Below are 54,599 nucleotides of genomic sequence, written 5' to 3'. Positions count from 1 at the left end.
GTCGCGGCGTACCGCCGGCTTCAATTACGCCTTCGCGCGCAATATCGGCCTGACCGTCGAGCAATGTATTGCATGGAGCGCTGTCATTGCCCGCCGAGGCGATGCCGACAAACGGCTTGGCAATATCTTCTTCGGTCATGCCCATCGCATAATAATAGCTGCGCTGGGGGGCGCGTTCCGGTCCAACACTGACGTGACGGCTTGGCAAACGGGACTTGTCGAATCTGTTGGTCATTCTGGCTTCCAATATGGCTAATTCCGGATCGTCCTTTCAAAAGTCCGCCGGTTAAGCAAGGGCTGTTCTTATTTTATCGCAACTACGCAATAAAATATCAGCGAAACGGCGCTGTCCTGCCTCTTCCCGGATCAGATCCTGGCGAACCTCGACCCCGATATAGGGCTGGCCGATGGTTTCGCAGTGGCGGTTCATCGTCGCGTTCAGGTCTTTGCCGGAATAAGGCATCTGGTCGCCGATGATCAGGCCGTCCTCTTCGCCGAGAAACTGGAGCGCCAGACGCGGGGCCGTCTGATGCTCATTATACATGATTCCCATATCCCACGGACGTTCGAGGTCCGGTCTGGTACGAAGCACCGGAGAGAAACTGTGCAGCGAAGCGACGAGAGCCGGCTTCAGGTCGGCGATCAGCGCCGCCACCCGCTCGTGATAAGGCGTAAAAAAGCGATCCAGCCTGGCTTGCCGGTCCTCGGCGGAGAGATGGTTGCCCGGGATTTCGATGCCATCGCTGCTTTCCACGATGACGGCCGCTTCGTCAGGATAGCGGTTGAGATCGACGATCAGACGGGAGTTTGCGCTGAGAATGGCGAGATATCCGCCATGTTCCGTCATCAGGCGTGCAATCGGCGCGATGCCCGGATCATAAGCGATATGGTCATCTTCATATTCCGGCGGGATTCCCAGATCGATATCGTCCGGAATATGTCTCGAAGCATGATCGACAACGATCAACACGCCTCCTTCGGAAGGCACTCCGGATATTTCAAAAGCTTCGGTCATCGAAAACTCCCAATCATGGTCCACGCCCCGTCCATCGTCCGCAGACAATGGCTCTCGGCATTTTTGGCCTCTGCGAGCGTATCAAACAAGGCAAAACAGGTCGCGCCGGAGCCGGACATCCGGGCGATGACCGGTTGGCATTCTTCCAGCATTTGCAACACGTCGGTCAATATCGGTACCAGCGCTATTGCCGGTTTCTGCAGGTCATTTCTGCCGTTCCGCGCGACCGTCATGACCGGCCCGCTTTCGAGAGCGCCGCGATCGACACCATCCCAGGCTGCGAATATATCCGCCGTCGAGACGGGAACCAGCGGATTGACGAGCAGCGCGGTGCATTGCCTCAGATCGTCGTTCGCAATACTCGTCAGGTCCTGGCCAATGCCCTTGCCGCTACAGGTCTGGCTGATCACACAGGCGGGAACATCGGCGCCCAACGGTTTGGCGATTTCGGCCAGTTCCGTGAGATCATGGCCCAGTCCCCAGAAGCGGTTGAGCAACCGGAGCGTCGCGGCAGCATCGGCGGAACCGCCGCCAATCCCGGAAGCCACCGGCAGCCGCTTGTCGAGACGAAGATGCGCGCCGCGCGTCACGTTCGATTCTTCTGCAAGCCGTTTGGCCGCCTGCACAACCAGATTATCCGTTGTGCTGAGCCCTTCGGCAAAAGGACCGCTTATTTCCAACGTCACGCCATCACCCGGCTGGACCGAAATCAGATCGCCAGCATCGAGAAAGGCGAATATCGTTTCCAGTTCATGATAGCCATTTGGCAGCCGCTTGCGGACATGCAGGGCCAGATTGATCTTTGCATAGGCCGTTTCGTTATTCACCATATCCAGAAGCGGATCGGGCATCAGGGCGATACGAGATCGGGCCGGAGCCCCAGGTCGATCTTGCTGGCGAGACGACGAGCATCATCACCCTCGGCAAATAATTCGGCAGATCGCCAAGCATAGCGCGCTTCATAGAGCCGCCCCACGGTCCAATAGGCATCACCGAGATGTTCATTGATCGTCGGGTCCTTTGGCTCGCCTTCGAGAGCATTTTCCAGATAGCCGATGGCACGGTCATGCTCGCCGGTAATATAATAGGCCCAACCGAGAGAATCGGTGATCGCCGGCGAATCCGAGCGCAAGTCATGCGCCTGCTTGATCGCGGCAACAGCCTCTTCCTTGTTTTCCCGGCGTTCGAGTTGGGCATAGCCCATATAATTGAGAATCGTCGGGGAGTTGGGCAGCAGTTCATTGGCTTTTCGTAGGGATTGCAAAGCTGCGGGCCAGATCCCGGCCTGTTCCTGCGCTCCGCCCAATGCCAGCCAGTAATTGGCCATGACCAGAGCCGGTTGATCCTGCTTTTCACCCAGTGCAACCGCAGATTCAAACGAACTTGCCGCAGCCCTGTTATCGCCCATCGTCTGCAAGGCCTGACCCTGCAATATATAGAGCTCGGGAGCATCCGGGTTAAATTTCAAGGCACTATCCAGACGGGTGAGCGCCCGGTCATAGTGTCCGTTTGTGACCAGGCTGGCGATTCTGGAACCGAGCGCGACCAGATAATATGGGCTCTCGACCGCAATCCGGTCAAATTCCGCGACGGCCAGATCGTGGCTTTCTGCACTGGCAAAAGCACGGCCCAGCGTCAGCGATGCATAGTCGGATTTGCCGGCAATATGCGCGCCCGCCTGCGCCATGACCAGCGAGAGAAACTCGGCCCGCTGAGCCATCAGATCGTTCGACAGGCGTTGAAAAAGAAAGCCCAGACCGGCGGCTGGCGTAACCTTGAGCGCTACGCCCTTTTTCTTCCCCGACTCGATCTGCTGCGACAGCTTCTGTTCCGGGCCCGATGAGCGGAACTTTAAAATTTCCTGAGCCGTTGCCGGATCATTATTCGCCCAGAAGTGTCGCGCCGCCGCTACCCGTAGCGGCGCCATGCGGGCTTCGTTGCGTTCGACCAGTCTGGCCAGCAAGCCGATGGCATCACTTTCCTTCCGACTCGCCAGCCTGTTCAATATCAGTTGCTCTTCGAGATAATATCGCGCGGTCGTATCCGCCTGTGCCAGCGAGAGAGTGGCCGTTGCGTCCTGCCCTCTGGCGGTTTCGAGCCACGCTTGCAGGAAAGGCTGCATGAACTTGAAATTCTTGAGCGCTTCCAGTTCGACGATCGCCCGCTCGGCGCCATTCCAGTCGCGTTGTGCAAAGGCCGCAGCAAAGGGCAATAACGGCATTTCCGGATCCGCTTTGCCGCGTAACTGCAATGTGCGGACGGATTTCACCGCCAGATCGAAATCACCGACGCCAATCGCGCTGACAAAGGCCTTGCCAGCGAGCAGGTCGTTGTCGGGCTGTTCTTTCAGACTCTCCGCATAAATTGCGGCGGCGGTCTGCAATTCATCTGATGATTCAGCAAGCCGCGCCGCAACAAAACGGTTCAGGGCCGACGAGCTGTCGCCGCGGCTGGCCAGCGCTGGCGAACCGGCGAGTCCGGCAACCACCAACGCACAAAAACCAAGTTTACATATTCGGATAATTTGGACCTCCGCCCCCTTCGGGAACAACCCAGTTAATATTCTGGGACGGATCCTTGATATCACAGGTTTTGCAGTGAACGCAATTCTGTGCGTTGATCTGGAACTTCGGTTTGCCGGCTTCATCCTCGATAAACTCATAGACACCCGCCGGGCAATATCGCGCCGATGGTCCGGCAAAGACGGGCAGATTGACATCGACCGGAATATTCGGGTCCTTCAGCTGCAAATGCACCGGCTGGTCTTCAACATGGTTGGTGTTGGACAAGAACACCGACGACAGACGGTCAAAGCTGATCACGCCATCCGGCTTCGGATATTCGATCTTCTCGCAATGTTCCGCCCGTTTAAGTCGCGACCAGTCGGGATGCAATTTCATCGTGAACGGCATTTTGATTTTGAGATGCTCTGCCCACATATTCATTCCGGACAATATCGTGCCCAGGAAATCGCCATATTTCTCGACCGCTGGCAGGACGTTGCGAACAACGCGCAATTCTTCACGAACCCAGCTATTCTCGTAAGCCGTTCCATAAGCCCTCAGCTCGTCACTTGTGCGCTCGGCGATAATCGCTTCATAGGCTGCCTCGGCCGCCATCATGCCCGTCTTCATGGCGGTATGTGTACCCTTGATCCGCGGGACGTTCACGAAACCGGCAGAACAGCCGATCAGGGCGCCACCGGGAAAATATAATTTGGGAACGGCCTGGAAACCGCCATCGTTGATCGCGCGCGCGCCGTAGGAAACTCGCTTGCCACCTTCCAAGATCTTGCGGATTTCCGGATGCTGTTTCCAGCGCTGCATTTCTTCGAATGGCGAGAGATAGGGATTTTCATAGTTGAGCCAGGTAACAAAACCGAGCGCGACCTGATTATCCGCCTGATGATAGAGGAAGCCGCCGCCGTTTGCGCCGCCGCCTAGCGGCCAGCCTTGCGAATGGATGACTCGCCCGGCCTTGTGTTTTGCCGGGTCGATATCCCACAATTCCTTGACGCCGAGACCATAGATTTGTGGTTGGCTGTCTGCAGTCAGCTCAAACTGCCGTTTCAATATCTTGGTGAGATGGCCATGGGCGCCCTCTGCGAAAAATGTATATTTGGCATGCAGTTCGAGGCCCGGCTCGTAATCCGGCTTGTGGCTGCCATCGCGGGCAACGCCCATATCACCGGTGGCGACACCTTTTACCGATCCGTCGTCATTATATAGTAACTCCGCAGCGGCGAAGCCGGGGAATATCTCGATGCCCATATTCTCTGCACGTTCGGCGAGCCAGCGGCACAGATTGCCAAGCGATCCGGTGTAGGTTCCCTTGTTGTGCATGAATGAAGGCGTTGCGAAATGGGGTATCGAGAATTTCTTGTTCTTGGTCAGTATCCAGTGGTGATTCTCGGTGACCGGCGTTTTCGCCAGCGGACAGTCCTCGTCCCGCCAGGCCGGAATCAATTCATCAAGAGCCTTGGGATCGATAACCGCACCGGACAGGATATGCGCGCCGATTTCCGAACCTTTTTCAAGGATGCAAACAGAGAGCTCCTTGCCGGCCTCGTCCGCCAGTTGTTTGAACCTTATGGCTGCGCTGAGACCGGCGGGACCACCCCCGACTATCACCAGATCATACGGCATTGACTCTCGTTCGCTCATGTCGATTTTCCTACAATTCTTGCTTTTATTCTCATCTACATTCGGTCTGTCGTAAACCGAAACCCTCTGGGCAGAAACCTGCTTTCCCGCCAATTGACCTATTCGTCAACTCATGACTCTATGCATGAATGAATTTAATTACCCCACCAACCGCAAATCCATCCACCGAGTCGATGATCCACAGTCTGCAGAACTGGTGGTCGCTCGCCGGTGTAGAGCTTGACTATAACGAACAACCGTCGGCACTTTTGGCAGCGGAAACCCTCCCACCCATAGCCGTCAGCCCTGCCCCGACTTCCGTTACGAAACCTGTGCCGGAAGAGGCCGTGATCCCGGTCCGAAGCGAGCCGTTGCCGGAGTCTCATGAGGCATTTCTCGACTGGCTGGCCAATGGCAAGGAACTGGCCGAAGCGACATGGTCGCGGAGCAGAGTGCTGCCAGAAGGCATATTGGAACCGGAAATCATGACCATCTCGGCGCTCCCCGAAAAAAGTCGCGATGGCAGTGTCCGGTTGTTCAATCAGGAGAACCAGAAGCTGCTGAACAACATGCTGGCCGCAATCGGGGGTGATTCGGAAAAATCTTATATGGCGACCATCGCCCTGTCCCTGCCGGTTGACGGCAGAATCGACGAACAACATTGGAAAGCCCTGAAAATCAGGCTTTTTCACCATATCGGGCTGGTCCGCCCCAAGCGGATAATCTGTTTCGGCGACCTCGCTGCGAAGATTATTTTCGGCGAAGACTTGCTGTCAGCGCGGAAAAATAAGCAAATTATTAACCATGGTGCATCAGAAACAGAGGCGATCGTAACGTTTCATCCCCGGATCCTGATCGAACGGCCATTATTCAAGGCCGAAGCGTGGAAGGATTTGCAAATGCTGACAAGGATTTCTGCCCCGTGAAACTGAAATTTGCACTGACTGCATCGCTTCTCACCCTTATTGCATCGCCGGCTTTCGCCGATGACGGAGCAGTGCTCTACAACAGTGCCTCGATTGCCAAGGACATACCCTCGCAGTTGAAGCGGCAACAATCCGAGCATTATCGGGCCCTTTTCTCGGCGATGACCGCCAATCAGTGGGACGTGGCGCAGAACCTGTTGGACACTGCGCCAACTGGTCCGCTGAAATCGATCGCACAGGCAGAATTTTTTCTTGCTGCCAACAGTCCGCGGGCAGAGCTCGGACCATTGCTGACTCTGGTCAACGAAGCGCCACAGATACCGCAAGCCGCCCAATTGGGCCGTCTGGCAGAAAAGCGCGGCGCGCAATTGCTGCCCAGCCTGCCACAGCGGCGGAATCTTTCATGGGTACCAGGCTCTCCCATCCGTTCGAAACCGAACGACGTGAGTTCGGACAGCGCGGCCAATGGCGTGCGGGGCCAGATCATCGATTATATCAAACATGACAATCCGCAGGGTGCAGAGTCATTGCTCAACGCGAGCGCGATGAACATGTCGTCCGAAGGCCGTACCGAACTCGAGCAGCGCGTCGCATGGTCTTATTATATCGAAAATGACGACGCCTCCGCCTTGCGTATGGCTCGACAGGCTCAAAATGGCTCAGGCGAGTGGGTCGGTCATGCCGACTGGGTTGCCGGACTGGCTGCCTGGCGGCTGAACGATTGCCGGTCGGCGAGCAGCTCGTTCGAGAAAGTCGGACGCTCTGCCGACAATGTCGACCTGAAGGCAACCGGCCTCTACTGGAGCGCCCGGGCCGATCTGAAATGCGGTCAGCCGGAAAAGGTACAGGGCAAGTTGCAAGCTGCAGCGCGCTATGACGACAGTTTTTACGGTATGCTTGCCGCGCAGACGCTGGGGATGGAACCAAACCAGTCGGAACAGACGAAGCTGTTCGAAAAATCGGACTGGCGGGCGCTCGAGCGTCATGAGAATGTCCGCGCAGCCATCGCATTGGTCGAGATTGGCGAAGAGCGGCTGGCCGATGAAGTGCTACGGCATCAGGCCACCATCGGCCCGGATGCCGATCACCCTGCCCTGATCAAAATCGCCCGTGAACTGGATCTGCCACGGACCCAGTTGTGGCTGGCGCATAATGCGCCACGCGGCATGACGCCCGACGCCCAGGCGCGCTTCCCCGCGCCGAAATGGACACCCGACGGGGGCTGGCGGGTCGATCCGGCTCTTATCTATGCCCATACATTGCAGGAATCCGGATTTCGCAGCCAGGTGGTCAGCCCCGCCAACGCCATCGGACTGATGCAGGTGCGTCCGGGAACCGCCGGCGATATCGCCAAGGCCAACGGCATCCACTTCAATGAAGCGGATCTCTACAAACCCTCTACCAATCTGGAATATGGCCAGTCCTATCTCGAATATCTCGGGAAATCATCCATTACCGGCGGCAAGCTACCCAAGATTGCGGCTGCCTATAATGCCGGCCCTGGCGCGGTGCAGCGCTGGAACACGGAAATTAAGGACAATGACGATCCGCTATTGTTCATGGAAAGCATCCCCTATGTAGAGACCCGTGGCTATGTCTCGATCATCCTGCGCAACTACTGGATGTACGAGAAGCAGGCCGGCATCCAGTCGGTCAGCGCGCGTGCGCTGTCCCAAAATCACTGGCCGGAATTTCCCGGCCATCCGGACGGACGCAAGACCCAGTTCACAGCCCGCTAAACTCCGGGACCCATAACTCCAGACAGCAAAAAGCCGGACAGTGATTTTAACACTGCCCGGCTTTTGATTTCGGAATATTGTATCGCCTAGTAGCGGTAATGGTCCGGCTTGAACGGGCCTTCGACCGGAACGCCGATATAATCAGCCTGTTCCTTGCTGAGCTTGTCCAGTTTCACGCCGAGTTTCGCGAGATGCAGTTCCGCGACCTTCTCGTCGAGATGCTTCGGCAGCACATAAACGTCATTTTCATATTGTTCCGGACGCAGCCACAGTTCTATTTGCGCCAGCACTTGGTTGGTGAAGCTTGCCGACATCACGAAGCTCGGGTGGCCGGTTGCACAGCCAAGATTGACCAAGCGACCCTGAGCCAGAATGATCAGTTTCTTGCCATCCGGGAATTTGACTTCATCGACCTGCGGCTTGATTTCAGTCCATTGCATGTTCTTCAGGCCGCTAATCTGGATCTCGCTGTCGAAGTGGCCGATATTGCAGACGATTGCCCGGTCCTTCATAGCGCGCATGTGATCGACGGTGATGACGTCCTTGTTGCCGGTCGTGGTGACGAAGATATCGCCCCGTTTGGTGCCTTCTTCCATGGTCACGACTTCGAAGCCTTCCATCGCTGCCTGCAGCGCACAGATCGGATCGATTTCGGTTACGAGAACGCGCGCGCCGCCGTTGCGGAGCGACTGGGCGGAGCCTTTGCCGACATCGCCGAAACCGGCGACAACAGCAACCTTGCCGGCCAGCATGACATCGGTGGCGCGACGGATCGCGTCGACCAGCGACTCTTTGCAGCCGTAGAGATTGTCGAACTTCGACTTGGTAACGCTGTCGTTGACGTTGATCGCCGGGAAAGGAAGCTTGCCGATCTTGGCCAATTCATAAAGACGGTGAACACCGGTGGTGGTTTCTTCCGAAACGCCCTTGATGGCTGCAACGGTCTTGGTCAAATAACCAGGGCGTTCTGCGAGAAAGCGGGTCAGGGTTGCAACGAAGACTTCTTCTTCTTCATTTTCCGGCTTGAACAATTCTTCGCCGGCTTCAACCCGAGCGCCCCAGAGCGCGAACATGGTGGCATCGCCGCCATCGTCGAGGATCAGGTTGCAGGTTTCGTCCGTGCCCCAGTCAAAGATGCGCTCAACATAGGACCAATATTCTTCCAGAGTTTCGCCCTTGATCGCGAAAACCGGGGTTCCGCCCGCTGCGATAGCAGCGGCGGCGTGATCCTGGGTCGAGAAGATGTTGCACGATGCCCAGCGGACTTCAGCGCCGAGATCGAGCAGGGTTTCGATCAGCACGGCGGTCTGGATGGTCATGTGCAGCGAACCGGTGATCCGGGCGCCTTTCAAAGGTTTGTCTGCGCCGAATTCTTCGCGCAAAGCCATCAGACCCGGCATTTCGGTTTCGGCTATTTCAATCTCCTTGCGACCGAAATCGGCGAGAGAAATATCCTTGATAACATAATCCTGGGTTGCGGTGGCCACGTCATATCTCCTTGAAAAACGAAATGCCGCACGGGCAATCCTGTGCGGCAACATGGCTTTTCAATAACGGCATCTGGCTGCTGAAGCAAATATAAAGATGTCTTTATATTTGATATTTTGTGAGGCTCGTCCACCGCGCGCCGCAACAATCAAAAGGTCAGGCGCTGCCGAATCCGCTCGACAGTTTCGACGGATCAATGCCGAGGGCTTCCCATGCCATCAGCCATTTGTCGCCCGACTCTGTCTCGTACAGCCAATCGGGAGACCCTTCCGCGATAGTCCAGCCATTCTGGGTCAGTTCGCTTTCCAGCTGTCCTTCGCCCCATCCGGAATAGCCAAGCGCGATGATCCAATGTTCCGGCCCGCGCCCCTGCGCTATCGCCTTGAGCATATCGATCGAGCTGCTGAGCCCCCAGCTCTCCCCAACCTGCAGCGTATCCGACATGTTGATATCGAGACTGTGGAGAATGAAACCGCGTTGTGTTTCCATCGGACCTCCCAGAAAGACATCGCAGTCAGGCGCTTCGGTCGTGTCGATATCGAACTGTCCGAGAATATCATGGAAACTGATGCCCTCTACCGTCTCGCCGATGTTGATACCGAGGGCACCATTTTCATCATGGGAACAGATGGCCACCACCGATCGGGAAAATCGCGGATCGGCCATTCCGGGCGTGGCGAGAAGAAATTGTCCGGAGAAAAATATCGTGTCATGCATCAAAGGCAGCATAGCAACGCAAATATCCGCTGCCCATATTAAACTTCACCGCTGATTTGTTTGTCCGGCTCGCTTGCAATTTCCCGCGCCGGTCACCACTATCTGCTATAGAGGCAATCATAATCAATCCAATCCAAACAAGGAGCATAAGATGATCAACAAAGGCGATAAAATTCCAGACGTGAAACTGGTCAAGGCGACCGCCGAAGGTCCGCAGCAAGTCAGTTCGGGCGAATATTTTGCCGGCAAGAAAGTGGCACTGTTCTCGGTTCCCGGCGCATTCACGCCTACTTGCTCCGCGAAGCATCTCCCCGGCTTTGTAGATAAAGCGGCCGAGCTGAAAGCCAAAGGCGTCGACGAAATCGCCTGCACCGCGGTCAACGACGCGTTTGTCATGGGTGCATGGAATGATGCATCGGGTTCAGAAGATGTCACCATGCTGGCTGACGGCAATGGCGAATTTGCTCAGGCAGTCGGCCTGACCATGGACGGTTCCGGCTTTGGTCTGGGCGAGCGCGGCCAGCGTTTCTCGATGATCGTCAATGACGGCGTCGTCGAAGAACTGAACGTCGAAGCACCGGGCGACTTCAAGGTCAGCACCGCGGAATATATGCTCGACCAGCTTTAATATTAGCGACAAAATAATAGCCGGCGGAAACATATGTTCCCGCCGGCTTTTCTATGTCTACCAACCGCAAGACTTGCCTTTATTCTCTTCCTTCAGCCAATCCATCAGCGGCGCGAAATAGCTGATCATCGCCTTGCCGTCCATTTCACGGGTTCCGGTGAAGGCTTCGAGTGCGTCGGGCCAGGGCTTGGAAGCGCCCATTTCCAGCATCGCGTTCAGCTTGGCGCCGACTTTCTTGTTGCCATAGAAAGAACAGCGGTGGAGCGGTCCTTTCCATCCTGCAGCATCGCAAGCGGCCTTGTAGAACTGAAACTGCAATATCCGGGCGAGGAAATAGCGCGAATATGGCGTGTTGCCCGGGATATGATATTTTGCACCAGGATCGAAGGCATCGGCGGGCCGGTCAACCGGCGGCGTGATACCCTGATATTCGAGCTTCAGGTCATGCCAGGCATTAGTATAATCCGCTGGCTGGATATCACCGGAGAATACCTGCCAGCGCCATTTGTCGACCAGCAGGCCGAATGGCAGGAAGGCGACCTTGTCCATCGCCTGACGCAGCAACAGACCGATATCCTTGTCGGCGCTCGGCACCTTGCTCTTGTCGAGCAGGCCTACCTGAACCAGATATTCCGGTGTGATCGACAGGGCAACCGCATCGCCGATCGCTTCATGGAAACCGTCATTGGCGCCGTCGAGATGGAGATAGCTCTGCTTGTTATAGGCGCGCTGGTAATAATTATGGCCAAGCTCGTGGTGGATGGTGGTGAAATCATCGCCATTGACCTTGATGCACATCTTGATCCGGATATCGTCGACATTGTCGATGTCCCAGGCACTTGCATGGCAGACCACTTCGCGGTCCGCCGGCTTGGTGAACAAAGATCTTTTGTAGAAGGTGTCGGGAAGCGGTTCAAAGCCGAGAGAGGAGAAGAAGCCCTCGCCTGCCTTGACCATCTTCATCGCGTCATAATCTTTCGCGACCAGCAATTCGGTCGTGTCAAAGCCGATGTCACCGGCTCCTTCCGGTGCGACGATATCGTAGATATTGCCCCATTCCTGCGCCCACATATTGCCGAGAAGATCGGCGCGGATCGGACCGGTTTCCGGTTGCACCGCGTCACCATATTTTTCATTCAGCTTGTCGCGAGTGTAGCAATGGAGCTGGTCGTAAAGCGGTTTGACCTGCGCCCATAGCTTGTCGGTCAGCTTGGCGAAATCATCGGCCGGCATATCATAGCCCGACCGCCACATCGCTCCGACGTCGGCAAAGCCGAGTTCCTTGGCGCCTTCGTTGGCGATCTCCACCATCCGGGCATAATCATCCTTCATCGGCGCGCCGACATTGCTGTGCCAGCTTGCCCACATTTCGGAAAGTTCTTCCGGATTACGGTTGGTGCCCATTTCGGCCTCGATATCGGAGCCGTTGATTTCCTTGCCGTTCAGCGTGCCCTTGCCCTTGCCGTAAGCCGAGTTCAGCTTGGTCGCGATTTCGTTGAGTTCGGTAGAAGCGCCCTCTGTCGTTGGCGCGGGGAGCACGATACCGCCGCGCAATTTGTCCAGCTTGCGGCGGGTGACAGCGTCCAGCCCTTCGACATCGTTGAACATCGCCGCATCAATCGCCGCCTGTACCGACATCGTCGTTCCCTCGGCACCGACCTTGGCGGCCAAAGCGTCGGTATCGTCGGTAATGAAGTTCGAGTTTATCCAGTAGATCCGCGAAGCATCGAGCGAGAAATCAAACAGCTGCTGCTCGGTTTCATCGACGAATTTCTTTGCGTCGGCAGCGGTCGGGGCAGCACTTGCTTCCACGGCATCATTTTCGTGATGCTTGGCCAATGCAGGTGTTGCGAGAGCCATGGTGGCGATGGCGACGATCGAAGCGGCGGTTTTCATGATATGATCCTCAACTATTTTGAATTTGGTTGGAATTGAAACTTTATTGCCTGCCGGTCAAGCCCGTGTTTCGCGCCATCGCCAGATAAGCGCCCCGATCATCGCGACCGTACCGACTATCCAGGCTATGACTTTTACTGGCTTCGCCAGAGCAGCCGTTCCCGCGAGAATGTCGCTGCCCCGTTCATTGACCAGCTGGATCAGCTGGCTAACGGTTTCGACGTAATCGGTAAGACCGAAGACGAAATAGCTGAGAACACATAGCAGACCGACCTTTTTCAGCGTCGGGGAACTGGCCCGCTGCCAGATCAGCCTTCCGCCGATAATCCCGCCGGACATATAGAGGGTGATAAAAACCAGATCGCCGATCATGCCCCAGCGAGCGAGTTCAAGCGCGCCTGACTCCGCCCAGCTTTGCTGGATCGCGTTCACCCGCTCCGCCGTTGCCGCGCTTTGGTGATCGAGTATCCCGTTGGGAGCAACGATGGTTTCAAGCGCACCGTTAGACATGATGAGATAGGCAAATATCGCCAGTCCACCGCCCCAGAATATCCAGAAATTACGCCAGCTATACAATTTCGGCATTGTCCCTCCTATCCGACCAGAAAGCGCACCATTTCCTGGCTCATTTCCGCTTTGGTCACGCTGCTCATATGCGTCCCCGGTATGGCGACATGTTGTCCCCGGGACAATAGTGCGGTCAGCTTGACCGGATCGCCATTATCGCGATCTTCGGATCCGCACAGCACCAATGTAGGCGTGTCTATAGCCGCCAAAGCCTCTGGCTCCAAATCGGAAAAGGTTCTGAGCAGATAGGAGGCGGCAACCGGATCTACCTTCTGGCTTTTCATGAACTGGATAGCCATCCAGTGCGGATCACCGCGCTTGGCAGTGTCCTTGATCCGGATTGCTTCCTGAAAAAATTCCTGACGCCGTGCCCATCCGGCAAGCCCTTCCAGTCCCATGCCCATCAGCATCGCCTTGGCCGGCGTTGCGCCCGTGACCAGCAGCCGCGCCGTTGTCCGGGCGCCGAGCGAGAAGCCGCCGAGATCATAGTCTGACAATTGCAGATGTTCGATCAGCGCCTGCACGTCCCTGACCAGCACATCTTCGGGATAGGCAGCCGGATCATGCGGCGCCGCGCTTTCACCATGAGCGCGCAGGTCGGGCATGATCACCCGGAAACCGGCGGCGACCAGGGCCTGCGCATGGCCAAATTTGATCCAGTTGGTATCGGCGTTGGAAAACAGCCCGTGAAGCAGGATCACAGGGCGGCCTGCGCCCATTTCATGGATTTTGAGGCTCACTCCGTCAAAGGATGAAAAGTCCCAGTTTTTTGCCGTCATTGCTGCTTTCCTAAACTGGCGCGCCACGCGGTTAAATCGTCGGGCTGGGTCAGATGCTGATCACTCGCCGGATCAAGTTCGATTCCCGGCTGTTTTTTCGACACCCATAAATGCCCCAATGGTGCGATTGCAGATGGATCATCCAGCGTTCCCACTTTCAAAGTAATAGCATCCGGCGGATTGCTGCCCGAATGCCATAAACGCGTGCCGCAATTGCCACAGAAATAATTATGTTTTGCTTTGCCGCTAAAGGCCTTGCTCACGAACGACGCTGCTTTGCCTTCTACCTTAAGCGATTCATATTGCATCGGGATAGACATCGAAAACGCGCTTGCGCTTTGTTTCTTACACTCGCCGCAATGGCAGGTGTAGGCTGCAGGAACGGGGCCTTCAAACTGGTATGTGATCGCGCCGCATTGGCATCCACCAGTCCGTGTTTCATTCATCGCTCGGCAAGACCCTTTTGCTTCATCCGCCACACCGCCAGATCAATCCGGTCCTGGCCGAAGAAAGGTTCGCCTTCGAACACCAGCGTCGGCACGCCCCAGTGGCCAGCAGCTTCCAGCGCTTTTTGATTGTCGGCGATTTCTGCGTCGAGCCCGTCCGCCTGGTTTGCCGCTTCGACCCGAAGTTCGGTCAGGTCCAGTCCGGCCCGCGCCGCCGCCTTTTCCAGATGGTCGCCTTCGTTCCAGCCAGCGGTGCCGCCCCAGATCATTTGCGAGACCTCGTCGGCGAACTCCAGCCCTTTGCCGCGCCGCGAGGCCGCCTGCCCCATCCGGGTCAGTTCGTAAATATAGGGCTGTTCGGCAGCGATCTTGCGGGTCGCGATATCCTGCACGATCGGATCGGGATTGGGCGGTGCCATCGGGATGCCCAAATGTTGCGCCATCCGGAATATGTCCTTGAACACATAGCCGAGCCAGTTGGGATGATTCTTCTCGAAGAAATCCGGTTCGCGGATCGCCAGCGGGTAAACGAAGCGCTGGTTGATCTGCAGGTCATATTCCCGAGTGAGCGCAACATAACGCCGCGTAGCCAGATAGCTATAGGGCGAACGGAAGGACCAATATACGTCTGCTTTCAATGTCATGGCGGTCATATGGCACAATCATCAGGCCGCTTCCATGATTTTCAAAGCTAATCATTGCATATAATAAACTATGTTATTAAATTGCTCCCATGAGCGATAATATCGGTTTTATAATTGGCGACATTTCCCGGCTGATCCGCCGGACATTTGACAAGCGGGCCAAGGCGATCGGTGTGACCCGGCCGCAATGGCGGGTCCTGACCTGGCTGCAATATAACGAAGGTATCAACCAGAGCGCACTCGCGGACCGACTCGAACTGGATGCTATGACATTGTGCCGCATGGTTGACCGGTTGCAGTCGGCAGAACTGGTCGAACGTCGCCCCGACCCCGCCGACCGCCGCGCGTGGAAGCTCTATCTGACAGAAAAAGGCATCGCATTGACGGGCCAGCTGAAACCGCTTGGCGAGCAATTGCTGCAAGAAGCGCTGCATGACGTGACGGAAAAAGATCAGGAGCAGCTTCATCAACTGCTCGAACGGTTCCGCAGCAATCTGCTGACGATCGATGACGAAGATTCCCAAGAGAAGCGAGCAGCCAATGGCGGATAATCCCAACCCGGAAATGGAAATGGCCGAAGTCGCTGAGGCCACAACTCCCGACCCTGTACCCGAGCGTTCGCTTGGCCGTCGCCTTGGTCGGTGGATATTGATGCTTTCGGTTCCGCTGCTGCTGGCAAGTTTCGGGGTCTATTACTGGATAACCAGCGACCGCTATGCATCGACCGACAATGCCTATGTCCAGCAGGACATCGTCTCCGTGTCCCCCGAGGTCGGCGGCAAGATTGTCGAGGTCGGCGTGAGCGAGAACCAGTTGGTCGATGCAGGCGATCTCCTATTCGTGATTGATCCGGCTCCCTTTGAACTGGCGGTTGCCCAGAGCAACGCCCGTATCGCCGCCGCACAGGTCGAGGTACAGAATCTCCAGGCCGATTATCAGGTCAGCGGCGTTGATATAGAGGTGGCACGGCAGGATATTGCCTTCGCCCTGTCCAACTATCAGCGACAGGCGGCGTTGATGGATAAAGGTTTCACGACGCGGGCGCGGCTTGATGCAGCCCAGCATGAAGTCGATCTTGCCCGCGCCAGGTTGAAATCCGCGCAATCCGATGTGGTTGCGGCGAAGGCACGGCTCTCGACTGGATCGGCAGCACCGGGAGAAAACCCGGCCATTGCGGATGCGAAAGTCGCGCGGGAACAGGCGCAGCTCAATCTTCAACGCACGCGGGTCCTGGCTCCCGTCGCCGGACGCGTTGCCCAGTCCACACGGTTGCAAATCGGACAGATGATGGTTTCCGGTCTGCCGATGGTATCGATCGTCAACGATGCGAACAGCTGGATAGAAGCCAATTTCAAGGAAACCGACCTCGCCAGAATGAAGGTCGGGCAGAAAGCGAACATCACCTTTGATGCCTATCCCGATCTCGAACTGAACGGCCGGGTCGACAGTATCGGCGCCGGAACCGGATCGGAATTTTCCGTACTCCCGGCCCAGAACGCCAACGGCAATTGGGTCAAGGTGACCCAGCGGGTGCCCGTGCGGATCAAGATACTGGATAAATCTCCACGACAGCTGATCGCCGGCATTTCCGCAGAAGTGACCGTCGATCTTCGCAATGGTAAAGAGTGAACGCACCAAATCCTGATGTCGCAGCACTGCCGGTCGACAACCGGCTGCTGCTGACGGTTGCTGTCATGCTAGGCAATATCATGCAGATACTGGACTCGACGATTGCCAATGTCGCCCTGCCGCACATGCAGTCTGGTCTGGGCGCGACACTGGATACGGTGACGTGGGTTCTGACCAGCTATATATTGGCTTCGGCCGTGGCGATTCCGATTACCGGCTGGATCGCCGATCGCATCGGGTCCCGCAATCTGTTCCTCTTGTCAATCGCGGGATTCACCGCGTCATCCCTGCTCTGCGCGACCGCCTCGAATCTTGAAATGCTGGTTTTCTACCGGGTGATGCAGGGGCTCTCCGGTGCGTTCGTCATGCCGCTTTCGCAAACCGTGATGCTTGACATCAACCCGCCAAAAAATCATCCGCGGGCCATGGCGATCTGGGGAATGGGGGTCATGATTGCGCCGATTACCGGGCCGGTTATCGGCGGTTATCTGACCGAGAATTTCAGTTGGGAATGGATTTTTCTGATCAACGTTCCGCTCGGTATCATTGCTTTTGTGATGCTCTGGACGCTCCTGCCCTCGCGGCCGATCGCCCGCCGGAAATTCGACCTGTCCGGCTTTCTGCTGTTCGCGATATTTATCGCATCCTTCCAGCTCATGCTTGATCGCGGTAATAGCGAAGACTGGTTCGACAGCTGGGAGATCATCATCGAATTTGGCATAGCGGCATCCGCCTTGTGGATATTCTCGATCCATATGGCGACGGCGAAAAATCCGTTTCTGTCCCGGGACCTGTTCCGGAACCGCAATTTGATCACGGCAATGCTGTTGATGATTGTCGCCGGTGTTTCGATGTTTTCGACGATGGCGCTGCTGCCGCCGATGCTGCAGAATATCTATCATTATACGCCGATTGACGCCGGCATCATATTGGCACCCCGCGGGGTCGGCGTGTTTCTCGGCATGGCGATCGGCAGCCGGCTGGCGACGATAATCGATGCCCGTTATGTCGTTGCGACCGGGATGGCGCTGGCCTCCTATTCGGCGTGGATGATGACCGGATGGAGCCTGGAAATGGAACGTTGGCCAATAATAACCAGCGGTCTTGTCCAGGGGCTCGGGATGGGCGCGCTGTTCGTGACCATGAATATATTGGCCTTTTCCACGCTCTCGCCCGCCCTCCGCACAGATGGAGCCAGTTTGCTCAATCTCTCACGAACCATCGGAGCTTCCGTCGGAATCGCCGTATTTGTCGGCTTGCTGGGCCGTAACTGGCAGACCAGCCACGCGGATCTCGCCGCCAATGTTACCGAAGCCCGCCTCGCGCCGCTAAGCCCGACCAGTATCAGCCGGTTGGGACAATATGGCGAACAGGCGATGATGATGATCGACGGCGAGGTAAACCGGCAAGCGCTGATGATCGCCTATCTCGGGGATTTCTGGCTGATGGCGGTGGTCACCGCCTTATGTGTTCCGCTGGTGTTCCTGATGAAGAAACCCCAGCGGATGAAAGTCGATTCGGCCGAAGCGGCCAGTGCGGCGCACTAGCCCTTTTTAAGATGCTTGCGACCCAGTAGCTCAGCGATCTGGACGGCATTGAGCGCTGCGCCCTTGCGGAGATTGTCGCTGACGCACCAGATGTTCAGGCCGTTTTCGACCGTAGGATCCTCGCGGACGCGGCTGATGAAGGTCGCGCCGTCGCCGACACATTCGACCGGCGTGACATAGCCTTCGTCCTCGCGCTTATCGATCAGCATTATGCCCGGTGCATCGCGCAGGATTTTCTGCGCGTCCGAGGCGGACAGTTCTTTTTCGAATTCGATGTTGATTGATTCGCTGTGGCCGACAAAGACCGGCACCCGGACGCAGGTCGCGGTAAGCTTGATCTTGGGGTCGAGGATCTTCTTGGTCTCGACGACCATTTTCCATTCTTCCTTGGTCGAACCATCGTCGAGGAACACGTCGATATGTGGGATCACGTTAAACGCGATCTGCTTGGTAAAGACGTGGTTTTCCTTGGGGTCGCCGACGAAGATCGCCCGGGACTGTTCGAACAGTTCGTCCATGCCGCCTTTGCCGGCGCCGGAGACCGACTGATAGGTCGAGACAACGACACGCTTGATGATGGCCGCATCGTGCAGCGGCTTGAGCGCCACAACCATCTGGGCGGTCGAGCAGTTGGGGTTGGCGATGATATTGCGCTTGGTATAGCCGCTGATCGCTTCAGGGTTCACTTCGGGCACGATCAATGGAACGTCCGGATCCATGCGGTAGAGCGAACTGTTGTCGATCACGACGCAGCCCGCAGCAGCTGCCTTTGGCGCATATTCCTTGGTTGCGGCCGAACCGGCAGCGAACAAAGCCATGTCCCAGCCAGCAAAGTCAAAATGCTCGATATTCTGGACCTTGAGCATCTTGCCGGTGTCGCCAATTTCGATTTCGCTGCCCTGCGACCGCGATGACGCGACGGCGGCCAGCTCGTCATAAGGAAATTCGCGCTCGACCAGGACGTTGAGCATTTCGCGCCCGACATTGCCCGTGGCACCGACAACTACAATTTTGTAACCCATGAAACTTTTCCTGTGGCTGATATTAAAACAGCCGGTTTTCCTTTTGGGGAGAACCGGCTGTTTGAAACTTTTTATGAAGCGAAAACTATTTTTTTGCTTCGGTGCCTTTCGTAGGCTGGTTCAAACGGCGTTCCGCAATACGTGCGCGCTTACCGGTGAGACCGCGAAGATAATAAAGCTTCGCACGACGCACGATACCGCGGCGAACCACGGTAATGCTGTCAATGTTCGGGGAGTAAAGCGGGAACACACGCTCGACACCTTCGCCGAACGACATTTTGCGTACGGTGAAGTTGGAGCCCATGCCGCGATTGGTCCGTGCGATGCACACACCTTCGTAATTCTGGGTACGAACGCGCTCGCCTTCAACGACGCGAACACCGACACGTACTGTATCACCAGCACGGAATTCGGGGATTTCTTTCGAAGCGATAAACGCGTCTACTGCTTCTTTTTCTAGTGTTTGAATCAGGTTCATGACCTATTCCTTATCTTTATCTTTTTCCTGCGCACCAGAGGGCGACTGATCCGGAGCGTCCCTGTGACGCTCCCATAAATCCGGCCGCCTTAGCCGTGTATCTTCCTCTGCCCTTTGTTTCCGCCAAGCAGCTATTTTCGCATGATCCCCCGATCGCAAGACTTCAGGGATTATGCGCCCTTCCCATATTTGAGGTCGGGTATATTGCGGATATTCCAGAATAACGTTCTCGAAACTCTCGTCATCTCCGCTAGAAGACGCGCCCATTACCCCGGGAAGCAGCCGAATGCAAGCGTCTAAAAGCACCAAAGCGCCCATTTCTCCGCCGGAAAGCACATAGTCGCCAATCGAGACTTCTTCGATTTCGCGGGCTTCGAATAGACGCTCGTCAAATCCTTCGAAACGGCCGCAGATTATGGTGACGCCGGGACCCGCGGCGATTTCGCGGACGCGGGCTTGCGTGAGGGGTTTGCCGCGCGGGGTCATGGCCAGGATGGGAACGGTTGGCGCGCTGCTAGCCGTTCGTCCCCGGACTTGATCCGGGGTTGTCGAAGCACCGCTCGCCTCACCAGCCTGTCCTTCGACAGGCTCAGGACGAACGGAGTTCTGTGACGCAATCATCTCCGTCATCCGCTGCGCCGCATGGTCCACTGCCGTCGCCATGATATCGGCCCGGAGCACCATGCCGGCACCGCCGCCCGCCGGCGTGTCGTCGACGCTGCGATGCTTGTCGGTGGTAAAATCGCGGGGGTTTATCGGGTCACAGGTCCATTTGCCCTCCGAGAGCGCTCTGCCCGCTAGCGATATGCCGAGCGGTCCGGGGAACATCTCCGGGTAGAGGGTCAGGATTTGGGCGGTGAAGGTCAAACTCTTCGCTCCTTCAATGCGTAATGCCCTGCGATCCATGCCAATGGCAATCCAATAGGAACGGAACAAATCAAAAGCTTCCACCTTATTGTGCCAACAGGGAAAGCACACATTTCCCCGTAACTTATGCACTGCTGAAGGTTCGCTAGTTCAACAAAAAATAGCCCAAAATAGGGAGTCATCCCTAAAAGGCTCGCGGCTAATGTGATAAATCGAACAGATCGTTTCGGGAATTTTAGTTTTATCCAAGCCGCGGCGCCAGACGCAATTAGCAACGAATTTACTACGGCGAATATAGCGATAAAAATATCTTCAAGATAGAAATAAAACATCAGTCCGAAACCTCCGCTTTCGCAGTCGCCTCACCATCTCGGCGGTAAAGGAAAAAGCTTGTCGCGGTGAAGTTCATTTCTTCTTGCGCCAGTTAATCCACAATATGGAAGTCGTCATGCCCACGAAGAAACTGCCGAACATACCCACGGCGGCGCCAACGGACATATAGACTATGCCTTCCCGACAGCACACCTGGCCATCGAGGCAATGATCGGATTGCAGCCACCAGAGGTTGAACAGCCAGTAGACAACCAGCAATCCGGGTATCGGAAGACTGGCCCAGAACGGCAGCCAGGCGACGTTTACGTCCGGCTTGAGCCGTTTCGCAATCTCGACAATCGCGATGGTCAGACCTGCTATCAGGAAAATGATGACAATCAGGATCATTGCGGTTCGACAATCGCCGGATCATTGCGTGTATCTGTCCCCGTCACGCTAGCCGTGGATTTCCTGCTCTTGGTGGTGTTTCTGATCTCTAGAACCACGAATGTCATGATCGAGATGACGACCCCCATGGCGGCATATGTCAGCGCTGTTTTTACGGGATTATCCGCAACAATCGTGCTTTCCGAGAAAGTGATATAGGCCACGACGGGGGTGAGAACCACCTGCCCTGTCATTACCGTTCCCGCCATGCGGATCAATTGACCGTGCTTCCGGCTCAGCTTCCAGCCTCCGAAGGCCGGCGCGGCAACCAGCGCGAAGATCAGCAGGACATAGAATATCGGACCGATCATTCCTCGACGAACTCCGCTTCCACGACTGCCGGATCACCACTCATGTCGATTGCGATAACCGGGACCATGAACTTCTTGCCGTTGGCGCGCTCTATCTCTATGACATCGCCGGCGCCAAATTCGTAGATGGCGAATATCTTGCCCAGTTCCTCGCCAGCGTCGGAGACGCAGCGCAGACCGATGATGTCGATATGGTAAAATTCGTCCTCGTCCAGCTCCGGCAAGGCGGAGCGCGGGACGGTTAATTCGGTGCCGCGCGCGGCTTCGGCGCCGTTGCGGTCGGTGATTTCGGCGATCCGTGCAATCGCGCCCATTTTATGGGGTTTGACGGATTTCAGCGTCAACGCGCCGTTATTGAAATTTTTGTGAACTGTCAGGCTATCGATGCCGTCACAGAATAGTTTCAACCGGACTTCGCCGGTGATCCCGTGCGCACCAATGATAACAGCAAGCGGGACGGGTTTTTCCGGGTTCATCGATAAATTCCGTTCACGGCATCGCTGTCAGCTTTATGAAAATCACAGTACCAACATAAAAAAGCGCACCGTTCTCCTTCGACAAGCTCGGGAGGAACGGTGCGCGTTATCATGGGTTGATTAGCCTTCAGCTTTGTCAGCTGCAGGAGCTTCCTCAGCTTTTGCTTCTTCGGCAGGAGCCGCTTCAGCCGCAGGTGCTTCTGCAGCAGCTTCAGGAGCCGCAGCTTCTTCAGCTGCTGGTGTTTCGGCAGCAGCTTCTTCAGCCGGAGCTTCTTCTACCGGTGCAGGAGCCGCAGCGGCTTCCTTGGCGGCTTCTTCAGCAGCGGCAGCTTTTTCAGCTTTCTCTTCTACACGCTCGGTGGCTTTTTCGCCTGGCTTGCCTTTGTTCGGGTTGTTGCGTGCTTCGCGCTTCAACAAACCGGCTACGTCCAGAAAACGAGCAACACGGTCGGAAGGCTTCGCGCCCATTTCCAGCCAATGTTTCGCACGCTCTGCGTCGAGAACAACGCGCTTTTCGTCGTCTTTTGCGAGCAGCGGGTTGTAGCTGCCGATCCGTTCGATGAACTTGCCGTCGCGTGGTGCACGGACGTCAGCGATGACGATCTTGTAATAAGGACGTTTCTTGGATCCGCCCCGGGACATTCTCATTGCTACTGCCATTGTAATAAACCTTTCTAAAAATACAAAAATTCAAATTGTTACGACTATTTCTTCTTATTCAATAAATTTGCCAGATCAGGCGGAAGTCCGCCGGGAGACATATCCGGAAGGCCGGGCATGCCGGCCATGCCGCCGCCCTGACCGCCCATTCCGGCGCCAGCGGCTCCGCCACCGCCGCCAAACATCGACATCAGCCCCTTGATTCCGCCCATCTTCTTGATGCGCTTCATCGCCTTGGCCATTTCCTGATGCATTTTGAGCAGCTTGTTGACGTCCTGCACCGTGGTGCCGGAGCCAATAGCAACCCGCCGCTTGCGCTTGGCATTAAGCAGACCGGGGCGCGTACGCTCTTCCCTGGTCATCGAACCGATGATCGCATCCATACGGACCAGAACCTTGTCGTCCATCGCTCCGCCGGCCATCGCTGCCTTGGCTTTTTTCATGCCCGGCATCATCGATGCCATTGCACCCAGACCGCCCATTTTGGTCATCTGGTTCAGCTGGGAGCGCAGATCATTGAGATCGAACTGCCCCTTGAGCATCTTCTCGGCAAGCGCTTCGGATTCTTCCTTGTCGACGACCTGCGCCGCTTTTTCGACCAGACTGACAACATCGCCCATGCCGAGAATCCGGCCCGCAACGCGTTCCGGATGAAATTCCTCCAATGCATCGATTTTTTCGCCGACACCGACAAATTTGATCGGCTTGCCGGTGACTGCCCGCATCGACAGAGCCGCACCGCCGCGCGCATCGCCGTCCATCCGGGTGAGAACAACACCGGTAAGATCGACCTGGTCGGAGAAATTCTGGGCGACGTTGACGGCGTCCTGTCCGGTCAGCGCATCGACCACCAGCAGGATTTCCTGTGGCTGGGAGATGTCGGCAACGGCCTTCATCTCGTCCATCAATTGCTGATCGACATGGAGCCGACCGGCTGTATCCAGCAGAAGCACGTCAAAGCCTTGCAATTTGGCGGCTTGCAGAGCGCGTTTCGCGATCTCGACCGGCTGCTGCCCGGCGACAATCGGCAGGGTGGCGGCGCTGATCTGCTCGCCCAATACGGCCAGTTGTTCCTGGGCCGCCGGACGATTGACGTCGAGCGAGGCCATCATGACCTTCTTGTTCTCTTTGTCTTTCAGTCGCTTGGCTATTTTTGCCGTCGTGGTCGTTTTACCGGAGCCCTGCAGGCCGACCATCATGATGATGGCGGGCGGCGCGACCGACAATTCCAGAGCGCTGACCTCGGAACCCAGCATTTCGGCGAGACCGTCATTGACGATCTTGACCACTTGCTGACCCGGCGTGACCGATTTGAGAACTGACTGGCCAACGGCCTTCTCGGTGACCTTTTCGACGAAGTCCTTGACCACCGGAAGCGCGACATCGGCTTCGAGCAGTGCAATCCGCACTTCACGCATCGCGCCGCGAACATCTTCTTCCCGTAGCGCGCCGCGCCCGCGCAGCTTGTCGAATACTCCGCCAAGGCGGTCGCTTAACTTATCAAACATGTTCCGCCTTCCTTCTTCAAAACGGCCAGTTTCCTAGCCAACGCAAAAAACGCCGATGGGCGAAACCTCGCTGATCGACGTGTGAGTTTTTCGAACTCTAAACTGGATCGGCAATACAGATATTGCCTTTATTGACGGCCTATTAGTCCAGTGTTCGATTAATCGCAAGCCCGGATTTTAGCTAGTATAGATTGCTGTTAACGAGAAATTGAGGACTGTCGGGGTAAAAAGCCGGTAGCAATAGCGGGGGAAATATTATGACTGGACCGGTAGTCGACCAGCGCATAAAATCAACGAAGAACGGATATCTGCTGTCTGCCCAACGCGATGCTGTGACCGGCGTCGTTGTGATTTTGGCAATCCTTCTGTTTGCCAGCACCGGTGGTACAGTATTGTCCGACGCCATTGCTTCCCTGTCCGGAAAATCTAACGGCACCGACAATGTACTGGTTTCCGCATTTTTGCTCAATATCGCCCTGATCCTGTTCGGCTGGCGCCGCTACCGGGATCTGGCTGCTGAAGTCGAGGAAAGGGCTGCTGCCGAACAACGCGCCCATTCGCTTGCGATTACCGATCCGTTGACCGGATTGCTCAATCGCCGGACGATCGGAGAAAAAACAACCGACCTGGTCGATGCGGCCAAACGGAAGCACAAAAGCATAGCATTCATGATGCTCGACCTCGACAATTTCAAGAATATCAACGACGTTCACGGCCACAGCGCCGGCGACTTCGTTTTGAAACAGGTTGCGGACCGCGTTGCGAATGTCCTGCCGCCGAAGAATCTCTTGGCGCGACTGGGGGGCGATGAATTTGCCTGCGCCTTTATTTTTGATCCCGACCAGCCCGAAATGGTTGAAAGAATTGCCGATGACCTGATCGATGCAATCGCGGCACCGATCGTCGAGAATGGCACCCATCTCGTTGTCACGACGTCGATCGGCATGTCCCGTTACGACCCGGAAGAAGATTCTGTCGACGCGCTGATGCGCCAGGCCGACATCGCCATGTACAGTGCCAAGAAACAGGGCCGGAACCGCCATTGCTGGTTTGACGATATCATGGAAAAGGAATTGCAGACCCGCAATTGGCTCGAAACGGAAATGCGCGCGGGCATTCCAAAGGGCCAATTTGTTCCTTATTATGAACAACAGGTCGATCTCGCCACCGGAAAATTGACCGGGTTCGAGATGCTGTGTCGCTGGGAATCCCGGACTCAGGGCCTCATTTCTCCCGAAATATTCATCCCGATAGCCGAAGAAACCGGCATGATCGGCGAACTCTCTCTGAGCGTCTTGCGCCAGTCGTTCGAAGACGCCAAAGACTGGGATCCGAGCCTTTCCATTTCCGTCAATATCTCGCCGGTCCAGTTGCTTGATCCGTGGCTGGCGCAAAAAATTGTGAAATTACTCATCGAATCCGGATTTCCGGCCAATCGCCTGGAAATCGAAATTACCGAGAGTTCTCTGTTTGAAAATCTCAGCCTGGCCCAGTCCATCGTCAGCAGTCTGAAAAACCAGGGCATAAAAATCGCACTGGATGATTTTGGAACCGGCTATAGTTCACTCGCGCACTTGCGCGCCCTGCCCTTTGACCAGATAAAGATCGACCGCAGCTTCGTAACGTCGATCATTCAAAATCCTGAGAGCAAGGCGATCGTCAAGGCGATCACCGGCCTCGGCGAAAGCCTAGGCATGAAGATCACGGCCGAAGGCATCGAAGACAAGGAAGCGGAAAGCGAATTGCGTCGGATCGGATGTGCCAAAGGTCAGGGCTGGTATTATGGTCGCCCGCTGTCGGTAGCACAGACACGCGAAATGTTGGCCGAACGCAATTTGCTGCCCGCCAAGCCGGTTGAAGAAACCGGGGACACGCAAAACATTGCCCCTGACCAGATTGCCGATGAAACTGACCGGAAAAAATCCGCTTAAGCCCCTTCGCCTAACATCACAGCGAGCCGAATTGCTGGACTCGCGGGAGCGGCATCCCTAAATCGCCTGACATGACAACCGGACGCTTTCATAAAATGCATGGATTGGGCAATGATTTTGTCATTATCGATGCGCGCGCAGACGAGATCGATCTGTCCGCGGCAATCGTCACGGCGATAGCAGACCGGCATAGCGGGATCGGCTGTGACCAGTTGATCATCCTGCGCCCTTCCACCGAAGCCGATATCAAAATGCAGATTTTCAACGCTGACGGCAGCGAAGTAGAGGCCTGCGGCAATGCCAGCAGATGCGTCGCCAAGCTGATTGGTGACGAAACACGGATCGAAACCGGCGGTGGCATCATCACTGGCAATGCGACGGAAGACGGTGCCATCGTCGATATGGGCGCACCCCGGTTCGAATGGCAATCTATACCACTCGGCTATGCGATGGACACGCTGACTATGCCAGTTGGCTGGGAAGAGCTGCAAAATCCCGCCGCCGTCAATGTCGGCAATCCGCATGTGATTTTTTTCGTGGACGATAGCGATATCGTCGAACTTGACCGGCTCGGTCCGATGATCGAAGTCGATCCGCTGTTTCCCGAGAAAGTGAACGTCAATGTCGCCCATATCAAGGACGGCAATATCCATTTGCGCGTCTGGGAGCGCGGCGTAGGCTTGACCCGGGCCTGCGGTACCGGAGCCTGTGCGACCGCCGTCGCCGCGATCAGACGCGGCCTGGTGACCAGTCCCGTGCAAGTGGAATTGCCCGGCGGGACCCTGGTCATCAGCTGGGAAGAAGGCAATACAATCCAGATGCAGGGTCCGACCACCTATGTCTTTGCGGGTGAAGCTGACTGGTCCCAGTTCGGATGAGCGCACCGGAAATGATCAGCATGGGCTGCCGGCTCAATATTGCGGAAAGCGAGACGTTGCGGCAGAATCTGGCCGCCAACAATATTGACGGGGACAATCTGATCATCGTCAACAGCTGCGCCGTGACCAACGAAGCGGTCAGACAGACACGGCAAGCCATCCGCCGGGCCAAGAAAGACAATCCGGAGAAAAATATAATCGTCACCGGCTGTGCCGCGCAAGTCGATCCGGCAATGTTCGCGGACATGCCGGAAACCAGCGCGGTGGTCGGCAATTTCGACAAATATGAGGCGGCCAATTTCAAGCTCGGCCTGCAAAGCAACCGTCCGGAAATCCGCGTTTCCGATATCATGCGGATCACCGAAACCACCCCGCATATGGTTAGCGCCTTTGCCGACCGGTCACGCGCCTTTGTCGAAATCCAGAATGGCTGTGACCATCGCTGCACATTCTGCATCATCCCCTTTGGCCGGGGTAACAGCCGCTCGGTTCCCGCGGGGCTTGTCGTGGATCAGGTGCAGGCTTTGGTCGACAAGGGGTTTCAGGAAGTCGTGCTGACCGGCGTCGATGTCACCAGCTATGGCCCCGACCTGCCCGGCGAGCCGACATTGGGCATGTTGATTGAACGGATATTGAAGCACGTGCCTGATCTGCCAAGGCTCCGGCTTTCCTCTCTGGACGGTATCGAGATTGATGACCGGCTGTTTGATCTGCTGACCGGCGAAGCGCGGCTGATGCCCCATATCCACCTGTCGCTCCAGTCCGGCGACAATATGATCCTGAAGCGCATGAAGCGGCGGCACAATCGCGAGCAGGCGATCGATCTGGTCGAGCGGCTGAAAGCCAAACGGCCGGAGATTGCGATCGGCGCCGATATTATCGCCGGTTTCCCGACCGAAGATGACGCGATGTTTGCCAACAGCCGCTCAATCATCGATCAGTGCGATATCGTTCATGGCCATATTTTTCCCTATTCGCCGAAGCAGGGCACACCGGCGGCGAAAATGCCGCAGGTTGACGGACAGACCATCAAGAAACGAGCAAAGTTATTGCGCGAGACAGTCGCCCGCCGCGCTCGATCATGGCGCCAGTCATTGGTCGGGTCCCGGCAGAATGTGCTCGCTGAAATGTCCGGCGACGCTGGCTATTCGGAAAATTTTGCGCGCGTTCTACTGGACGTCCCTGCGCGTAAGGGCCAGATGGTTCCCGTCGAGATTACAGGCGTACAAGATAAACAGTTGATTGGCAGGGTAGCAGCGTGAGCGAAAAGAGTAGTTGGAAAGACCGCCTGTTTGGCGGCTTTGGCAAGACATCCTCGCGGCTGACCGAAAATCTCGCCGGGCTGGTGACCAAGGCCAAGCTCGACGAGGCGACGCTCGACGATATCGAAGATGCACTGATCATGTCGGACCTTGGTCCCGCTACCGCAGCGTCGATCCGCGAGAAGCTGGCGGTCGAGCGATTTGAAAAGGGCCTGAGCGAACATGCGGTGAAGGAGATTATCCAGCGCGAAATCGCCGCGATCCTGGAACCGGTCGCCATTCCTCTGGAAATAGACGCTTTTCCGCGGCCACAAGTGATATTGGTCATCGGCGTCAACGGTTCCGGCAAGACCACTACGATCGCCAAGCTGGCCCATCTGTTTCTCGAACAGGACTATGGCGTCATGCTGGCCGCCGGCGACACGTTCCGCGCGGCAGCCATCGGGCAGCTCAAAATCTGGGCCGAGAGGCTGGGCGTTCCAATCATCAGCGGCCCGCAAGGCGGCGACAGCGCCAGCATTGTCTATGAAGGCGTCAAGCAGGCGACCGCAACCGGGATCGACGTATTAATCGTTGATACAGCCGGTCGGCTGCAGAACCGAACCGAGTTGATGGACGAACTGGACAAAATTCGCCGGGTCCTCGGAAGGCTTAATCCGGCGGCGCCGCATAATGTCGTGCTGGTGCTGGATGCGACCACCGGACAGAATGCCTTGTCGCAGATCGAGGTCTTTCGGGATGTCGCCAAGGTTACCGGGCTGATCATGACAAAACTGGACGGCACCGCGCGCGGCGGGGTACTGGTGGCAGCAGCGAAGCAATTTGGTTTGCCGATCCACGCCATCGGGATCGGCGAAACCGTAGACGACTTGAGGCCGTTCAAGGCCGAAGATTTGGCCGCAGCCATAGCCGGGATAGAGAAATGACCGAAGCAACAGCAATTGAAGAGATTCCAAAAGAACATCGGGGGCTGAGCTTCGCGCTCGATTTCGGGCCGCTGCTGATTTTCTTTCTGGTTTACAAATTCGGCGCGCCGGAAGGCAATCCGATTACCTCCGCCATTTATGGCACGGTCGCGTTCATGATCGCGATTGTCGTCGCGATGATCATCTCCAAATGGAAATTGGGCAAGGTCTCGCCGATGATGTGGATGTCGGCCATTCTAATTCTGGGATTTGGCGCCCTGACCATCTATTTCAATGATCCGCGCTTCATCCAGCACAAGCCGACGATCATCTATGCCGGATTTGCGGTAATATTATTTGGCGGGTTGCTGCGCGGAAAAGCCATGCTGAAAAGCCTGCTGCAGGCGGCTTTCGAAGGCCTGACCGATGAAGGCTGGCTGAAATTATCCCGCAACTGGGCGATATTTTTTGCGGCAATGGCCGTTATTAACGAGTTGATGGTCGCAACGATGAGCTTTGACTTGTGGCTGACAGTCAAGGTCTGGGGAGTGACAACCGTTTCATTCATCTTCGCCATGGCCAATATTCCGATGCTGATGAAACACGGTTTTTCGGTCGAAGAAAAGCCGCGCCCTGACAGTCAGGACGCGGCTTGATCTGCATATCTGCGTTTAGCCCTGATCGGCGCGGCTGACGCCGTCTCCGTCGAGGTTCAGAGCAACAAAGTCCCAGTCAATCGCATTGTCGAGCAACGCGGAAACATAATCTGGGCGCGCATTCTGGTAATCCAGATAATAGGCATGCTCCCAGACATCGAGCGTCAGCACGGGCTTGACGCCATGAGCGACTGGCGAGTCAGCGTCATGATAGGAAGTGATTTTCAGCTCGTCGCCGTCTAGTACCAGCCAGGCCCAGCCACTGGCAAAATGGCCAACAGCCTCGTCCTTGAACTTGGACTTGAAATCCTCGATCGAACCGAAGCTGCTTTCCAGACGGTCTTTCAGTTCGCCGGAAATTTCCTTTTTCTCGGGCGACAGGCAAAGCCAGTAGAAGCTGTGGTTCCATACCTGCGCCGCATTGTTGAACAGGCCGCCATCCGAGGCTTCGATGATCTGCGAAAGCTTCTTGCCTTCGTGATCCGTACCTTTGATCGCGTCATTGGTCTTGCTGACATAGGCATTATGATGCTTGCCGTGATGGTAATTGAATGTTTCTTCGGAGATCAAATCTCCAAATGCGGTTTTTTCGTACGGTAGCGGGGGAAGTTCAAAAGCCATATTCTCTTTTCTCCATTTTTTGAGATACGAAGTGTCAACGCATCAATAGCGAATAAGATGCAAGCTCAATTATCCTTTTCGCCAGCTTGTCCGGTGAAAAATCGAATTTTTCGTGACATATTGAAAGTGCGGGCATAAAGTTGCGCCCTAATTGTAAAATAATCCTGGGGGGAAGCACTATGGCGAAATTTTTTGGAAATCTGAATGCAGTGATGATTGTGGGGCTGATTGCAGCCCTCGCACTGATGTTCGGCATGCATGGCGATATGGTTACCGGCAATAGCATCGGCCGCTGGCTGCACCTGTTCTTCGGTGTGCTCTGGATCGGACTGCTTTATTATCTGAACTTTGTTCAGGTGCCGTTGATGCCGACTATCCCGGACGAACTGAAACCCGCCGTCGGCAAACATATCGCGCCGAAAGTATTATTCTATTTCCGATGGGCTGCTTTGCTCACCGTGGTGACCGGTCTTTATGTTGCCTGGGCCAGCGGCTGGGTCCATCAGGCGATGACGCTGCAGGCACCATTTCAGATGATCGGTGTCGGCATGTGGATCGCCATCGTGATGGCCGCCAATGTCTGGTTCATCATCTGGCCCAAGCAGAAAAAGGTTCTCGGCATTGTAGAAGCTTCAGCGGACGAGAAAGCCGCCGCCGGCAAGATCGCGCTGATGGCGTCGCGGACCAATGTCCTGCTTTCGCTGCCGATGTTCTATGCGATGGTGAACGCCAACGCCGGATAAAAATGGAAGATTTGGAAGCATGAAAAGAGGGCTTTGCGGCCCTCTTTTTTTATGTCCCGAGCAGATCGTGCCGCTTCAGAGAATGGCGAAGCTGGTCATAGGTGAGATTGAGCGCCTTGGCGGTCTGCCGCTGGTTGTAGCGGGATTTCGCCAGAGCGGACTCCAATATCCTCTTCTCAAAGGCTTCAACCGCCGCCTTCATATCGTCGACATCATGGAAGGCCGGCTCTGTTGCGGCGGGCTCGCTCGGCGCAGGCTGAGCTTCCGCAGTTGCAGGCGTCTCCGGCCTTGATTCTGCTCTCGCAGCCGTCTCTCTGGGTTTCCAGGGCGACGCGAAGGGATCGAACACGATATGATCGACCGGTATCGAATGGTCATTCCATTGATAGACGGCACGCTCGACCACATTACGCAATTCACGCACATTGCCGGGCCACTCGTGCCGGTTCAGCGCCTCCGACGCGAGACGTCCGAAGCCGGGCCAGGACGGCCATTCCAGCTCGGCTGCCATGCGACGGCCAAAATAGTCCACGAGCACCGGAATATCGCCTTCCCGCACGCGGAGCGGCGGCAAGGTCACGACTTCGAAGGAGAGGCGGTCGAGCAAGTCGGCGCGAAAGCTTTTTTCCTGCGCCATTTTCGGCAGGTCGGCGTTGGTTGCCGCGACGATCCGTACATCCACGCGTTGCGGGCGGGAGGCCCCGATTCGGGTAATCTCGCCATATTCAACCGCGCGCAACAGACGTTCCTGCGCCCCCGTCGAGAGGGTTCCGAGCTCGTCTAGAAATAATGTGCCGCCGTCGGCTTCCTCGAAACGCCCTGCCCGTGCCTTGGTTGCGCCGGTAAAGGCACCGGCTTCGTGACCGAATAATTCCGCCTCGATCAGGGTTTCGGGCATCGCCGCGCAATTGAGGGTTATGAACGGCCCGTCCCAACGCAAACTCAGCCGGTGCAGCCGTTCCGCGATCAGTTCCTTGCCGGTGCCGCGTTCACCGACTACAAGGACCGGACGGTCCAATGGCGCCGCCCGGCTGGCTTTTTCCACCGCATCGAGAAAAGCGCCCGATTCCCCGACAAATTGATTTTCGCGTTTCATGACCAATATATAGTGCAAAATCCCACTACATAGCAATTAATACCATGTTCATCCGACCGAAAAAATCCATTTTTCATTATTATTCATATGCTTAGCGCAGTTGGCACGGCTTCTGCAATGTAGGTTTCAGATACGAAACAAACCAACTTCTGGAGCAAACCATGCCAGCACTGACCAAAATGAGCCGCACCGATGTTTCCGCGATCATCTCGATCCTGCTTTTTGGCGTAACGATTTTGATCAGCGCCGTCGGACCTGCTCAGGCCGAAGGCACGGCCACCAGCAACCAAATCGCTTCCCCACCTGTCAGCTTGATCAACCTCGGTTATCGGGCATGACAGACAAAATGGCCGGGACCACTTCTTTCCCCCTTGCCGAAGTCAAGTCCCGGCCACCTTTTGAAATTCAACAAGATGATGTAGAACGAAACTGGAGCGAAGGCTCGAACAAGTTCGAACATAATCACAGACGCAACCGGAGTATGTACATGGCTGGTATTTTTTCAAGAACGCGTGACATCATTGCCGCCAACGTGACGGACATGCTGGACAAGGCGCAGGACCCGTCAAAGATGATCCGCATGATCATTCTGGAGATGGAAGAAACCCTGGTTGAAGTCCGTGCCTCTGCTGCCCGGACAATCGCCGACCAGAAAGAGATGCGCCGGCATATCGACAAGCTCGATCATCTGACCGAAGACTGGGGCGAGAAAGCCCAGCTCGCCCTTTCCAAGGATCGCGAAGATCTCGCCAAAGCGGCGCTGGTTGAAAAGCGCAAGGCCGCCGACATGGCCGATCAACTGAAGGCCGAGATTCAGGTGCTCGACGATACACTCCGCGCATCAGAGGGCGACATCGCGAAATTGCAGAAGAAATTGCAGGAAGCCCGCTCGCGCCAGAGCAGCCTGGTCAATCGCCTCGAAAGCGCTGAAAACCGGGTCAAGCTGCGCGAGATGTATAATGGCGAGAAGGTCCATGATGCATTCTCCCGCTTCGAATATCTCGAACGTCAGGTCGACTTTGCCGAAGGCCGCGCTGACTCGCTCGGCATGGGCGGAGAACCGCAGAGCTTGGAAAACCAGATCGCGGCGCTGGAATCCAGCGACCAGGTTGATGAAGAACTGGAAGCCATGAAGGCGGCCATGAAAAAAGGTGACGCATAATGCAGGAAGAACTCATCATCATTCCCATCGTCATGGGGACATTGTTCATCGGGCTGCCATGGTTGATTTTCCACTATGTCACCAAATGGAAAACAGCAGCGACCATCACCAATGAAGATGAAAATCTCCTGGAAGAATTGCACCATATGGCCCGACGGCTGGATGACCGGATGGAAACCATCGAACGGATCATGGCAGCGGACAACCCCGACTGGCGGCAATCCGCACTGCCCGATGCCAACCCTGCCCCCACGCTCGACAATTTTGACGAGCTTCTGAAAAAAGAAAGGCACCCCTCATGAGCTCTTCCCGGACCAAATTCTATCTCGACAAGAAACGCGCAAAATGGAGCGGTGTCTGTGCCGGGATCGCCGATTATACCGGGATCAACGTCGCCTGGGTACGCCTGGCAGCGATCATAGCGACGGTAACTTTTGCCTTTCCGTGGACGCTGGTCGCCTATTGGATCGCAGCGAAGATTTCCGAACCAAAGCCGAGCGGAATGTATCTGAGCGACCCGGAGGATACCAAATTCTGGCAGGGCGTGCGCCAGTCACCCCGGCGCACAACCCGCGATATCAAGTCACGCTTCCGCGAGATCGACCGCAAGCTGGCAGACATGGAACTTTACTACACAAGCAAGAATACGACGCTGTCTAACGAAATAGAAAATCTGCGTTAAGCGGCTGAAGAGGGAGAATTGAAATGGATTGGGGAAGCCCCGAATTTGTTATCGCTATCATCGCCGTCAGCTACGGCGGATGGATCATCAACAACTGGATCAGAGCCAAACATGGCTACGAGCTGGAAGACGAATGGGGCGGAAAAAGCAGCAAAGCTGATCCGAACGAACAGCGCAAAATCGAACTTCTCTCGAACGAGAATGCAGAGCTGGTCGGCAAGATCGACCGCTTGCAGGAACGGCTCCAGGTTCTCGAAAGGATCGCTACCGATCCGGCGAAACGCACGGCAGACGAAATTGAAGCATTGAGGGAGAAGAACTGATGGATCCGGAAAAGATCGCCATGATCACACAGCTTGCACCAATCATCGCAACTGTCGCCGCCATCGCGGTCGGCGGCTGGGTCCTGACCACCTGGATGCGGATCAAGAACGGCTATCCCCTGGAAAACCAGTGGGGCAAGTCGGTCTATCCCAAGACCGACAAGGAAGCGGTCGAACGGGTCAAATTGCTGACCAACGAGAACGCCGAGTTGCGCGCCGAGATCGGCTCGATGAAAGACCGGCTCGCCAATGTCGAACGGATTGTCACCGATGACAGCCACAGGCTGACGCAGGAAATCGAACAATTGCGCGACAAGCGCGCGAACTGAAGGGACAGGATTGATGGAAGGAATAATCGCGCTACTGATACCATTTGGAGCATTCGCGGTAGCGGGCTTTGCCATCTGGACGGGCCACCAGCGCAAAATGATCAAAATGCGTGGCGAATTTCCGACAGCCCATGGCGCCGACGCCGAACGGATGCGAGAAGAATTGAAATATCTCAAAGACCGGGTTGCGGTGCTCGAACAGATCACGACCGACGGCCACAGCAGCAAGCAGCTGAAAAACGAGATTGAACAATTGCGCGACCGTTAATCCGGTTCAGCGCAGGGCGGAGGGAATATTGACATGAATCCATTTGAAATGGTTGTTGCCATCATTGTTGTCATCACAATCGGGAAAGTGCTGAGCACCCGCTACCGGGCGCAACACGGAATTGCCGAAGATAAAAATGGCAATGCGATGATAGCCAGCGATCCCGACGCCGGGCGGCTGAAGGAAGAGGTGAAATATTTGAAGGAGCGCGTCGCCGTGCTCGAGAAAATAGCCACCGATGACCGCGGTGCCCGCGAGCTCGAACAAGAGATTGAAAAATTGCGCGACCGCTAATCCGGTCCGGAAAGAAGAAGGACAAGCATGATGCAAGAACCTGCTTTTTACATGATCACCGCAGCCTTTTCACTGATCGGTCTGACGGTAGTAGCTCTGGTGACGCTGCGCGGATGGCGCGACTGGATCGCGCTTAAATCCCGCGAACTGGAACAGCGGCGAGAGGATAATCCCCCGACTGCAACGTCGCGGATCGAGGTTGCCGATCTGAAAGAACGTATCCGCAAACTCGAAGCGATCGCGGCGGGCGTGGAGCTTTAGCAATCCAGGCCAACCACCCGTTCGGGTCGAGCGTAGTCGAGACACGCCAAAGCCTCTCGACTTCGCTCGAGGCGAACGGTTAAAAGGAGTGACCTTGCTCCCTCACCCTGCTAACCGCCCTGCCCATGAGCAAAATTGACGACCTTATCGAAGAATATGAATTTCTCGAACCCGATGATCGCTACCGGCTGCTGATCGATCTTGGCAAGCAGCTGGATCCGATGCCGGATGCCCTTAAAACCGATGCGACGCTGGTGCGGGGATGTTCTGCCTCGGTCTGGGTCTATCCGACGCAACTGGTTGACGGGCGGCTGCATTTTCTGGCCGACAGCAATGCCGCGATCACCAAGGGCATTATCGCGCTGGTGCTGGAAACGGTGCAGGATCAGCCTGCGGACGATATTACCAAGACCGACATAGCCGCCGTGCTCGAGCCCTTTGATCTGAAGAATCAGCTCAGCTCAAACCGCACCCAGGGCATTCCCAATATGATAGCGCTGATCCAGCAAACGGCGTCGCGGCTGCAGAAAGCCTAAACCGGTTTCCAGACCCGCCGTTCTTCGGCAATCCGCAAGACATCAAACGCCGCCTGTGCCGTCTGGAATTTCTTGGCCGCGTCGGCGTCGCCCGGATTGACGTCGGGATGATATTCCTTGGCCATCGACCGCCAGGCCTTTTTCACCGCTTCAAACTCGACATCGGGCGTCAGGTCGAAAATTTCCAGCGCCGTCATTTCATCGCGCGAACGGCTGCCGTCGCCGGAACCCATCCAGCTATAATGGGCGGATTCCTGATAGGCATTGGCATCGCGCTGCTCGTCGGCTTCGCGCTTCTTGCGCTCTTCCTTGTCGAGCCCTTCGAAATAATCCCACCCGCGGTTATATTCGGCCGCATGGGTCTGGCAGAAATACCAGCGTTCGGGACTGTTGGGAGATTTGGGCGCAGGACAGTTGCCCGCTTCATCGCAGCCGTGCCGGTCACAAATCTTGACTTGCTGCGTTTCGCGGGAGCTTTCATAGCTTCCCCAGCGGGGGAAACCCCAATTATCGGATCGTTTTGCTTTTGGCATAGTCTCTATTCTAACAGAGGAACCGAGCGAGTTCTACCGCTAAGATAATACCAGAGGGTCTGTAAGCCGGGTTCTGTCCATCCGCCGAAACGGAATAGCCAGCCATTCATCTAGGCCATGCATTGCTGCGTGGCTCAAGCAACCAACCCGGGCAGCAAGCCGAAAAAGCCATATGCCGCCCCTATTTGGTTTTGCTCCAGGTGGGGTTTACCATGCCAGGCCTGTTGCCAGTCCCGCGGTGCGCTCTTACCGCACCCTTTCAATGTCACGTGACCGAAGTCGTCGCGACCTGCTTTCTGTTGCACTTTCCCTAGGGTTGCCCCCGCCGGACGTTATCCGGCACCTTTTAATCGTGGAGCCCGGACTTTCCTTCCACCTCCGCTAAAGCTTCGGCGGACGGCTGGCCGACCCTCTGGTCCGCCCTATTTAGTGATTCCGCGCTCTCTGTCCAACATTAAAGACAAAAGCAGCGACCGGCACTCGCCGTCGATCACGCCGTCGATGTTTTTCGGCCGGAAACGCCGTTGAAAGGCGACCACTGCGGCGGTCTGGTCGGAAATATCATAGCCGAAACGCTCCAGAGCCAGCATGAAACCGCCATCGGTCCACGGCGGATCGTTCAGCTTTGCTGCCGGTTTTTTCAGCGCAATGCCGTGGCGCGCCAGACGCTCCCAGTCGAACAGCTCGCCCGGGTCCTGCTTCCGCGCGGGTGCGAGATCGCTGTGCCCGATCACGTTCGATGGCAGGATATCATGGCGTTTGACGATCGCATGCGCCAGTCTGGTCACCGCATCCATCTGCTCTTCGGGGAAGGGTACATAGCCCCATTCATGGCCGGGATTGACGATCTCTATGCCGATGCTGGCGCTGTTGACATCGGTGATCCCACGCCAGAAACCGCGACCTGCGTGCCATGCCCGCTTTTCTTCATCGACCATCTGGACGATCTGGCCGTCCTCGGTCACGACATAATGGGCCGAGACTTTCGCTTCGGGATTGGCCAGCCAGCTTATGGCCGATGCCGCGTCCTTCATGCCGGTATAATGCATGACAAGGATGCTGACCGGCAGTTGCCGGTCGTCAAAATTGGGAGATGGCGTCCATATCAGTTCCATGAAAGACCTCCCTCTCGACCTCAAGCGGTGACGATAGCACCCAAAAGCAATTCTGTCGCCGATGGCGGAGAAATCCTGAGATCGCCGCCATTTTGCAGGGCAAGCTCACGGGTCATCCACGCCGCGGCAGTCCGGGCGCTTAGATCAACCGGATTGATCGTGCCGTCAAGCGCGGTGCGGATTCCTTCATCGAGCGCGATTTTGATACCTTCTGCCCGCACGACAACCTCGATACCCAATTCACCTTTTTCCGCGCCAACGTCCAGAGTACCGCCTCTGACCAGCGCTTCCTTGGCAATGAGCGCGAGGTTGAGAAGAATCTTGATCGCCTTTTTCGGCAATGCCTCGCCCTGCAGCGCCCAACCGAGCGTGATCTTGCCCGAATCACCGATCAGCGATTCGATCAGGTTCCGCGCCTCCGCCGGGTCGACATTGTCGCCAAAACCACCGGCGGCACCGAAAGCGAGCCGGAAATATTTCAATTTGTCAGCCGATACCCTGGCGCTGTCCGCCAGCAGATCCATGCAGCGGTCACGCATCACCGGGTCGGTCTCGTCTTCCAGCAACTCGAGCCCGTTATTAATGGCTCCAACCGGACTCAGCAGGTCATGGCATATTTTCGAACAAAGCAGGGCTGCCAGGTCAACTTCACTATTCGACATATAAACGCGCCTTCAAACTATGATTTCATTCCGCGGCTGTTTGGCGGTTTGCACCGGAGCAATCAAGCATGATCGCGTCAAAACGGCCATATATTTCGCCATTATCCGCCGTGCGCCACGCGGCTGCATCCTGCCCGTTCAAAATCAGCCACAGCCGACCATCCGGCGCGGCGCTTGCGGCATCGGTCTGCGAGGGTTCGACCGTTCCCGCGGGATGCGAGTGATAATAGCCGAGGATCGGGTCACCACCGTCCCTGCTGCTGCGTTCCGCAGCGATCAAGGTCGCCGGATCAATTTCAAAATGGCGGACCGGATCGGCGGCGACATTGCGCGCGACACGATAGCCATTCACCCTGCCATCGCGCCCCAGAAGGATTCCGCAGATTTCCTGTGGCGCATTGTCAAGGACCAACTGTTGGATTTCTGCCAATATGGCGCTTGATATAAAGACCTGCATGGCCCACATCTACGCGATGAACGAGGGGCAATCCACAATATCCGGAACATTACCGGATTCTCCAAAAAAACAGCGTCTCGATGCGGCTTTGACAGAAGTCGTGGAGGGGCTTTCCCGCGAGCGGGTAAAGTCGCTGATCGCGAGCGGACATCTTCTGCTTGATGGCGCGACCTTCACCGATCCGTCGGCCAAGAAAATCGGCAGCAAGGCGTTCGAGCTTACCATTCCCGAACCGATTGCGGGCCCTGCCCTGGCGCAAGACATAGCGCTCGATGTGATCTTCGAGGACACGCATCTGATCGTCATCAACAAGCCGGCAGGACTGGTCGTCCATCCGGCGGCGGGCCATCCCGACGGAACTTTGGTCAACGCCCTGCTGCACCATTGCCGGGGCCAGCTGGCCGGTATTGGCGGCGTCACCCGGCCCGGGATTGTCCACCGGATCGACAAGGATACATCGGGATTGATGGTAGCGGCCAAGACCGATGCCGCACACAAGGGCCTGAGCGCCCTGTTCGCCGAACATGATATCGAACGGCGCTATATGGCGATCGTCAACGGCAGACCCAATCCGGCATCGGCAACCATCGAGGGCGCCATAGGCCGCAGCAATGTCAATCGCAAGAAAATGGCGGTTGTCGGCGATGACAGGGGCAAGTCGGCGATGACCCATTATACGGTCAAGGAAATGCTCGACGGGGCCGCTTTGGTCGAATGCACGCTGGAAACGGGCCGCACCCATCAGGTCCGCGTCCATATGACGCACATCGGTCACAGCCTGATTGGTGACCCGCTATATGGCACTCGTCGAAAATCAATGCTTTCCCGGCGAAAAGATATTCAATTTGGACGACAGGCCCTCCATGCTGCTAGTCTTGGATTTGTTCACCCCATAACGGAGGAGAAATTGATGTTTTCTATCGATTTCCCCGATGATATGCAGGAACTATTCATGAAGTTGCGGGTATAGGTATTACACCTTATATCAGCATATGACCAAAGGGTGCTTGATGAGGCCCGGCGGCACAACAAAGAAGGAACGAAAATGGCTAATGGTAGCAATGTTCCGGCAAAAATCCCTGCCTTAGGGGGGGACGCGAGCCTGAACCGGTATCTCTCGGAAGTTCGGAAATTTCCGTTATTGACCCCTGAACAAGAATATATGCTGGCGAAACGCTATTCTGAACATAAGGATCAGGAAGCAGCAGCCCAGCTGGTTACGTCGCATCTGCGACTTGTCGCGAAGATCGCGATGGGCTTTCGCGGCTATGGCCTGCCGGTATCGGATCTCATTTCCGAAGGCAATGTCGGCCTGATGCAAGGTGTCAAGAAATTCGAACCCGATCGCGGTTTCCGCCTCGCGACTTACGCGATGTGGTGGATTCGCGCGTCAATCCAGGAATATGTACTGCGCAGCTGGAGCCTCGTTAAAATGGGGACGACCGCTGCACAGAAGAAGCTTTTCTTCAACCTGCGCCGGATGAAGAATAATCTCGACGCCTTCGAAGATGGTGATCTCTCGCCTGAAGACGTGCAGAAAATCTCTACCGATCTCGGCGTTGCCGAGCATGAAGTGGTCAATATGAACCGCCGCATGTCGATGGGCGGAGATGCGTCCCTGAACGTCTCGCTTTCGTCCGAAGACGGCGATGGCGGCCAGTGGCAGGATATTTTGGAAGACGACGGCCCGTTGCACGATGAATCCATCGCTGCTGCCCAGGAAGCCGACGTCCGGCATGACATGCTGACCGAAGCTATGGGCTCGCTGAACGAGCGCGAGCAGCATATTCTCGCTGAACGGCGCCTGTCGGAAGATCCCAAGACGCTCGAGGATCTGAGCAAGGTCTATGAAGTCAGCCGCGAACGCATTCGTCAGATCGAAGTTCGCGCGTTCGAGAAACTGCAAAAAGCGATGCTCCGCATTGCCGGTGAAAAGCAGCTTCTTACAACCAGTTGATTTTCAGAGTTCATTGCATAACGAAATAGTGAAACGCCCCGAAACAGAATTTGTTTTCGGGGCGTTTTCCATTTAGATTGCGAAAATGCGGGCAATCAAATTCCTCTTCAAATTTTTCATCTACTTCATCCTGATCACCGTCGCGTGGGTCGGGCTTTATGCCATTGTGCCACCGCCGATCACCGCCACGATGATCCTGGACGAAAATAGCATCACCAAGGACTGGACAAGTTTCAGCGACATTTCCCCGAATATGGTGCGCGCGGTGATTGCTGCCGAGGATGGCAAATTCTGCAGCCATGACGGATTTGACACCGAAGCCATTCAACAGGCAATCAAGCGCAACGCCCAGGGAGGCCGAATTCGCGGTGGCTCGACGATTTCCCAGCAAGTCGCGAAAAATGCCTTCCTCTGGCAGGGCGGCGGTTTCTTCCGTAAAGGTCTGGAAGCCTATTTCACCTTCCTGATCGAGACGATCTGGAACAAGCAGCGGATCATGGAAGTCTATCTCAATATCGCCGAGACCGGAATCGGAACCTATGGTGTGCAGGCCGGTGCCCAGCGCTATTTCAAGAAGGATGCGAAAGACCTGACCAAGATCGAGGCGGCACGCATTGCAGCGGCCCTGCCCTTGCCCAAGAAGCGCGCGGTAAACGGCGCCAGCGGCTTCACCCGCCGCTATGGCAACACGATTGCGGCGCGGATCAATGTCGTCCGGAACGAGAAGCTGGACAGCTGCATTTATAAATGACGGTGTTCCTGCGAAGGCAGCAACCGATCTCGTGAACAACCAATGCCGCACATCGCCCGGATAGCGCATAGCCGCACGAGCGGGCCCAAAAGGCCTTCGTTAAGCCCGGAGATTTCAGGAGATGGCCCCCGGCCTTGGCCGGGGAACAATCAGGCGGCGTCTTCTTTCTTCGCCTTCGCGCTTTTCGCGATCACCTTCACCGGCTCTTTGGTTCCGGCAACAACATCCTTGTCGATGACGATCTCGTCCACGCCTTCAAAGTCTGGCAGGTCGAACATGGTATCGAGCAGGATATTCTCGACGATGGAGCGAAGACCGCGGGCACCGGTTTTGCGTTCGATAGCCTTGTTGGCAACCGCTACCAGCGCGTCATCGGTGAAGGTCAAACCGACATCTTCCAGTTCGAACAATTTGCGATATTGCTTCACCAGCGCGTTTTTCGGTTCCTGAAGGATCGTTACCAGAGCATCGACATCAAGATCTTCGAGCGTGGCGATAACCGGCAAACGGCCGACAAATTCAGGGATAAGACCGAATTTGAGCAGATCCTCGGGTTCGCCCTGGGCCAAAAGCTCACCGACACGGCGTTCTTCCGGAGCCGCCACATGGGCGCCAAAGCCGATGGATTTTCCTTCCAGACGGTCGCCGATGATCTTTTCCAGACCGGCAAAGGCTCCGCCGCAGATGAACAGGATATTCGTGGTATCGACCTGCAGGAATTCCTGCTGTGGATGCTTGCGCCCACCTTGTGGCGGAACACTGGCGGTTGTGCCTTCCATTAGCTTCAACAGAGCCTGCTGGACGCCTTCACCGGAAACATCGCGGGTGATCGACGGATTTTCCGCCTTGCGGCTGATCTTGTCGATTTCATCGATATAGACGATGCCGCGCTGGGCCTTCTCGACATTATAGTCGGAAGCCTGAAGCAGCTTGAGAATGATATTCTCCACGTCTTCACCGACATAGCCGGCTTCGGTCAGGGTAGTCGCGTCGGCCATGGTGAAGGGCACATCAAATGTCTTCGCCAGAGTCTGCGCCAACAGAGTCTTGCCGCAACCGGTAGGGCCGACCAGCAGGATGTTCGATTTTGCCAGTTCGATATCGCCGGATTTGGCGGCGTGGTTGAGGCGTTTGTAATGGTTATGGACGGCAACCGACAGGACGCGTTTCGCGCGTTTCTGGCCGATAACATAGTCGTTCAGCACATCGCAGATTTCCTGCGGCGTCGGAACTTCGCCATCCTTGCGGCCGGTAACGGTGCCTTTGGTTTCCTCACGGATGATGTCGTTGCAAAGCTCGACACATTCATCGCAGATGAAGACCGTTGGTCCCGCAATCAGCTTGCGGACTTCATGCTGGGATTTGCCGCAGAAGGAGCAATACAAGGTGCTCTTCGAATCAGATCCCGTCAATTTCGTCATAAAAAGTCCTTATAAACCGGCCAGTTTTGTAATCTAACCGTCAAATCCCAAATTGCCACCGCTTTTTTCACGGTTTTCCTACCGAATAGCCAAGTGTATCAAATAGGGCTTAAATTTCATTTAGGCCGCCGCTAACCGCTTATTTAGCATCTTCTGTCGGTACCGGACGCTTGTTGTATACTTCGTCGACGATGCCGAATGCCTTGGCTTCGTCAGCTTCCAGGAACGTATCACGATCCATCGCCTTTTCGATCTCTTCGACCGATTTGCCGGTATATTTCGCATAAAGCGCGTTCATGCTGGCACGGATACGCAGGATTTCCTTTGCCTGGATCTCGATATCGGATGCCATGCCCTGTGCGCCGCCGGATGGCTGATGCAGCATGATCCGGGCGTTTGTTGTCGCCATCCGCATTCCCGGCTCACCGGCAGCAAGCAGAAAACTGCCCATGGAAGCCGCCTGCCCGACACAAACCGTGCCGACCCGCGGACGGATATATTGCATCGTATCGTGGATCGCCATGCCGGCGGTGACGACGCCGCCCGGCGAGTTGATATAAAGATAGATATCCTTCTTCGGGTTTTCCGACTCCAGAAACAGCAATTGCGCCGTGATGATCGATGCCATCCCGTCTTCGACCTGTCCGGTGACAAACACGATCCGTTCGCGCAGCAGGCGCGAAAAAATGTCGAAGCTGCGTTCGCCGCGGTTGGATTGTTCGATAACAACGGGAACAAGAGCGTCCACAACAGGATTGCGATCGCCAGAATCAAACGGGTTCATGGAATTTCCTTTATTATTGATAGCCTATATCTGGACTCTGTGCCGCGCAATCAACCCCCGATTGCACCAACATGACATTGCGCGCCTTTTATCCTCGGTCTATGGGGATTTCAAACACCATATCCCTCGTTCTCAGGAGAACTACATGTCCGTATTTTCACCATCCATCTCGCCAATTTACAACGAGGAGGAAAGCGACACGCCGAATCCGATGGCGATGATGATGAACAAGTTCCTCGAAACGCGTACTGTCCTGATTTTCGGCGGCGTCGATCAGAAGGTTGCAGAACGCGTCACCACGCAGATGCTGTATCTCGACCATGTCAGCCACGACCCCATTCGTCTGATGATCAACTCACCCGGCGGCCATGTCGAATCGGGCGATACGATCCACGATCTGATCAACTATATTGAATCTCCTGTCGCGGTGGTTGGCACCGGCTGGGTCGCAAGCATCGCCACCCATATTTTCCTGGGTGTTCCCGCCAAACAGCGTTTCTGCCTACCCAATACCCGCTTTTTGATCCATCAGCCATCGGGCGGTGCCGGCGGCAAGGCTTCCGATATCGCGATCCAGGCCGAAGAAATCGTGAAAATGCGTGAACGGATTGCCCAGAAAATTGCTGCGGCAACCGGTCAGTCGCTCGAACGCGTCATGAAGGATATTGATCGCGATTACTGGATGTCGACCGAAGAAGCCAAGGCTTATGGTATTCTCGGTACGGTTATCGACAAGGCTGGCGAAGTCAGCTTCTAATAGATCCCGCCGGGCAGGACGAACCTGCCCGGCGGATCATCTATATTATTTCTTGGCCGGCGCCTTTTTGGCAGCCGGTTTTTTTGCGGCTGGCTTTTTGGCAGGTGCCTTTTCGTCAGCAGCAGCTTTGGCCGGAGCCTTCTTTGCTGCGGCTTTCTTGGCCGGTGCTTTTTCCGCTTTTTCTTTGGCCGGAGCCTTGTCAGCGGCAGGTTTCTTCTCTGCAGCAGGCTTTTTCGCAGCGGTTTTCTTCGCCGGCGCTTTCTTCTTGGCAGCTGGCTTGGTTTCAGCCTCGTCTTCTGCTTCGATCGCGGCTTCCAGCTCTTCACGCGTCACCTTGCGGTCGGTTACTTCCGCCTTGTCAAACAGGAAGTCGACGACCTTGTCTTCGTACATTGGCGCGCGAAGCTGGGCTGCGGCCATCTGGTCCTGCTGGATATACTGGACGAACCGGTCGCGGTCTTCCGGACGATATTGCTGGGCCGCCTGCTGGATCAGCATGCCCATTTCCTGCTGGCTGACTTCAACGCCATTTTTCTGGCCGATTTCCGACAACAGCAATCCGAGACGGACACGACGGACCGCGATTTCGCGATATTCGTCCTTCTCGTCTTCCATTTCCTTGCGGGCCGCTTCCGGATCTTCTTCCTGTGCAGCTTCCTGCTCGAGCTGTTGCCAGATCTGGCTGAACTCGGCTTCGACCATGCTTGGTGGCACTTCGAAATCATGGCTGGCGGCGAGCTGGTCGAGCAGCTTGCGCTTCATATGGGTGCGGGTCAGGCCGTTGAGTTCCTGCTCGATCTGCCCCTTGAGCAGTTCGGTCAGCTGATCAATGCCTTCGAGACCCATGGATTTCGCCATTTCGTCGTCGGCCTTGGCGACCTTGGGCTTCTGCACTTCGGCGACGACAACATCAAAAGTCGCGTCTTTGCCCTTCAGGTCTTCGACATTATAATCGTCAGGGAAGGTGACCTTGACGAGCACTTCGTCATTGGCCTTCTTGCCGATCAGCTGGTCTTCGAAGCCCGGAATCAAACGGCCGGAACCCAGTTCGATCGCCATGCCTTCGCCCTTGCCGCCGTCAAACGGAACGCCGTCGACCTTGCCTTCAAAGTCGATCAGACATTGATCGCCGGTCTGGGCCTTGTAGGCTTTCGGAGCGGTTTCGAACTGCTTCTGGCTCTCTGCAAATTTCTGCAGGGCTTCATCAACGGTTTTCTTGTCCGCTTCGACCTGGAGACGCTCGAGTTTCAGGCCTTCGACATCCGGTGTCGGGACGTCCGGCAGGATTTCGAGATCGATTTTGACGTTCGCGTCCTTGCCGGGCTCATAGCCTTCTTCAAGATCGACATTGGGCTGCATCGCCGGACGGAGCTTGTTGTCCGTCATGGTTTTCTCGATGCTTTCCTGGATCGAGCTGGTCAGCGCGTCCTGCATCAGGGCATCATTATGCATCTTGCGGACAAGATTCGCAGGAACCTTGCCTTTGCGGAAGCCGGGCATATTTACCTGTGGTGCCATTTTCTGCACCTCGGCTACAACCCGCGATTCGATATCTTTCGCGGTTATCTTGATTTCATAGGCCCGTTTCAGACCTTCGTTCAGCGTTTCAACAATCTGCATGACTATCCTTTGGTGCCTTCATATTCGGTGTTATTCGAAAGACTTTGCAACTAACTTGGTGCGGGCGAAGGGACTCGAACCCCCACACCCTAAGATACCAGAACCTAAATCTGGCGCGTCTACCAATTCCGCCACGCCCGCCCAGTTACGTCGTCAAACTCTATCGAAGTACGATTGACCCGCGCGCCTAGCCCAAAGGCACGTTGAGGGCAAGTGTGGTTTGCGAACGAATCAACCCAGTGTCTTCTTGAGGAGTTCGTTCACTACCTGCGGATTGGCCTTGCCCTGCATTGCTTTCATCGTCTGGCCGACGAAGAAACCGAACAGCTTGTCCTTGCCGTCGCGATATTGTGCGACCTTGTCTTCGTTGGCGGCCATCACGTCGGCGATGACTTTTTCAATCGCCCCGGTGTCGGATTCCTGCTTGAGGCCCTGCTCCTCGACGATTTTCGTGGCGCCCTCGCCGGTTTCGAGCATGATCTCGAAGACCTGTTTGGCGATTTTGCCGGAGATTGTGCCGTCGGCAACAAGGCTGAGCAATTCGGCGGCCTGCGCCGGGGAAACCGGACTATTCTCGATATCGAGCCCCATCCGGTTGAGCGCACCGAAGAGTTCCGATGTGACCCAGTTTGCGGCGCTGCTGGCAATTTCTTCCGGCTTGTCAGTGGTCTCAAGCAGTTCCTCGAACCACAGAGCGGTTTCATGCTCTGCCGTCAGGACCGCTGCATTATAGGCGCTAAGGCCAAGCACGCTCTTGTAACGCGCGCGTTTTTCGTCCGGCAATTCCGGCAGGCTCGCCTTGCAGTCGAAGATGAAATCGTCTTCCAGTTCGAGCGGCAGCAGGTCGGGGTCGGGGAAATAGCGGTAATCATGCGCGTCTTCTTTCGAGCGCATCGACCGGGTTTCATTCTTGTCTGGATCGAACAGGCGGGTTTCCTGCACAACAGCGCCACCATCCTCGATCAGATCGACCTGACGCTGGGCTTCATATTCGATCACCGCCTGGATGAAGCGCATCGAGTTGACATTCTTCGTCTCGGTACGGGTGCCGAGTTCGCCGCCGGGCTTGCGCACGCTGACATTGACGTCGGCGCGCATCGAGCCCTGTTCCATATTGCCGTCGCATGACCCGACATAGCGCAGGATCGAGCGGAGCTTGCGAACATAGGCCGCGGCTTCCTTCGGCGAGGTCATATCCGGCTTGGAGACGATTTCCATCAGCGCAACGCCGCATCGGTTTAGATCGACATAGGACATGGTCGGATGCTGGTCGTGCATCAGCTTGCCGGCATCCTGTTCGATATGGATACGCTCGACACCGATCGCCTTGCCATGGGCATCCGGGTCCTTCTCGTCGAGCGAAATCTGGATCACGCCCTCGCCCACGATCGGATGGTAGAGCTGGGAAATCTGGTAGCCCTGCGGCAGATCGGCGTAGAAATAATTCTTGCGGTCGAAGCGCGAATATTTGTTGATCTGGGCGTTGATCGCGAGACCGGTGCGCACGGCCTGACGGACGCATTCGCCGTTCAGCGTCGGCAGCATGCCGGGCATTGCGGCATCGACCAGACTGACCTGCGTATTCGGCTCGGCGCCAAATTCCGTGGAAGCCCCGGAAAAGAGCTTCGATTCGGAGGTGATCTGGGCGTGGACCTCGAGGCCGATCACGACCTCCCATTCGCCGGTTCCGCCCTGGATACGATATGTTGATTCAGTCATTTCTACCACCACTGCTCAGGCTTGGCGACGAAGCCAGCCCGTTCTTCGATTGCCAGACCAGCGTTGAACACGCTCTGTTCGTCCAGTGCCTTGCCGATGATCTGCAAGCCGAGCGGCAATCCCTTCCCGTCCAGTCCGGCTGGCACCGACATTGCGGGCAATCCGGCGAGCGAGCTGGGCACGGTGAACACGTCGTTGAGATACATGGCCAGCGGATCGTCCATTTTCTCGCCCAGACCAAAGGCCGCGCTTGGCGCGGTCGGGGTCAGCAGCAGATCACAGCTGTTCCAGGCCTTGTCGAAATCCTGCGAGATCAGGGTCCGGACTTTCTGCGCCTGGGTATAATATGCGTCATAATAGCCGGCGCTCAGCACATAGGTGCCGATCATGATCCGGCGTTTCACTTCCGGTCCGAAACCGGCTTCGCGAGTAGCGGCATACATGTCCTGCAGCCCTGCCCCGTCCGGCAGATCGCGCAGTCCGTAACGCACGCCATCATAGCGCGAGAGGTTGGACGATGCTTCGGCGGGCGCGATGATATAATAAGCCGGCAGCGCATATTTGGTGTGCGGCAGCGAGACATCGACGATGGTCGCTCCGGCATCCTTGAGCATTTCGATACCCTTCTGCCAAAGCGCATCGATCTCGGCTGGCATATTCTCGACCCGATATTCCTTGGGAATACCGATCTTCTTGCCTTTGAGGTTGCTGCTGAGCGCAGCTTCCCAATCGGGAACGGGCAGATCGAGCGAGGTCGAATCCTTGGCATCGAAACCGGCCATCGATCCGAGCATGATCGCGCAATCGCGGACATCATGGGCCATCGGGCCTGCCTGATCGAGCGAGCTGGCAAAAGCAATCGTGCCCCAGCGCGAGCAGCGGCCATAAGTCGGCTTGAAGCCGGTAATGCCGGTGAAGGCGGCGGGCTGGCGAATCGAGCCGCCGGTATCGGTGCCGGTCGCTGCCGGAGCGATGCGTCCAGAAACCACCGCTGCGCTGCCGCCCGAAGAACCACCCGGCGTCAGATCGCTGTTGCCGCCGTCATTGCGCCGCCATGGCGAGATGACGTTGCCGAACGCGCTGGTCTCGTTGGACGAGCCCATGGCAAACTGGTCCAGATTGAGCTTGCCGAGCATTCCGGCACCAGCCTTGAACAGGTTCGACGATATGGTGGATTCATATTGCGGGACGAAGCCCTTCAGGATGCCGCTGGCCGCCGTGGTCTCGACGCCTTGGGTGCAAAAGAGATCCTTCATGCCGATCGGGACGCCGGCCATCTTGCCCAGCTCTTCACCAGCCGCCTTGGCCTTGTCGGTGGCTTCCGCCGCCGCCAGAGCATGTTCCGGCGTCTCGACCAGAAATGCATTCAATGGCTTGGCTGCACTGACCCGGGCGATGAAGGTCTCTGCAACTTCCTTCGCGGTGAAATCGCCATCCGCAATTCCGCTGCGGATATCCGCGATACCCATTTCAAATATAGCGGTCATAGCACTGGCTCCGTTCGTGCTGAGCTTATCGAAGCATTGGTTCGCGCCACTTCACCCTTCGACAGGCTCAGGGCGAACGGGTTTTCTTTCCGAAACATCATTATTCGATCACCTTGGGAACTGCAAAAAAGCCGTGTTCGGCGATTGGCGCGTTGGCCAGTATCTTGTCGCGGATTTCACCGTCGGTGACGACATCCTCGCGCAGCCGCAATTTGTTCGGGATCACCGCCGTCATCGGCTCGACCTTCGAACAATCCACTTCGCCCAGTTGCTCGACCCAACCCAGTATCTGGTTGAGTTCGGGCACGAAGGCATCCGCTTCGGCTTCGGTAATCGCGATCCTCGAGAGGCTGGCGATCTTTTTGACGGTTTCCTTATCGATTGACATGACTCATTCTTTTTCAGTTCATCTTTTTTCGGGTAATGCGGATATATATTGTGTACCGAGCGCCGCTAGCACCGGCGCGAAGCCGCTTCAAGCGGATTGAAGCGGCAGCACATTGGTTGGAGTATCTTTTGGCCCGTAAATTTCTCTATTTCGTCGCAGGCATGGTTGTTCTCGTGCTCGCCGGCGCATTTGTTTTCCAGGTCTATGGCGACGAGCTGATGGAAGTGGCCTTCGTGCCCGACACCGAGTTCACGGCTCAGGAAGTGCTGGAAAACAACGTCTATGCCGATACCAACATGTGGATGGCGCGACCGGAACTGGTGAAGAACAACCCTGCCCTTTGGTTGCCCGCTGGCTATGAGGATATGGACGAAGCTTTCCCGGAAGCGAAGAAAGCCGCGGTTTTCTTCATTCACCCGACTTCATTTTTGAAGAAAGACCGCTGGAATGCACCCCTGGATGACACGGAGTCCCAGGCGCGGGCACGGATATTCCTGCGCGGCCAGGCCAGCGCATTCAACGCCATCGGTGATGTCTGGGCGCCACGCTACCGGCAGGCGACGCTCGGTGCGTTTCTGACCGACAAGCGCGAGGGCCAGCAGGCGCTGGATGCGGCCTATCAGGATGTGCTGGCGGCCTTTGACTATTTTGTCGCGGAAATCCCCAGTGATCAGCCGATCATATTGGCAGGCCACAGCCAGGGCAGCCTGCATCTGACCAATTTGCTGAAAGACCGGGTCGCGGGAACCCCGCTCGCCAACCGGATTGTCGCCGCCTATGTCGTCGGCTGGCCGGTTTCCGCAGAGAATGATATCCCGGAAATGGGTCTCGATGTCTGCGAATCCCCCGACCAGACCCGCTGCATATTGAGCTGGCAGAGCTTTGCAGAGCCCGCCGATTATGCGCGGATCATCAGAGTCTATGACACCACCATCGGTTTCAATGGCCAGCCGCGCAAGGACACTGCGCTGCTGTGCACCAACCCGATCAACGGCGATATAAGTTCCTCCGCGCCGGCTACAGCCAATCTCGGGACATTGGTCCCCAATGATGATCTGAGCGATGCCAGCCTTGTTGCCGGATCGGTGCCGGCCAGATGCGATGACCGGGGATTTCTCCTGATCGGCGATCCGCCGGAAATCGGGCCCTATGCGTTGCCCGGCAATAATTACCATGTCTATGACTATAGTCTGTTCTGGGCCAATATACGCGCCGATGCGCGCCGGAGGATGACAGCATTTCTGGCACCTTGATCTCCGATGATGTCGCGGCGTTCAATGCGGCCCTGCCCGACTGCGGCAGGCTGCTCGGTCTCGATATCGGCACAAAGACAGTCGGCATGGCGCTATGCGACTCCAACTGGACCTTTGCGACAGCGGCCGAAACCATCGAGCGGCGCAAATTCTCCAAGGATCTTGAGCGCATCAAAACGGTGATTGCCGAACAGCATATCGTCGGCCTTGTCGCCGGCCTGCCGCTCAATCTCGACGGCAGCCAAAGCCAGCAGACCCAGGCTGCACGGTCTTTTGCGCAAAATCTGAAACCGCTCGGCCTGCCGATCCTGTTATGGGACGAGCGATGGAGCACGCAGGCAGTCACCCGCGATCTGATCGCATCGGACGTCAGCCGGAAAAAACGGGCCAAGGTCGTCGACAAGATGGCGGCCGCCTATATTTTGCAAGGAGCCATCGACAGGCTTGCCGCGCTGCCATCATGACTCTATAGAACCCGCTTTAATGACATCGAAAAAAACCGCATCGTCGCAGACCTTTCCCGCCGGATCGGATGCTTTTCCACATCGCCATCTATTGGGTATCGCCGGGCTCCATCCCTGGGAGATATTATTTCTGCTCGAGGAGGCCAAGCAATGGGTCGATCTCAACAAGAAATCGAGCAAACATGCGGACAAGCTGGACGGCCTGACGGTCATCAATGCATTTTTCGAAAATAGCACCAGAACCCTGCTTTCGTTCGAAATCGCCGGAAAACGGATGGGCGCGGATGTCGTCAACATGCACGCGGCGCAATCGAGTATCAAAAAAGGCGAAACGCTGATCGATACTGCGGTCACGCTCAATGCGATGAAGGCGGACGCGATTGTCATTCGTCACGGCAGTTCCGGCGCGGTTCAGCTGATTGCCGACAAGGTCGACTGTCCCGTACTCAACGCTGGTGACGGCAGCCACGAACATCCGACCCAGGCTTTGCTCGATGCCCTCACCATCCAGCGGCGCAAAGGCGAGATCAGCGGGCTGACGGTTACCATTTGCGGCGACGTGATGCACAGCCGGGTGGCGCGATCGAATATCTATTGCCTGACGACGCTTGGCGCGAAAGTAAGGGTGTGCGGGCCACCTTCCCTGCTGCCGGCCGCGCTTGACCGGTTCAATGTCGAGGTCTTCAGCAATTTTGACGAAGCTCTCGAAGGCAGCGATGTCGTGATGATGCTGCGGCTGCAGAACGAACGGATGAACGGCGATTTCATTCCCAGTCCGCGCGAATATCATTATCTCTACGGACTGACGCGGGAACGGCTGATGCTCGCCAGCAAGGACGCGCTGGTGATGCACCCCGGACCGATGAACCGCGGCGTCGAGATCGACAGCGACGTCGCCGATGATCTGGGCCATTCCGCCATAACCGAGCAAGTCGAGATGGGCGTTGCCGTGCGGATGGCCTGTCTGGATATACTTACCCGCAAGTCCCGTGGTGTGGAGGGATGGTCATGAACAAGATTTTTACCAACGCACGCATGATGTTGCCGGGCAAAGAACAGCCTGAACAAGGCCGATTGGTCGTCGACGGTGATCGCATCACTTCAGCCGATAACGGTACGGACAAGCCATCCGGTGAGGAAATAGACTGCAAGGGCCGACTGATGGCGCCTGGCATCGTCGATCTCGGCGTTTTCGCGATCGACAAGCCCGCCTTTCATTATGGCGGGATCACCCGGGCCGCCTTGATGCCCGATCAGTCTCCGGTGCTCGATCTCCCCGCGATCATCAAGCATAATGCGGTCGAAGGCAAACCCGACCTGTGGTCACACCCGATAGCCGCGGCGACCAAGGGGCTGGCCGGAACACAGCTGGCCGAAATAGGTTTGATGAAACGGTCGGGCGCGAAAGCGGTTGCCACCGGCCGGCAATGGATCGCGGACAGCGGGCTGATGCTCAAGCTGATGCAATATTGCCGGTCACTGGATTTGCCGCTGATCGTACACAGCGAGGATGCGGGGCTGACCGGCGGTGCGGTTGCCACCAATAGTGAAACCGCAACCCGGCTGGGCCTGTCGAGTGCGACCGCGGCGGCAGAGGCCATCTCCATCGCCCGGGATATCACACTGGTGCGCGAAACCGGAGCCCATGTCCATTTCCGGCAAGTCACCACCGAGGACGGCTTGAACCTGATCCGCGCCGCCAAAGCCGATAATCTTCCGGTAACCTGCGGCATCACGCCCGCACATCTGCTTTTGTCCGATATCGCGATCAATGATTTCCGAACATTTACCAGGCTATCCCCGCCATTGAGGAGCGACGAGAATCGCCTCGCCTGTATAGCTGCGGTGAAGGACGGCACGATCGATGTCATCGCATCGGGTCACGATCCGCGCGGTGCCGAGGACAAACGATTGCCCTATGCAGAAGCGGCACCGGGAATGGCGGGCGCAGAGACCCTGCTGGCACTTTCGCTAACGCTGGTCCGCGACGGGACGATTTCCATTGGCCGGCTGTTCGAGCTTTTATCCACCAATCCGGCAAAGGTTCTGGCGGTAGACGCGGGTATGTTGGAGCCCGGATATCAGGCCGATTTCATCCTGATCGACGAAGACAGTCCGTGGCAGGTTGATACAAGGAAGATGGCCGCCGCTGCCGGCAATACGCCATTTGACGGGCTACCCGTCCAGGGCCGCGTAACCGCCATATATAAAGGCGGCAGAGCCTATTAGCTCCACCGCCTTCATGCGATTTTGATGATCTGTATAAACTAGCGTGAAGCGAGTTTTTTCGGTGCCTTGCTGGCCATACGGGTCGGGGCGGAGTGGTTGCCCGGTGCCTGACGCACGATGCAGTTGCTACCCTTGGCCTTGATACCGGCACACATGGCTTCGGCTGTTTGCGCGTTGCCAAAACCGACTGCCGCGAGGCGGTACAGGGTCTTGCCCTTCACGTTGATCCGCGAACTTGCATATTCAAAAGATTTCAGATCGCTGTTCCGGGCAGACATGATCCCCCAGGCGCGTTTTGCACCCTCGGCCGAAGAAAAGGCGCCCAGTTGAACCAGATGCGTTCCCGTTACCGAAGCAGCAGGCTTCGCAGCTGGCTGGTAGGCAGCTTTTTGTACCACAGGTTTAGCCACTGGCTTAACCGGCTTGGCCTCTGCTTTTGTCACGGGCGCGATAGCCGTTGATTTTGCTACTGCCTGGCTGGCCGGGACCGATACGGTCGCAACCTTGACGCTATTTTCCTTGGCCAGGAAATCCACATCATTGCCGGCCTTTGGAGCCGGGCCTACAGCCGCTAGCGGGCTGTTGCGGTCAAAGCTCGCGACTTCGCGGCCATAATCTTCATCGGAAGACGCGGCAACGCTGACCGGCACCTGCGTTGGCGAAAGCGCCAGCTGAACCGGTTGCCCCGGATCGTTCGCGACCGAATTGACGTTCAGAACGGTCGCAACGCGGGTTTCATAGGCACCGGGGCGAGCCATCTGGGCCCATTGCATGACACGCTCATTGACCGAAGCCGGTGACACGTCCTGGA

63 protein-coding genes, 1 tRNA gene and 1 other RNA gene (2 of these 65 cut by a window edge) are annotated in these 54,599 nt (G+C 56.4%); 30 read left to right on the top strand and 35 right to left on the bottom strand.

The window, feature by feature from the left end; translation table 11 throughout:
• The 5 genes in view from ilvD to AACZ86_RS06690 are tightly spaced (at most 51 nt apart) and all read right to left on the bottom strand, a layout consistent with a single transcriptional unit that may run on beyond the window.
• On the bottom strand, positions 1–235 hold the start of the coding sequence (gene ilvD / locus AACZ86_RS06710) for a dihydroxy-acid dehydratase (RefSeq protein ID WP_339690628.1). The gene continues 1,487 nt to the left of window position 1, outside the view; only the first 235 of its 1,722 coding nucleotides appear in the window; its start codon is at positions 233–235; its stop codon lies off the left edge, out of view.
• 51 nt (positions 236–286) lie between these two features.
• A complete protein-coding gene (locus tag AACZ86_RS06705; RefSeq protein ID WP_339690626.1) occupies positions 287–1,015 on the bottom strand; it encodes an N-formylglutamate amidohydrolase in 729 nt (242 codons plus the stop codon).
• Positions 1,012–1,866, bottom strand: coding sequence for a 4-(cytidine 5'-diphospho)-2-C-methyl-D-erythritol kinase (locus tag AACZ86_RS06700; RefSeq protein ID WP_339690624.1), 855 nt, complete (start codon positions 1,864–1,866; stop codon positions 1,012–1,014). Before AACZ86_RS06700 ends, AACZ86_RS06705 begins: the two co-directional genes overlap by 4 nt.
• Positions 1,866–3,503 (bottom strand): tetratricopeptide repeat protein, encoded by a 1,638-nt coding sequence (locus tag AACZ86_RS06695; RefSeq protein ID WP_339690622.1) that lies wholly within the window; start codon positions 3,501–3,503, stop codon positions 1,866–1,868. The genes AACZ86_RS06700 and AACZ86_RS06695 overlap by 1 nt, the downstream gene beginning before the upstream one ends.
• 19 nt (positions 3,504–3,522) lie before the next feature.
• Complete coding sequence (locus AACZ86_RS06690) at positions 3,523–5,178, bottom strand: electron transfer flavoprotein-ubiquinone oxidoreductase (protein ID WP_339690621.1); 1,656 nt, start codon at positions 5,176–5,178, stop codon at positions 3,523–3,525.
• A 128-nt stretch (positions 5,179–5,306) separates the two neighbouring features.
• Between AACZ86_RS06690 and AACZ86_RS06685 the strand changes: the two genes are divergently transcribed.
• Complete coding sequence (locus AACZ86_RS06685; RefSeq protein WP_339690619.1) at positions 5,307–6,083, top strand: uracil-DNA glycosylase family protein; 777 nt, start codon at positions 5,307–5,309, stop codon at positions 6,081–6,083.
• On the top strand, positions 6,080–7,822 hold the full coding sequence (locus tag AACZ86_RS06680; protein ID WP_339690616.1) for a lytic transglycosylase domain-containing protein: 1,743 nt from the start codon (positions 6,080–6,082) through the stop codon (positions 7,820–7,822). The genes AACZ86_RS06685 and AACZ86_RS06680 overlap by 4 nt, the downstream gene beginning before the upstream one ends.
• Positions 7,823–7,908: 86 nt before the next feature.
• On the opposite strand, the gene ahcY is transcribed toward AACZ86_RS06680, so the two are convergent.
• Positions 7,909–9,309, bottom strand: a complete 1,401-nt coding sequence (gene ahcY, locus AACZ86_RS06675) for an adenosylhomocysteinase (RefSeq protein WP_339690614.1) — start codon at positions 9,307–9,309, stop codon at positions 7,909–7,911.
• Positions 9,310–9,466: 157 nt separating this feature from the next.
• On the bottom strand, positions 9,467–10,039 hold the full coding sequence (locus AACZ86_RS06670) for a YqgE/AlgH family protein (protein ID WP_339690613.1): 573 nt from the start codon (positions 10,037–10,039) through the stop codon (positions 9,467–9,469).
• Positions 10,040–10,178: 139 nt separating this feature from the next.
• Between AACZ86_RS06670 and AACZ86_RS06665 the strand changes: the two genes are divergently transcribed.
• Positions 10,179–10,655, top strand: coding sequence for a peroxiredoxin (locus AACZ86_RS06665; protein ID WP_339690612.1), 477 nt, complete (start codon positions 10,179–10,181; stop codon positions 10,653–10,655).
• Positions 10,656–10,712: 57 nt separating this feature from the next.
• Here the strand turns inward: AACZ86_RS06665 and AACZ86_RS06660 are convergent, their stop codons facing one another.
• From AACZ86_RS06660 to AACZ86_RS06640, 5 genes are read right to left on the bottom strand one after another with little or no spacing between them, the layout of a single operon-like run.
• Positions 10,713–12,551 carry a M2 family metallopeptidase gene (locus tag AACZ86_RS06660; RefSeq protein WP_339690610.1) on the bottom strand — a complete coding sequence of 613 codons (1,839 nt, stop codon included), beginning with the start codon at positions 12,549–12,551 and terminating at the stop codon, positions 10,713–10,715.
• A 57-nt stretch (positions 12,552–12,608) separates the two neighbouring features.
• On the bottom strand, positions 12,609–13,136 hold the full coding sequence (locus AACZ86_RS06655) for a hypothetical protein (RefSeq protein ID WP_339690608.1): 528 nt from the start codon (positions 13,134–13,136) through the stop codon (positions 12,609–12,611).
• 8 nt (positions 13,137–13,144) lie between these two features.
• On the bottom strand, positions 13,145–13,858 hold the full coding sequence (locus tag AACZ86_RS06650) for an alpha/beta fold hydrolase (protein ID WP_339690607.1): 714 nt from the start codon (positions 13,856–13,858) through the stop codon (positions 13,145–13,147).
• A gap of 35 nt (positions 13,859–13,893) precedes the next feature.
• The gene (locus AACZ86_RS06645) at positions 13,894–14,343 is read right to left on the bottom strand and encodes a GFA family protein (protein WP_339690604.1); all 450 of its coding nucleotides are present in this window, start codon (positions 14,341–14,343) and stop codon (positions 13,894–13,896) included.
• A complete protein-coding gene (locus tag AACZ86_RS06640; protein WP_339690795.1) occupies positions 14,340–14,987 on the bottom strand; it encodes a DsbA family protein in 648 nt (215 codons plus the stop codon). Before AACZ86_RS06640 ends, AACZ86_RS06645 begins: the two co-directional genes overlap by 4 nt.
• 89 nt (positions 14,988–15,076) lie before the next feature.
• Here AACZ86_RS06640 and AACZ86_RS06635 point away from each other — a divergent pair, with 89 nt between their 5' ends.
• Genes AACZ86_RS06635 through AACZ86_RS06625 form a run of 3 tightly spaced genes read left to right on the top strand, consistent with a single transcriptional unit; the run spans position 15,077 to position 18,163 of the window.
• Positions 15,077–15,538, top strand: a complete 462-nt coding sequence (locus AACZ86_RS06635) for a MarR family transcriptional regulator (RefSeq protein WP_339690602.1) — start codon at positions 15,077–15,079, stop codon at positions 15,536–15,538.
• Positions 15,495–16,616, top strand: coding sequence for an HlyD family secretion protein (locus AACZ86_RS06630; RefSeq protein ID WP_339690600.1), 1,122 nt, complete (start codon positions 15,495–15,497; stop codon positions 16,614–16,616). The genes AACZ86_RS06635 and AACZ86_RS06630 overlap by 44 nt, the downstream gene beginning before the upstream one ends.
• Positions 16,613–18,163, top strand: a complete 1,551-nt coding sequence (locus AACZ86_RS06625; protein WP_339690598.1) for a DHA2 family efflux MFS transporter permease subunit — start codon at positions 16,613–16,615, stop codon at positions 18,161–18,163. Before AACZ86_RS06630 ends, AACZ86_RS06625 begins: the two co-directional genes overlap by 4 nt.
• On the opposite strand, the gene AACZ86_RS06620 is transcribed toward AACZ86_RS06625, so the two are convergent.
• The 8 genes from AACZ86_RS06620 to ffh form a co-directional block, all read right to left on the bottom strand.
• Positions 18,160–19,185: an aspartate-semialdehyde dehydrogenase gene (locus tag AACZ86_RS06620; protein WP_339690595.1), complete on the bottom strand. Its 1,026-nt coding sequence runs from the start codon at positions 19,183–19,185 to the stop codon at positions 18,160–18,162. The two genes, AACZ86_RS06625 and AACZ86_RS06620, sit on opposite strands and share 4 nt — an antisense overlap.
• 85 nt (positions 19,186–19,270) lie before the next feature.
• Entirely contained in the window at positions 19,271–19,663 is a 393-nt protein-coding gene (gene rplS / locus AACZ86_RS06615; RefSeq protein ID WP_335651785.1) for a 50S ribosomal protein L19, read from the bottom strand.
• Positions 19,664–19,666: 3 nt separating this feature from the next.
• Positions 19,667–20,530: a tRNA (guanosine(37)-N1)-methyltransferase TrmD gene (gene trmD / locus AACZ86_RS06610; protein ID WP_339690794.1), complete on the bottom strand. Its 864-nt coding sequence runs from the start codon at positions 20,528–20,530 to the stop codon at positions 19,667–19,669.
• A 405-nt stretch (positions 20,531–20,935) separates the two neighbouring features.
• The gene (locus AACZ86_RS06605; RefSeq protein WP_339690592.1) at positions 20,936–21,250 is read right to left on the bottom strand and encodes a hypothetical protein; all 315 of its coding nucleotides are present in this window, start codon (positions 21,248–21,250) and stop codon (positions 20,936–20,938) included.
• Positions 21,247–21,600: a hypothetical protein gene (locus AACZ86_RS06600; protein ID WP_339690588.1), complete on the bottom strand. Its 354-nt coding sequence runs from the start codon at positions 21,598–21,600 to the stop codon at positions 21,247–21,249. Before AACZ86_RS06600 ends, AACZ86_RS06605 begins: the two co-directional genes overlap by 4 nt.
• Complete coding sequence (gene rimM / locus AACZ86_RS06595; RefSeq protein WP_339690587.1) at positions 21,597–22,076, bottom strand: ribosome maturation factor RimM; 480 nt, start codon at positions 22,074–22,076, stop codon at positions 21,597–21,599. The genes AACZ86_RS06600 and rimM overlap by 4 nt, the downstream gene beginning before the upstream one ends.
• A gap of 120 nt (positions 22,077–22,196) precedes the next feature.
• Positions 22,197–22,736, bottom strand: coding sequence for a 30S ribosomal protein S16 (rpsP, locus tag AACZ86_RS06590; RefSeq protein WP_339690586.1), 540 nt, complete (start codon positions 22,734–22,736; stop codon positions 22,197–22,199).
• 44 nt (positions 22,737–22,780) lie between these two features.
• Positions 22,781–24,244 (bottom strand): signal recognition particle protein, encoded by a 1,464-nt coding sequence (gene ffh / locus AACZ86_RS06585; RefSeq protein WP_339690584.1) that lies wholly within the window; start codon positions 24,242–24,244, stop codon positions 22,781–22,783.
• 257 nt (positions 24,245–24,501) lie between these two features.
• On the opposite strand from ffh, the gene AACZ86_RS06580 reads away from it, so the two are divergent.
• From AACZ86_RS06580 to ispZ, 5 genes are all read left to right on the top strand, one after another.
• On the top strand, positions 24,502–26,175 hold the full coding sequence (locus tag AACZ86_RS06580) for an EAL domain-containing protein (protein ID WP_339690583.1): 1,674 nt from the start codon (positions 24,502–24,504) through the stop codon (positions 26,173–26,175).
• A 71-nt stretch (positions 26,176–26,246) separates the two neighbouring features.
• Positions 26,247–27,053 carry a diaminopimelate epimerase gene (gene dapF, locus AACZ86_RS06575; protein WP_339690581.1) on the top strand — a complete coding sequence of 269 codons (807 nt, stop codon included), beginning with the start codon at positions 26,247–26,249 and terminating at the stop codon, positions 27,051–27,053.
• On the top strand, positions 27,050–28,315 hold the full coding sequence (gene mtaB, locus AACZ86_RS06570) for a tRNA (N(6)-L-threonylcarbamoyladenosine(37)-C(2))-methylthiotransferase MtaB (RefSeq protein WP_339690579.1): 1,266 nt from the start codon (positions 27,050–27,052) through the stop codon (positions 28,313–28,315). The genes dapF and mtaB overlap by 4 nt, the downstream gene beginning before the upstream one ends.
• Positions 28,312–29,241: a signal recognition particle-docking protein FtsY gene (gene ftsY / locus AACZ86_RS06565; RefSeq protein WP_339690576.1), complete on the top strand. Its 930-nt coding sequence runs from the start codon at positions 28,312–28,314 to the stop codon at positions 29,239–29,241. Before mtaB ends, ftsY begins: the two co-directional genes overlap by 4 nt.
• Positions 29,238–29,876: a septation protein IspZ gene (gene ispZ / locus AACZ86_RS06560; RefSeq protein WP_339690574.1), complete on the top strand. Its 639-nt coding sequence runs from the start codon at positions 29,238–29,240 to the stop codon at positions 29,874–29,876. Before ftsY ends, ispZ begins: the two co-directional genes overlap by 4 nt.
• Positions 29,877–29,891: 15 nt before the next feature.
• Here the strand turns inward: ispZ and AACZ86_RS06555 are convergent, their stop codons facing one another.
• Positions 29,892–30,497 carry a superoxide dismutase gene (locus AACZ86_RS06555; RefSeq protein ID WP_339690571.1) on the bottom strand — a complete coding sequence of 202 codons (606 nt, stop codon included), beginning with the start codon at positions 30,495–30,497 and terminating at the stop codon, positions 29,892–29,894.
• 179 nt (positions 30,498–30,676) lie between these two features.
• On the opposite strand from AACZ86_RS06555, the gene AACZ86_RS06550 reads away from it, so the two are divergent.
• Complete coding sequence (locus AACZ86_RS06550) at positions 30,677–31,240, top strand: urate hydroxylase PuuD (RefSeq protein WP_339690570.1); 564 nt, start codon at positions 30,677–30,679, stop codon at positions 31,238–31,240.
• A 49-nt stretch (positions 31,241–31,289) separates the two neighbouring features.
• On the opposite strand, the gene pspF is transcribed toward AACZ86_RS06550, so the two are convergent.
• The gene (gene pspF, locus AACZ86_RS06545) at positions 31,290–32,336 is read right to left on the bottom strand and encodes a phage shock protein operon transcriptional activator (RefSeq protein ID WP_339690568.1); all 1,047 of its coding nucleotides are present in this window, start codon (positions 32,334–32,336) and stop codon (positions 31,290–31,292) included.
• Between the two features lie 161 nt (positions 32,337–32,497).
• Here pspF and AACZ86_RS06540 point away from each other — a divergent pair, with 161 nt between their 5' ends.
• The 10 genes from AACZ86_RS06540 to AACZ86_RS06495 all read left to right on the top strand — a co-directional run bounded on the left by AACZ86_RS06540 (position 32,498) and on the right by AACZ86_RS06495 (position 36,191).
• Positions 32,498–32,674, top strand: a complete 177-nt coding sequence (locus tag AACZ86_RS06540; protein WP_339690565.1) for a hypothetical protein — start codon at positions 32,498–32,500, stop codon at positions 32,672–32,674.
• A gap of 149 nt (positions 32,675–32,823) precedes the next feature.
• On the top strand, positions 32,824–33,498 hold the full coding sequence (gene pspA / locus AACZ86_RS06535; protein WP_339690563.1) for a phage shock protein PspA: 675 nt from the start codon (positions 32,824–32,826) through the stop codon (positions 33,496–33,498).
• A complete protein-coding gene (pspB, locus tag AACZ86_RS06530) occupies positions 33,498–33,800 on the top strand; it encodes an envelope stress response membrane protein PspB (protein ID WP_339690560.1) in 303 nt (100 codons plus the stop codon). Before pspA ends, pspB begins: the two co-directional genes overlap by 1 nt.
• On the top strand, positions 33,797–34,180 hold the full coding sequence (gene pspC / locus AACZ86_RS06525; protein ID WP_339690557.1) for an envelope stress response membrane protein PspC: 384 nt from the start codon (positions 33,797–33,799) through the stop codon (positions 34,178–34,180). Before pspB ends, pspC begins: the two co-directional genes overlap by 4 nt.
• Before the next feature lie 23 nt (positions 34,181–34,203).
• Positions 34,204–34,503, top strand: coding sequence for a hypothetical protein (locus AACZ86_RS06520; protein WP_100094850.1), 300 nt, complete (start codon positions 34,204–34,206; stop codon positions 34,501–34,503).
• Entirely contained in the window at positions 34,503–34,832 is a 330-nt protein-coding gene (locus AACZ86_RS06515; protein ID WP_100094851.1) for a hypothetical protein, read from the top strand. Before AACZ86_RS06520 ends, AACZ86_RS06515 begins: the two co-directional genes overlap by 1 nt.
• A gap of 13 nt (positions 34,833–34,845) precedes the next feature.
• Positions 34,846–35,100: a hypothetical protein gene (locus AACZ86_RS06510; RefSeq protein ID WP_339690547.1), complete on the top strand. Its 255-nt coding sequence runs from the start codon at positions 34,846–34,848 to the stop codon at positions 35,098–35,100.
• Between the two features lie 33 nt (positions 35,101–35,133).
• Entirely contained in the window at positions 35,134–35,394 is a 261-nt protein-coding gene (locus AACZ86_RS06505; RefSeq protein ID WP_339690544.1) for a hypothetical protein, read from the top strand.
• Positions 35,395–35,424: 30 nt separating this feature from the next.
• On the top strand, positions 35,425–35,655 hold the full coding sequence (locus AACZ86_RS06500) for a hypothetical protein (RefSeq protein WP_339690792.1): 231 nt from the start codon (positions 35,425–35,427) through the stop codon (positions 35,653–35,655).
• 125 nt (positions 35,656–35,780) lie between these two features.
• Complete coding sequence (locus AACZ86_RS06495; protein WP_339690542.1) at positions 35,781–36,191, top strand: SufE family protein; 411 nt, start codon at positions 35,781–35,783, stop codon at positions 36,189–36,191.
• Here the strand turns inward: AACZ86_RS06495 and AACZ86_RS06490 are convergent.
• The 5 genes from AACZ86_RS06490 to AACZ86_RS06470 all read right to left on the bottom strand — a co-directional run bounded on the left by AACZ86_RS06490 (position 36,188) and on the right by AACZ86_RS06470 (position 38,958).
• Positions 36,188–36,724, bottom strand: coding sequence for a J domain-containing protein (locus tag AACZ86_RS06490; protein ID WP_339690541.1), 537 nt, complete (start codon positions 36,722–36,724; stop codon positions 36,188–36,190). The genes AACZ86_RS06495 and AACZ86_RS06490 overlap by 4 nt on opposite strands.
• Positions 36,725–36,770: 46 nt before the next feature.
• An RNA gene (gene rnpB / locus AACZ86_RS06485) (RNase P RNA component class A) lies at positions 36,771–37,140 on the bottom strand.
• A gap of 6 nt (positions 37,141–37,146) precedes the next feature.
• Positions 37,147–37,839 (bottom strand): N-acetylmuramoyl-L-alanine amidase, encoded by a 693-nt coding sequence (locus tag AACZ86_RS06480; protein WP_339690538.1) that lies wholly within the window; start codon positions 37,837–37,839, stop codon positions 37,147–37,149.
• A gap of 20 nt (positions 37,840–37,859) precedes the next feature.
• Entirely contained in the window at positions 37,860–38,501 is a 642-nt protein-coding gene (locus tag AACZ86_RS06475; protein ID WP_339690537.1) for a histidine phosphotransferase family protein, read from the bottom strand.
• Between the two features lie 25 nt (positions 38,502–38,526).
• Positions 38,527–38,958: a M67 family metallopeptidase gene (locus AACZ86_RS06470; RefSeq protein ID WP_339690536.1), complete on the bottom strand. Its 432-nt coding sequence runs from the start codon at positions 38,956–38,958 to the stop codon at positions 38,527–38,529.
• A 16-nt stretch (positions 38,959–38,974) separates the two neighbouring features.
• On the opposite strand from AACZ86_RS06470, the gene AACZ86_RS06465 reads away from it, so the two are divergent.
• From AACZ86_RS06465 to mtgA, 3 genes are all read left to right on the top strand, one after another.
• Positions 38,975–39,928: an RluA family pseudouridine synthase gene (locus AACZ86_RS06465; protein WP_339690789.1), complete on the top strand. Its 954-nt coding sequence runs from the start codon at positions 38,975–38,977 to the stop codon at positions 39,926–39,928.
• Positions 39,929–40,003: 75 nt separating this feature from the next.
• A complete protein-coding gene (rpoH, locus tag AACZ86_RS06460; RefSeq protein WP_339690534.1) occupies positions 40,004–40,915 on the top strand; it encodes an RNA polymerase sigma factor RpoH in 912 nt (303 codons plus the stop codon).
• An 85-nt stretch (positions 40,916–41,000) separates the two neighbouring features.
• On the top strand, positions 41,001–41,666 hold the full coding sequence (gene mtgA, locus AACZ86_RS06455) for a monofunctional biosynthetic peptidoglycan transglycosylase (RefSeq protein ID WP_339690532.1): 666 nt from the start codon (positions 41,001–41,003) through the stop codon (positions 41,664–41,666).
• 149 nt (positions 41,667–41,815) lie between these two features.
• On the opposite strand, the gene clpX is transcribed toward mtgA, so the two are convergent.
• Both clpX and AACZ86_RS06445 read right to left on the bottom strand, forming a co-directional pair.
• Positions 41,816–43,087, bottom strand: a complete 1,272-nt coding sequence (gene clpX / locus AACZ86_RS06450; RefSeq protein WP_339690530.1) for an ATP-dependent Clp protease ATP-binding subunit ClpX — start codon at positions 43,085–43,087, stop codon at positions 41,816–41,818.
• Between the two features lie 139 nt (positions 43,088–43,226).
• Positions 43,227–43,871, bottom strand: a complete 645-nt coding sequence (locus tag AACZ86_RS06445; RefSeq protein ID WP_339690528.1) for an ATP-dependent Clp protease proteolytic subunit — start codon at positions 43,869–43,871, stop codon at positions 43,227–43,229.
• A 145-nt stretch (positions 43,872–44,016) separates the two neighbouring features.
• On the opposite strand from AACZ86_RS06445, the gene AACZ86_RS06440 reads away from it, so the two are divergent.
• Positions 44,017–44,628, top strand: a complete 612-nt coding sequence (locus tag AACZ86_RS06440) for an ATP-dependent Clp protease proteolytic subunit (protein WP_339690525.1) — start codon at positions 44,017–44,019, stop codon at positions 44,626–44,628.
• 45 nt (positions 44,629–44,673) lie between these two features.
• Here AACZ86_RS06440 and tig read toward each other — a convergent pair whose 3' ends face one another.
• The 5 genes from tig to gatC all read right to left on the bottom strand — a co-directional run bounded on the left by tig (position 44,674) and on the right by gatC (position 49,842).
• Positions 44,674–46,248, bottom strand: a complete 1,575-nt coding sequence (tig, locus tag AACZ86_RS06435; protein WP_339690523.1) for a trigger factor — start codon at positions 46,246–46,248, stop codon at positions 44,674–44,676.
• A gap of 56 nt (positions 46,249–46,304) precedes the next feature.
• Positions 46,305–46,389: transfer RNA gene (locus AACZ86_RS06430), tRNA-Leu, on the bottom strand.
• Positions 46,390–46,479: 90 nt separating this feature from the next.
• A complete protein-coding gene (gene gatB, locus AACZ86_RS06425; RefSeq protein ID WP_339690520.1) occupies positions 46,480–47,967 on the bottom strand; it encodes an Asp-tRNA(Asn)/Glu-tRNA(Gln) amidotransferase subunit GatB in 1,488 nt (495 codons plus the stop codon).
• Positions 47,968–47,969: 2 nt separating this feature from the next.
• A complete protein-coding gene (gene gatA / locus AACZ86_RS06420; protein WP_339690516.1) occupies positions 47,970–49,454 on the bottom strand; it encodes an Asp-tRNA(Asn)/Glu-tRNA(Gln) amidotransferase subunit GatA in 1,485 nt (494 codons plus the stop codon).
• A gap of 100 nt (positions 49,455–49,554) precedes the next feature.
• Entirely contained in the window at positions 49,555–49,842 is a 288-nt protein-coding gene (gene gatC, locus AACZ86_RS06415) for an Asp-tRNA(Asn)/Glu-tRNA(Gln) amidotransferase subunit GatC (RefSeq protein WP_067199340.1), read from the bottom strand.
• A 128-nt stretch (positions 49,843–49,970) separates the two neighbouring features.
• Here gatC and AACZ86_RS06410 point away from each other — a divergent pair, with 128 nt between their 5' ends.
• From AACZ86_RS06410 to AACZ86_RS06395, 4 genes are read left to right on the top strand one after another with little or no spacing between them, the layout of a single operon-like run.
• Positions 49,971–51,095, top strand: a complete 1,125-nt coding sequence (locus tag AACZ86_RS06410) for a DUF3089 domain-containing protein (protein ID WP_339690509.1) — start codon at positions 49,971–49,973, stop codon at positions 51,093–51,095.
• On the top strand, positions 51,092–51,559 hold the full coding sequence (gene ruvX / locus AACZ86_RS06405) for a Holliday junction resolvase RuvX (protein WP_339690506.1): 468 nt from the start codon (positions 51,092–51,094) through the stop codon (positions 51,557–51,559). Before AACZ86_RS06410 ends, ruvX begins: the two co-directional genes overlap by 4 nt.
• Positions 51,560–51,578: 19 nt before the next feature.
• Positions 51,579–52,571, top strand: coding sequence for an aspartate carbamoyltransferase catalytic subunit (locus tag AACZ86_RS06400; protein ID WP_339690504.1), 993 nt, complete (start codon positions 51,579–51,581; stop codon positions 52,569–52,571).
• Positions 52,568–53,788 carry a dihydroorotase gene (locus AACZ86_RS06395; RefSeq protein WP_339690502.1) on the top strand — a complete coding sequence of 407 codons (1,221 nt, stop codon included), beginning with the start codon at positions 52,568–52,570 and terminating at the stop codon, positions 53,786–53,788. Before AACZ86_RS06400 ends, AACZ86_RS06395 begins: the two co-directional genes overlap by 4 nt.
• Before the next feature lie 38 nt (positions 53,789–53,826).
• Here AACZ86_RS06395 and AACZ86_RS06390 read toward each other — a convergent pair whose 3' ends face one another.
• Positions 53,827–54,599, bottom strand: partial view of an SPOR domain-containing protein gene (locus AACZ86_RS06390; RefSeq protein ID WP_339690501.1) — the 3' portion only. 568 nt of this gene lie beyond the right edge of the window; the window shows 773 of its 1,341 coding nt (coding positions 569–1,341); the start codon falls outside the window, past its right edge; the stop codon is at positions 53,827–53,829.

Source organism: uncultured Parasphingorhabdus sp., assembly GCF_963975735.1.
Lineage (GTDB): Bacteria > Pseudomonadota > Alphaproteobacteria > Sphingomonadales > Sphingomonadaceae > Parasphingorhabdus.
This window is presented reverse-complemented; position numbering and strand designations above follow the sequence as displayed.

Excerpts from the sequence above, each read along its gene's own strand:
- AACZ86_RS06540 (WP_339690565.1), top strand. The coding sequence starts at position 32,498 with ATGCCAGCACTGACCAAAATGAGCCGCACCGATGTTTCCGCGATCATC.
- gatB (WP_339690520.1), bottom strand. The coding sequence starts at position 47,967 with ATGACTGAATCAACATATCGTATCCAGGGCGGAACCGGCGAATGGGAG.
- mtaB (WP_339690579.1), top strand. The coding sequence starts at position 27,050 with ATGAGCGCACCGGAAATGATCAGCATGGGCTGCCGGCTCAATATTGCG.
- AACZ86_RS06555 (WP_339690571.1), bottom strand. The coding sequence starts at position 30,497 with ATGGCTTTTGAACTTCCCCCGCTACCGTACGAAAAAACCGCATTTGGA.
- pspF (WP_339690568.1), bottom strand. The coding sequence starts at position 32,336 with ATGAAACGCGAAAATCAATTTGTCGGGGAATCGGGCGCTTTTCTCGAT.
- AACZ86_RS06465 (WP_339690789.1), top strand. The coding sequence starts at position 38,975 with ATGAACGAGGGGCAATCCACAATATCCGGAACATTACCGGATTCTCCA.
- AACZ86_RS06505 (WP_339690544.1), top strand. The coding sequence starts at position 35,134 with ATGAATCCATTTGAAATGGTTGTTGCCATCATTGTTGTCATCACAATC.
- AACZ86_RS06635 (WP_339690602.1), top strand. The coding sequence starts at position 15,077 with ATGAGCGATAATATCGGTTTTATAATTGGCGACATTTCCCGGCTGATC.
- AACZ86_RS06445 (WP_339690528.1), bottom strand. The coding sequence starts at position 43,871 with ATGAACCCGTTTGATTCTGGCGATCGCAATCCTGTTGTGGACGCTCTT.
- AACZ86_RS06490 (WP_339690541.1), bottom strand. The coding sequence starts at position 36,724 with ATGCCAAAAGCAAAACGATCCGATAATTGGGGTTTCCCCCGCTGGGGA.
- ispZ (WP_339690574.1), top strand. The coding sequence starts at position 29,238 with ATGACCGAAGCAACAGCAATTGAAGAGATTCCAAAAGAACATCGGGGG.
- gatC (WP_067199340.1), bottom strand. The coding sequence starts at position 49,842 with ATGTCAATCGATAAGGAAACCGTCAAAAAGATCGCCAGCCTCTCGAGG.
- AACZ86_RS06515 (WP_100094851.1), top strand. The coding sequence starts at position 34,503 with ATGGATCCGGAAAAGATCGCCATGATCACACAGCTTGCACCAATCATC.
- AACZ86_RS06470 (WP_339690536.1), bottom strand. The coding sequence starts at position 38,958 with ATGCAGGTCTTTATATCAAGCGCCATATTGGCAGAAATCCAACAGTTG.
- rpoH (WP_339690534.1), top strand. The coding sequence starts at position 40,004 with ATGGCTAATGGTAGCAATGTTCCGGCAAAAATCCCTGCCTTAGGGGGG.
- AACZ86_RS06685 (WP_339690619.1), top strand. The coding sequence starts at position 5,307 with ATGAATTTAATTACCCCACCAACCGCAAATCCATCCACCGAGTCGATG.
- AACZ86_RS06480 (WP_339690538.1), bottom strand. The coding sequence starts at position 37,839 with ATGGAACTGATATGGACGCCATCTCCCAATTTTGACGACCGGCAACTG.
- AACZ86_RS06660 (WP_339690610.1), bottom strand. The coding sequence starts at position 12,551 with ATGAAAACCGCCGCTTCGATCGTCGCCATCGCCACCATGGCTCTCGCA.
- AACZ86_RS06605 (WP_339690592.1), bottom strand. The coding sequence starts at position 21,250 with ATGATCCTGATTGTCATCATTTTCCTGATAGCAGGTCTGACCATCGCG.
- AACZ86_RS06520 (WP_100094850.1), top strand. The coding sequence starts at position 34,204 with ATGGATTGGGGAAGCCCCGAATTTGTTATCGCTATCATCGCCGTCAGC.
- AACZ86_RS06475 (WP_339690537.1), bottom strand. The coding sequence starts at position 38,501 with ATGTCGAATAGTGAAGTTGACCTGGCAGCCCTGCTTTGTTCGAAAATA.
- AACZ86_RS06700 (WP_339690624.1), bottom strand. The coding sequence starts at position 1,866 with ATGCCCGATCCGCTTCTGGATATGGTGAATAACGAAACGGCCTATGCA.
- AACZ86_RS06640 (WP_339690795.1), bottom strand. The coding sequence starts at position 14,987 with ATGACATTGAAAGCAGACGTATATTGGTCCTTCCGTTCGCCCTATAGC.
- rpsP (WP_339690586.1), bottom strand. The coding sequence starts at position 22,736 with ATGGCAGTAGCAATGAGAATGTCCCGGGGCGGATCCAAGAAACGTCCT.
- gatA (WP_339690516.1), bottom strand. The coding sequence starts at position 49,454 with ATGACCGCTATATTTGAAATGGGTATCGCGGATATCCGCAGCGGAATT.
- pspC (WP_339690557.1), top strand. The coding sequence starts at position 33,797 with ATGAGCTCTTCCCGGACCAAATTCTATCTCGACAAGAAACGCGCAAAA.
- AACZ86_RS06670 (WP_339690613.1), bottom strand. The coding sequence starts at position 10,039 with ATGCTGCCTTTGATGCATGACACGATATTTTTCTCCGGACAATTTCTT.
- tig (WP_339690523.1), bottom strand. The coding sequence starts at position 46,248 with ATGCAGATTGTTGAAACGCTGAACGAAGGTCTGAAACGGGCCTATGAA.
- AACZ86_RS06690 (WP_339690621.1), bottom strand. The coding sequence starts at position 5,178 with ATGAGCGAACGAGAGTCAATGCCGTATGATCTGGTGATAGTCGGGGGT.
- pspA (WP_339690563.1), top strand. The coding sequence starts at position 32,824 with ATGGCTGGTATTTTTTCAAGAACGCGTGACATCATTGCCGCCAACGTG.
- rimM (WP_339690587.1), bottom strand. The coding sequence starts at position 22,076 with ATGAACCCGGAAAAACCCGTCCCGCTTGCTGTTATCATTGGTGCGCAC.
- AACZ86_RS06705 (WP_339690626.1), bottom strand. The coding sequence starts at position 1,015 with ATGACCGAAGCTTTTGAAATATCCGGAGTGCCTTCCGAAGGAGGCGTG.
- dapF (WP_339690581.1), top strand. The coding sequence starts at position 26,247 with ATGACAACCGGACGCTTTCATAAAATGCATGGATTGGGCAATGATTTT.
- pspB (WP_339690560.1), top strand. The coding sequence starts at position 33,498 with ATGCAGGAAGAACTCATCATCATTCCCATCGTCATGGGGACATTGTTC.
- AACZ86_RS06600 (WP_339690588.1), bottom strand. The coding sequence starts at position 21,600 with ATGATCGGTCCGATATTCTATGTCCTGCTGATCTTCGCGCTGGTTGCC.
- AACZ86_RS06495 (WP_339690542.1), top strand. The coding sequence starts at position 35,781 with ATGAGCAAAATTGACGACCTTATCGAAGAATATGAATTTCTCGAACCC.
- clpX (WP_339690530.1), bottom strand. The coding sequence starts at position 43,087 with ATGACGAAATTGACGGGATCTGATTCGAAGAGCACCTTGTATTGCTCC.
- AACZ86_RS06500 (WP_339690792.1), top strand. The coding sequence starts at position 35,425 with ATGCAAGAACCTGCTTTTTACATGATCACCGCAGCCTTTTCACTGATC.
- ffh (WP_339690584.1), bottom strand. The coding sequence starts at position 24,244 with ATGTTTGATAAGTTAAGCGACCGCCTTGGCGGAGTATTCGACAAGCTG.
- AACZ86_RS06620 (WP_339690595.1), bottom strand. The coding sequence starts at position 19,185 with ATGGGTTACAAAATTGTAGTTGTCGGTGCCACGGGCAATGTCGGGCGC.
- AACZ86_RS06645 (WP_339690604.1), bottom strand. The coding sequence starts at position 14,343 with ATGAATGAAACACGGACTGGTGGATGCCAATGCGGCGCGATCACATAC.
- AACZ86_RS06655 (WP_339690608.1), bottom strand. The coding sequence starts at position 13,136 with ATGCCGAAATTGTATAGCTGGCGTAATTTCTGGATATTCTGGGGCGGT.
- AACZ86_RS06440 (WP_339690525.1), top strand. The coding sequence starts at position 44,017 with ATGTCCGTATTTTCACCATCCATCTCGCCAATTTACAACGAGGAGGAA.
- AACZ86_RS06630 (WP_339690600.1), top strand. The coding sequence starts at position 15,495 with ATGACGAAGATTCCCAAGAGAAGCGAGCAGCCAATGGCGGATAATCCC.
- AACZ86_RS06400 (WP_339690504.1), top strand. The coding sequence starts at position 51,579 with ATGACATCGAAAAAAACCGCATCGTCGCAGACCTTTCCCGCCGGATCG.
- AACZ86_RS06665 (WP_339690612.1), top strand. The coding sequence starts at position 10,179 with ATGATCAACAAAGGCGATAAAATTCCAGACGTGAAACTGGTCAAGGCG.
- mtgA (WP_339690532.1), top strand. The coding sequence starts at position 41,001 with ATGCGGGCAATCAAATTCCTCTTCAAATTTTTCATCTACTTCATCCTG.
- AACZ86_RS06510 (WP_339690547.1), top strand. The coding sequence starts at position 34,846 with ATGGAAGGAATAATCGCGCTACTGATACCATTTGGAGCATTCGCGGTA.
- AACZ86_RS06550 (WP_339690570.1), top strand. The coding sequence starts at position 30,677 with ATGGCGAAATTTTTTGGAAATCTGAATGCAGTGATGATTGTGGGGCTG.
- rplS (WP_335651785.1), bottom strand. The coding sequence starts at position 19,663 with ATGAACCTGATTCAAACACTAGAAAAAGAAGCAGTAGACGCGTTTATC.
- AACZ86_RS06395 (WP_339690502.1), top strand. The coding sequence starts at position 52,568 with ATGAACAAGATTTTTACCAACGCACGCATGATGTTGCCGGGCAAAGAA.
- AACZ86_RS06580 (WP_339690583.1), top strand. The coding sequence starts at position 24,502 with ATGACTGGACCGGTAGTCGACCAGCGCATAAAATCAACGAAGAACGGA.